The following is a 57,671-nucleotide window of genomic DNA, read 5'->3' as shown; positions in this document are numbered from 1 at the left end:
GTTTGTCGAAGACGCATCTCATGAACTAAGAACACCGTTAACAATTATTCATGGTCACTTAGCGATGTTAAACCGATGGGGGAAAAATGATCCAGCAGTATTAGATAAATCTCTTCAATCTAGTTTAAAGGAAGTAGTTCGTTTAAATAAATTAGTTTCAGAATTGCTAGAACTATCAAGAGCTGAATCTGAACAATTGCATCCAATAGCAGCTGAGCCAGTTCATGTAAATAGCGTATTAAAACATGTTACACAAAACTTTGTAGTACTCCAAAGTAATTTTCAATTTGATATGAAATTCGGGGATGACGAGGCTTATGTGTCAATGCCATCATCTTACTTAGAACAAATTATTATTATCATAATGGATAATGCAGTTAAGTATACAAAAGAGGTTAATAAATATATTTGCATAGAATCCAGTTTACACTCAGGGAAAGTTACAATTCGTGTAATAGATCATGGAGCGGGAATACCTGAATCCGATTTACCATTTGTTCTTAATCGGTTTTACCGAGTTGACAAAGCGAGAAGTCGAAAACAAGGTGGAAACGGACTAGGTTTGTCTATTGCAAAACGACTTGTAGAAAAATATAACGGAGCTATTAAAATAGAGAGTAAAGAAAATGAAGGAACAATCGTTACGATTACATTACCATGTATAATAAAATAAGCCTTCAAAGAAGGGGTGCTTCTTGCATTCCTTCTTTTTTTACGATCAAATCATTTTGTTTATTTCGAAATTTCTAGTACATTAAAATTATTAAGGGGGAATAATAATGAAAGCTATCGTACATCAATATAAAACTGGATTTGACGGTGTAGAATATAAAATATCACCTGAGAGAGCACTTAATGATGGGGAAGTTAAAGTGAAGTTAAAATCAGCAGGCTTAAATCATCGGGATTTATTTATTATGAATAATAGAAAAGAAATGCAATTGCCTTTAATCTTAGGATCAGATGGTGCAGGTATTGTTACGGAAATTGGAAACGGTGTTTCTGATAACATATTACATACAGAAGTTATTATTAATCCTAGTATTGGATGGGAACATGCTACTGAAGTACCGGAGTTACCGGAAGTGCTAGGTGGACCGAAAGATGGAACGTTTGCTGAATATGTAATTGTACCAGCTGAAAATGTAGTAGAAAGGCCGTCATATCTTACTTGGGAAGAATCAGGTGTTTTATCTTTATCCGCATTAACTGCATATAGAGCGCTTTTTACAAAAGGGAGATTGAAGTGCGGCGAACACGTTTTAATTCCGGGAATAGGCGGTGGTGTTGCTACATTTGCCATGTTATTCGCGAAAGCAATTGGCGCAAAAGTGAGTGTTACTTCAAGGGTAGAGAATAAAAGGGAACTTGCTGCAAAATATGGTGCAGATATTTCTTTTCATAGTGCCGGAAATTGGGAAGAGGGCTTACAAGGTGAAAAAGTAGATTTAATAATAGATAGTATAGGTCCAGCAACTTTTTTGAAATATTTTGATGTATTAAAACCAAACGGAAGAATCGTGAATTTTGGTGCAAGCTCAGGAGATAAAATTGAATTACCATTACGCGCGCTATTTTACAATCAAATTGATATTATGGGAACATCCATGGGTAGCCGTGAGGAATTTAATGAGATGATAAAGTTTATAGAAAAATATCAAATTAAACCAATTATTGACAAAGTTTACTCGTTAGAAGAAGCAATTCGAGCACTAAGCCGTATGGAACATGGAGAACAATTTGGAAATATTGTACTTCAAATGAATTAAAAAATATGATTTTGCAATTAGTATATTTAAATGAATATGTTATGTATTCCAAACATGAAAAAAAAACGAATCGCCTTATTATAAAGGTTTACGAACTTTATACATAAATAGCGTATAAAATTTGTTTTATAATTGTCACATGAGTAATAGTAAAATGAGAATTAGATGAGAAAAGTTTAAGCCCATTTTCATAATGGTATTGTATACTGTGTAAATCAAGAACACTTGTAAGTAGGGAGAGAGTATTATGAATTACACAGTATTTCAGTGGTTTAATAATTTTGCTGATTCATCCAAACTATTAGATACGATAATGGTTGCAATTACAAATAGCGCTGCATACGTAGCCATTTTATTTATGCTTATCTTATGGTTTAATAATGGAAAGAAAGAGAATGCAATTAGAAAACAATATACAGTTTTATATACGACGCTTTCGGTTATTATTGCATTAGTAGTAAATGTTCTTATACATGCGGTATATTACCATCCGCGTCCGTTCGTATCACATGATGTACATCAATTAGTACCACATGCAGCAGATTCATCATTTGTTAGTGATCATTCTGTACTTGTATTTTCAATCGCCTTCGTATTTATTCTTAGAGGAGAAAAACTGAAATATATCGCGCTATTATGGGCTGTGTTAGTCGGTATATCACGTATGTACGTAGGTGTTCATTATCCTTTAGATATACTTGGTGCAGCATTCTTAACACTTGTTACGAGCGGTTTAGTAATGCAAAGTACACGTATGTTTGAACCAATAGCGAAATTTGTATTCAAAATGTATGCATTAGTAGCGAGACGAATTCCTTTCTTAGCAAAATATAACCATATCGCATAATTTTCTTATAAAAAGTTCCCATTTGGAAATCCAGATGGGAACTTTTTATAGTAAATAAGAAAAGAGTTTAGAGTGCTATGCAATCAAGTTTTGGTGAAGTTAATATTCAGAAATTTCACGCACCGTATTTTAATTAAATAAAACAAAAAATAACAATAGTTAGTTTTGCATTGTTTTAAAGGAATTAAAAAGAAAACTTCGAAACATATAGTATCGTAAACAAAAACTACAAATTTTAAAACGTATCTTCGTACGAATCCATTCCAAAAGAGAGGAGATAAGTATGCAAAAACTTCAAACGAATAAAGGCGCTCGATATATGATGATTGCTTTTATTGTTTTGTTTCTTATTATGATTTTGCGTATATTCTATATTCAGGCAGTAGGAGTCGTGCATAATGTAAATGTAAAGGACCTCGCGGATGAACAACATAATAAAAAAGGTGTTTTAGAAGCGAATCGTGGTACTATCTATGACCAAACGGGAAAGGTGTTAGTACAAGATTCTACAACGTATCGAGTTGTTGTGAATTTAAAAGGAAAAGATAAAGTGAAAAATAAAGATGAAACCGCACAACAATTAGCCGATGTACTTGAAATTGATAAAGAAGAAGTATTAAAAAACTTTCATGAGGGGCGTACGCAAGTTGAAATTGGAAAAATTGGTCGGAACTTATCTAGGGAAACGAAGGAAAAAATTAATGATTTAAAAATACCAGGTGTATCTTTTATGTCGGAAAAAGCAAGAGTGTATCCGAATGAAGATTTTGCATCCTATATACTGGGTTTTGCTAGACCAGATGATAAAGGGAATACGGAAGGAAAGTTTGGGCTTGAAAAGAGTTTGGATAAATATTTGCGCTCTACAAACGGGAATATAGAATATGTGGGAACACGAAGAGGGATTCCACTTACGAATGATATAGGAAAAGTAGAACCTGCTAAAAATGGGAATAACGTATATTTAACGCTTGATAAACAAATTAATAGCTTTTTAGAAGAAGCGATGAACAAAGCACAAGAGCATTATGATCCTTCTATGTTAATTGGCATTATTGCTGATCCAAAAACAGGAAAGGTTTTAGCGATGTCTAGTAAACCGAGTTACAATCCTAATGTAGGTGATATCGAATACTTTTTAAATGATCCGATTGCAAATGCATATGAACCAGGTTCAACAATGAAAGTTTTTACGTTAGCAGCTGCCATTAATGAAGGTGTATATAACGGAAAAGAGTATTTTCAATCTGGGAAATATTCCGTTGGTTCATCTGATATAAAAGACCATAATGGTGGATTTGGATGGGGATCTATTACATTTGATGAAGGTTTTGAAAGGTCATCAAACGTAGCTTTTTCTATTTTAGAAGATCAGTTACTGAAGCCAAATAAATTTAAGCAATATATGAATAAATTTGGATTCAATCAAAAAACAGGAATAGATTTACCTGGTGAAAGTAAAAATACTTTATTATTAAATACGCAAATTCAACAGGTTACAACTTCTTTCGGCCAAGGTTCTACAGTAACTCCGATTCAATTAATCCAAGCGGCTACTGCTATAGCAAATGACGGGAAAATGATGCAACCATATATTGTTGATAAAGTTGTAAATCCAACAAACAAAGAAGTTATTATGGAAAATCAACCGAAAGAAATTGGGAATCCGATAAAAAAAGAAACGGCGGACAAAGTTAGAAGCTTAATGGAGCGTGTCATAACATCTTCAAAAGGAACTGGTACAATGTATAAAGTGGATGGTTATCCAATTGGAGGTAAAACAGGAACAGCACAAATCCCGAATCCTGAAAACGGCCGATATATGGAAGGGAAAGAGAATTACATTTTCTCCTTTTTAGGAATGGCTCCAATTGATGATCCGGAGTTAATCGTATACTTAGCTATTAAGCAGCCAAAGTTAAAAGGAGATGAGTATGGAGCTCAGCCTCTTGCTGAAATATTTAAACCTGTTATAAAAAACAGCCTTGAATATTTAAAGGTGAAACCGTATACAGAAAAACAAATAGCTGATGCAAAGAAGCAATCTCAATTAAAAGTACAAAATTATGTAAATCAATCGATGGGTACAGCAGAGAAAAGTGTAGAAAAAGAGAAGATACAGCCAATAATTTTAGGAGAAGGAAAAACAATAAAACAATATCCACAGTCTGGCGAGGTAATGAGTGAAGGGGATCGTATATTTTTATTAGGGAATAACGCACAAATGCCAAATTTAAAAGGTTGGTCCATGCGTGATGTTATGTATTTCTCTAAGCTTTTGAAATTAGATTTGAAAACATCTGGTACGGGTTATGTAACGAGCCAAAGTATTGAAAAAGGACAAAGTTTACAAGAAGGAGATACACTAGAACTAGAATTAGAACCGCCGTTACAACCGTTAACAGAGGCGAATACGAATTAATTCAGGTATTTGGAAGGAGCTAGATGCAAATGGCTCTTTCTTTAGAGCTGTAAGTAATTTCACGCACCGTAATTTTTAGAAAAAACAATAAATAAATGAATTAACAGAGACACATCATTAAATGTCTGATTATTTTTTATTTACAGTTAAAAACAATTGTGATAATATGGAAAAAATTAAATGCAGTGAAGAGAAGAGTAAATAAAATGAATTTTTCACAGAGAGCTCCATTTAGCTGAAAAGGAGTAAAAATTCTTTATTGAACCAAGCCTCTGAGCAGCGCATCGGAACCTATTATTAGAGGATGGTGTGACGGGAGCTCCCGTTATAGAGCTATGGTATAAGCATGAGTTAGAATGCAGTACCTGATAAGGTTAATATGGTGACATATTAACAAACTAGGGTGGCACCGCGATGATAAATCTCGTCCCTAAGATTAAAAGTCTTGGGGGTGGGATTTTTTTATTGTTTTAAAACAATTTGGAAAGCGGGGGCCAAAAATGAAAAACTTTCTTAAAGATTGGAAATATCCTTTACTATTACTGTCCGGTGTTGGTATTGCGAATTTAGGGGCATGGATTTACTTAATAGCATTGAATGTACTTGTCTATCATATGGGCGGCTCAGCCTTAGCTGTTGCTACTTTATATGTAATAAAACCCTTAGCCACTTTATTTACAAACGCTTGGTCTGGGAGTATGATTGATCGTTTAAATAAACGGAAGTTAATGATTCACCTCGATATATATCGGGCGTTATTTATCGCTATTTTACCTTTACTTCCGTCACTTTGGATTGTTTATGTATTCGTATTCTTTATAAGTATGGCCAGTGCAATTTATGAGCCAACTGCTATGACGTATATGACGAAATTAATTCCAGTAGAACAAAGACAACGTTTCAACTCATTACGTAGTTTAATAGGATCTGGTGCATCTTTAATTGGTCCGGCGATAGCAGGGGTTTTATTAATTGCGAGTACACCAGATTTTGCTATATATATAAATGCTATAGCATTTCTTTTATCAGGATTCATTACATTACTTTTACCGAATCTTGATAAGAAAAAAGATTCGGATACAACTAGTAATACATTATCCCTTACAGTATTAAAAAAAGATTGGATCACTGTTATAAATTTTAGTAGAAAACATGTGTATGTCGTATGCGTGTACTTCTTATTTCAAAGTATGTTCGTATTAGCAACCGCTACTGATTCACTTGAACTATCGTTTGCAAAAGAGGTATTACTACTAACAGATAGTGAATATGGTTTTCTAGTTAGTATAGCTGGTGCAGGATTTATTTTAGGTGCCATAACAAATACAATTTTGTCAAAGAAATTAGCACCTTCACTTCTAATTGGAATAGGATCATTATTCATTGCAATTGGTTATTTAATTTATGCTTTTTCAAATGTATTTTTAATAGCTGCTATTGGATTCTTTATTTTATCTTTTTCAATGGCATATGCAAATACAGGATTTTATACATTTTACCAAAATAATATCCCTGTTCATATGATGGGACGGATTGGGAGTATATATGGACTTGTTATTGCGATAGTAACAATCTTTATTACAATATTATCTGGTGTTGCGACTCAGTTCATTTCTATACAACTTGTAGTTATTGTAGGTTCATTGATTATGTTATTTATTACTATCGTCTTGTGTGTGTTTACTTTATTCCCATCACAATCTAAGTTGTATTCTACTGAATCAATAAAGTGAAACTTTAATCAGGGGGCATCCCCCCACTGATTATCAGCCCTCACCAATCGAGCTTTTACGGGCAGCAGGGTCCCCACTTAACTTCTTTGCTTTCGCTGAATTTTGAGATGGGGGTCTTACTGTCCACAAATAGCGGGATAAATTCGAAATGAACTTTGTGTTCTCATTAACAATTTATCGTATTTAATAAAAGGGTTCTTTCCCCTTTATATGGAAAAATCAATAAGGGGAAAGAACAATACCGAAAGATAAGGGTGGTTGTCGTGATAAAAACAAAAGATGAAATTGATAAAATTGTAAAAGAAATACAAAAGAAAATAGATTTCTCTGGAGTAGTTTTAGTAAAAAAAGAAAAAGACTTAGTCTATGAAAAAGCTTTGGGTTACGCAAACCAAAGTGAATGTATAAACAATACGATACAAACAAGATTTGGCATTGCCTCAGGATGTAAAATTTTCACTGCAATTGGCATCTGTCAACTTGTTGAAAAAGGTTTTATTTCTTTTCATACAAAATTAAAAGATTGTCTAGAGATAAAATTTTCAAACTTCGATGAAGATATTACAATACATCAACTACTAACGCATAGCGCTGGTATACCAGATTATTTTGATGAAAGTATTATGGATAACTTCGAAGATCTTTGGAAACAAACACCTATGTATCTATTAAAGAGTTTAAAAGACTTTTTACCATTATTCCAAAAAAGTAATATGATGTTTGCACCTGGAACTAAGTTTCACTACAACAATGCAGGTTTTATCATACTTGGATTAATAATAGAAGAACAGACGGGACTTAAATTTACGGAGTATATAGAAAAGAACATTTTTAATCCGATTGGCATGAATGATTCTGGCTATTTTTCGTTAGATAGATTACCAAGACATACAGCTCTAGGATATATAAAGGACGAAACCAACCAAAATTGGAGAACAAACGCCTACTCTATACCGATAAAAGGAGGAGCTGATGGAGGTGCATATGTTACTGCACCAGACATGCTGAAATTTTGGGCGGCCCTATTTAATAATGAAATTTTAGGAAAGGAATATACAAAATTACTTTTAACTCCTCACATTCAAGTAAATGATAAACAGTCCTACGGCTATGGAATATGGATTGAAACACGAGAAAACAAGGTATTCAAATATCATGTAATGGGATATGATCCAGGCGTCAGTTTTCGCTCGGCTATATATCCAGAATTAGGAATAACTTTAGTTATTACGTCGAATAAAGGGGCAGGACCTGAAAAATTAATGATAGAAATAGAAAGAGCTTTTTAATTATATGGATTTAAAAGAAGAGATACGAAAATAATTTAAACGGGTTCATGATTGTTTCTGTTTTGAAAAATATTTTAGTTAACGAGGAACCCTTTATTTATTAAATAAGGTTTTTTTGTAATTCTGTACAATTATATATAATTATATGGATTTTTAAATTAGAAAACATTACTATATAGTTGTAAATTTTTATTATTAATTCATATGAAAGGATGTGTTAACAATTTGTATATGATTAACGGTAGTGTGTTTATTATTTTAGGAGTTATTTGTTATTTAATTGTACGTGGAATATTAATTAGTACCAAAAATACAAAACATGTAATTTGGTGGAAAGAAATAATAAGTTTTTTATTTGTGATCTACATTTGTATGGTTGTTGCAGTAACTTTATTCCCTTTACCAATCGGTTTTCCTTTTAATATTGAAAATCTGAATCGCTCGGTCAATATAATACCATTTGCATCAATTATTAAAGACATCAATCAAATTGGTAGTGCTTATGATGGAGATACCCTATTTATGATTGGTCTAATTGTAAGAAATGTAGGCGGGAATATTTTATTATTAATGCCTTTAGGATTTTTAGCACCAATCCTATGGGATAAATATAAGAAATTCAAAAATACAATTTTATTAGGATTTTCTATATCAGCTAGTATTGAATTGCTACAATTAATTGAGTCTTTATTTAGTGGAGTGGGACGTATTACTGATATTGATGATGTGATCTGTAATGTTATAGGTTCTATTGTTGGATATTGTATTTATATTATCTTTTTAAAAGCTATTAATAAATTTAACATTCGAGTGTTGGGTAAAGCTAATTCTAAAGGTGTGGAATTAGTTGATAAATAGGAGTTTAAACGAGTTATTAAAGGCGTACGAGTAAAAAGTACGTCTTTTTATTTTTATAAATAATGCTTAAGGCTGATGAGAAATCACATTTTTCATCTTACACTTGAAAGTAGCTATGGTATTTCAAGTATGGAATGAAAAGAGGAGAATATAATCTTTAAAGATAAACAAGTTTATAGGAGGATTCTAAATGGATATTTTACTTGTTATTCTTATTATTGTTTTGATGCAAAGTAAAGAACGAAAAGTGAAAATAAACCGTATTTGGCTCATTCCGGCTTTGTTGTGTTTTGTAACAGTTCAATCCATTATTCATATGGGACAAATAACTTTGCTGCAAGGACTACTGTTTGTTGTAATGCTTGGAATTGGCTTATGTCTTGGGATTATACGGGGAAGAGCTTTAACATTTCGATTAGATAGTGAAACAGGTCATGTACTACGAAAAGGAAATTGGGTAAGTACAATAATCCTTCTTGTTATTTTAGGAGCAAAAATTATGATTAAACAAAGTATGTTTTCGGGTAGTACGCACCAGACATTAATGGTTGTAACAAATGCCTTTTTATGTATTACATTAGGCACTGTGATTAGTAGACGTTATTATATTTGGAAAAAATATAATGAATTAACACAAAAAGCGTAAATACATTCATCCCTTGTTTAACATTGCTAAGAACGGTAATACTAATTAACATTGAACTTTTACAACAAGGGATGATAATATGATATACATTTACACAGATTTTGGTGGAACACATACTACCTCACTAGCTGCAGCGTATCATTTAAATAAATTACCAACGGATCGCAAGTTAACGAAAGAAGAAATTTTGAATGTAGATTACTTTAATAAATTGAAAACAGAAGATATGGGAAAAATTATTTTTCATGGCATAGATGAACATGGTCATCCTGTATATACGATTGGATGCGGCGCATCAAAAGTTGTTGTACCAGCGATGAAGCATTTAGGAGAAATCTTGCAAAAACATTATCAAAGTCATGAAAAGATTATTTTTTCTAATACATCACCAACCGTACCTTTACCAATGACTTTCGGTGGGCTGTTTTCTAGAAGGTTCCATATCGATTTTATTGGCGTACCGTTACTCGTATGGGGAGCAAAAATTTGCTGTGATAATATACAAAGGCTTGTTAGTTATACAAAAGAAGCTGGCCGATTAACGAATGATTATGTTGTAATTTTAGATAATGAAACTTTTAAATAGTATATGATAACAAGAAAATCGAGCAAATTCCTTGATTTTCTTTTTTATTTGTGAAATAGACAAGAAATAGTCACATTTAATATACATCTACTATAGCCAAAACAATAAAGTCCTGTTACTATTACAGGGATATTCTCTTTTCATAACATAAATATATAGAAAAATTAGAAAAGAGGAATTGAATTAAGGGAGGAACAACATGAAGCGTGTTGCTTGGATTACTGATAGTACAACTGCGAATTTTAAAACAGAAGGAGATAACTTTGTTATCCCAATCGAAGTTATTATTGATGGAATTTCGTACAAAGATTGTGAAGAAGGTGTACGTGAAAGGGTTTATAATGCGTTAAACGAAGGTAAAACAGTCACTACTTCACAACCTAATATTGGGGAAATGGTAGAGTTATTTACGAAATGCAAAGAAGAATATGAAGAAGGATTTGCAGTTGCTATTAGCGGAAAAGTAAGTGGAACCTATCAAAATATGAAGTTAGCTGCAGAAATGGCAGGTTTTCCATTAACGGTATTAGACAGTGAAACAACAAGTTATCCAATGGATGAACTAATTAGAAAAGCGAAATCGTTATACAATGATGGTATGACTTTACAAGATATACACAAAACATTAGTAGATGAAAAAAGAAGACCTTTTCATGTATTCCCAAAGAGTTTAAAAGGTCTATATGCAAGTGGCCGTGTAAAGGGCATGCAATTTTTACTTGGAAGTTTATTAAGTGTTAACTTAATATTAGAAGTAAAAGGTGGAGAGCTTTTACTTGAAAAGAAAGTTCGTAAAATCCAAAAATGTCGAGAATATATTAAAAATGAACTTGAAAAAGAATTACCAAAAGTACTTCACATGTTCCATGCTAACGATAAAGCTGGAGCTGAAGAATGGATTGCAGATATTAGACAAGCATTCCCTGAAATGGATTTCAAATTATATCCATTACCAATTTCATTTGCAGTTCATGCAGGTGAAGGTACAATAGCAATCAGTTATTAAAGTAAAACCCGTGAATGATTCACGGGTTTTTTCAGAGTGTCGGGAAAGACCTTATATACTATAAGGTCTTTTGTACCTCTTAAAATGGCTTGAATAGCGTTTATTTGAGGTCATTAGGTAGTTAGAGATTGATGACTATCTTTAACGAAAAAAGTTGAAGTCATATTTTTCAATGTTAATAAATCAGAATATTCTTTCTATTATTTCTGCAGTTACAATCTATTTACATATAAGATTATTAGGATTATATTGACAATGAAAGAGAAAACAATAGATGGAAGGGGATGTTTTTATGTTAAAAAAAGCAGCACTAGGGATTTCATCGTTAGCAATCACAGCGTTCGTCGGATTAGGGATGGCAACAGAAGCTTCAGCTGGACCAGCAGCACCACTTACTTCACTAAACGTCGTACAAGTAGAGTCTGAGCTAGGCGGGGTAGAAACAATTGTGCGCCCATAAGGGCCTTGTAAACTCTGATTTAGTAAATCAGCGGGTGAAGTGAAACAAGATAACAACCCGACACCGGTAGCCTTATCCGTAATCGAAAGTGAGCGGGGAGTGTAGCATGGCTGCAACGGGATAAGTCACTCTAATGTCATGAGTGCGACTGAATTTCTAGGTGTACCGTGGTAAACAAGGTTGAATGCTAAACTGCGTGAAGGATAAATCAAGGGGTCTTATCGACGACCATATCGAAATAGACATTGAAACGATATGTCTCTAGTTCAGCTCATCTATTTTTTGTGGAGAGAGGTGTGTTTCACACTAGAGAACCAACTAAAGTACATTAGTAAAGATTGAAAGTCCCAACCGACATTACTACAAACTATTTACAAGGTACTAAATGGGGATTACCTAAGTGGAAGCGCCATTTATGGCTATAGAGGATGATTTCAAGGTAAAAACCAAGAAATGTGGCTCTTGAATATTCCATATGGTAACGGAGCCTTCGTAGTAGTCAGAGATAGGGAAAGCCTATCACACTAACGTATGACAAATTACGTTAGGTCATGGTTGTGAAATCAGGATGGCGAAGGAAGGTAGTCAATTAGTTCATGATGATAATAAACAGGAAGGAAGCGAGATGCTGATGAGAAATCCAGTTTATGTATTGAACACCTTGTCGAAGAATACTATTAAAGAAAACTATAAGTTCAAAAGATTATATAGAAATCTTTATAATCCAGAATTCTACTATAAAGGTTATCAAGAAATATATGCCAATCCAGGTAATATGACCAGAGGAACCATAAGTAAAACTGTTGATGGCTTCTCAAAAAATAGAGTATCTAAAATCATCAACAACATTAAAAATGGTAACTATAAACCTACTCCTGTTAAGCGAGTATATATTGATAAAAAAGGGAGTAAGAAAAAACGTCCTCTTGGGGTACCGACATTTGACGATAAACTTGTCCAATTAGTAATAAAGTATATCTTAGAAGCAATTTATGAACCAAACTTCTCTGAGAACTCACATGGATTCAGGAAAAATAGGGGTTGTCATACAGCTTTGAAACAAATTAAAAAGAGTGGTAATGGAACTAAATGGTTTATTGAAGGTGATATTCAAGGTTTCTTTGACAATATCGACCACCATATCCTAATTAACCTACTAAGAAAACGTATCAATGACGAAACACTCATCGGATTAATATGGAAGTTCCTAAGAGCTGGGTACATGGAGGATTGGCAATTCCACAAAACATTCAGTGGAACACCACAAGGAGGGATTCTCAGTCCTCTTCTTGCCAACATATATCTAAACGAACTAGATATATACATGGAAAAATACGCTGAAAAGTTCGGAAAAGGTCAACCAAAAGACAGAGAAGTTGATAAAAGATATCAATACTTACACCTCAAAATAAAAAGAGGGCGTAAGAAAGCAGACTTACTAAGAGAACAAGGTAAACACAATGAAGCTCAGGAATTAATCGAGCAAGTCAACGAATGGGTTAAGGAAAGGGGACAACGTCCCTACTACAATCCAATGTCGGATAAATTTAAGTCACTAAAATATGTTAGATATGCTGATGACTTTATTGTAATGATAATCGGCAGTAAAGATGATGCCAAAGCCATTAAATCTGATATAGCTCAATTTCTCAATGAAGAATTAAAATTAACTTTATCAGAAGAAAAAACACTTATCACCCACTCTAGCAAGAAAGCAACATTTCTTGGGTACAACGTCAATATCACTAGAAACGAGTTATTTACCAAATACTCGGTGAAAGGTGCAAAAAGAAGACATCACAATCTAAAAGTAAGACTTGAAATCCCCCATGAAACATGGCGAAATAAATTACTTGCCCTGAATGTTTTAGAAATGAAGTATGTGAATGGGAAAGAAACTTGGAAACCAAAGCATAGACCGGAAATGGCACACCTAGATGATTTGGAAATACTACATAATTATGTATTACAGATCAGAGGGATGTACAACTACTACAAATATGCAGTTAATTCAACGGTACTCCAAAAATTCAGTTACGTTCTAGAATACAGCATGTATAAAACATTCGCCAATAAATATAAAAGCTCAATCGGAAAAATTAAGGGGAAATATTGCAAAAACGGTGTATTCATAGTCAATTACAAAGATAAAAAAGGCAAACAACACTCTCATTCTTTCTACAGGGAAGGATTTAGAACGGTTGATATAACTAAGATGAAAACACAAGAAAATAACATCGACAACTTGTTAGCCTCAAGAGTTCATATGTCAACAACTAGTCTTATGGATAGGTTGTCAGCCAACAAATGTGAACATTGTGGTAAAACCGATTCTAACTTAGTAATGCACCATGTCCGAAAAATGAAAGATGTTGAGAAAGGCAAAGCCAAATGGCAAAAATTAATGATTGCCCGTAGACGCAAAACATTAGCCGTATGTGAGGATTGCCATAATGAAATTCACTATGATATGAGAGTAGAACTTATAGCGAAAAACAGAAAAAAATAACTTTGACAAGCAATTGATGGAGAGCCGTATACTCTGAGAGGAGTACGTACGGTTCGGTGAGGGGTTTTGAGAAACCTATCATAGCAATATGACAAGGCGCTCGCTTCCTACTCTACAATCAGAACAGCTTCAGCACATCGCGTAACCACGGGGGAAAATATTTATATATTACAACGAAAGAAATGGGCTATGGCCAAAACCCATTTGCTAAAATGAATGGTTCTAATGTAAAAAGTATTGATTCCACTATAATTGGCGGAAGACCAATCGTTGGCTGGTATTATAAATGGGATGCTTCTGGACACCAACAAGGAACTTTTGAGTACCAAAAGACATCTATAAATGCACCATTTAATACAATGCGTACATCGATTTATATCCAATAATTTTGAAAGCGTTCGCACATATAGAATAGTAAAAAAGGTACTTCTAGGAGTACCTTTTTTTGATTTGAATCACGTTCATCTATATTTACAATCCTAATTTCACAGCAAGAATACTTCCCATAAAACAAAATCCTTAAACGTCTATAAAATTAATATGAACGCGTAGTACAAGTCCGCTACAGTTAAAGTACGTAATTTTACATATTTCAACTCAATGAAAAAGGAAGAAACTGCAGTACTTACGCCGCAGTTTTAAATTCATCCATGAACTCACAGTTTTTTAGATATATAAACATAAACGTACTACTTGCTACTCTTTTTTAAATTCAAGATTACAAAAGGAGTAGTTAAACTTATATAAGCTTAGCTTAATGGGGATGTGGCGGAACTTTAAAATTAATTACATCTTTTTCATAGCATAAATAATTTTGTATAGGGAGATGAAAGGATTTTTTTAAATAATAAAGAAGTATGTATAAACAAATATATAAATGGTAGTGATTAGGATGAAAATCAGTAAGTTTGCAGAAGTAAATAATGTAAGTGTAGATACGATTAGACATTATATGGACCTCGGACTCGTTATTTCCGAGAAAAAAGGAAGTCACTATTTTTTTGACGAGTATTGTCAAAAGGATATAGAACTTATATTAGAGTACAAATGGCTAGGGTTTAGCTTGTATGAAATTAAAGAACTGTTTCTTTATAAAAATTTAGGGAAATCCTTAGGCTATGAAAAGGATAATTTTTATCAATCTTTATTTAAAGTAAAATATGAAAAGATTGAACAAGAAATAAAAACTTTAGAGGAACGAAAATGCAAATTAAAGGAAGCGTTACATAATTTATCTATAGAAACTGAAATTTCGAGTTCAATTTTAGGGGTAGATTTAAAAGTACTTCATTTATTTAAATGTGTTAAGTGTAACGGAAATTTAATTCTTGAAGATGGCATTATTAATAAGAATCAAATTATTGAGGGAAAGTTAATTTGTAATTGTGGTGAAGAATACACGATTATTTCAGGGGTTTTAACAGCTGGTAACTCAGTGAAAGCGTATGAAAAGAAATCACTTGAAGATTCTATTTCGGATTATATTCATGAAACTGATACTGCTTTTTTGGAAAATGTTCAAAGAGGAGGAGAATGGGCGAAAAAGAAACTAATGCAATTAGATTTAAATGAAAAAATACTACTTGATTTAGGGTCTGGTATTGGGTTCTTTTTACGAAATATTTATGAAGAACTACCGGAAGAGTGTTTATATATTGCTGTTGATCGAGATTTGAATAAACTTTTACTTTTAAAAGATGTAATTGAGAGAAGAAATGTGAAAAGAAATATTGTATTTATCTGTGCCGATTTTCTAAACATACCTATTCAGAATTATTCTATTGATATTGTAATTGATCAATCAGGTACAAGTAATTATAGTTTTGAACATGAGGAGTTCTTATTGTGCGAATTAAATTCTCTTTTTAAACACAATAGTTATTTATTAAGTTCGTTTATTTTATTTAATAAATTTAGTATAAATAGCCAAATTGCACCTAGACTCAGAGAGAATTTTACATCTGTAAAAGTAACGAAAGAAATCCAAAATCTACAGTTTCAATCGATTGATGAAAGTACTTCAAATTATTTGATACGAGGGGGAAAGTACGAGGATTTCTTTGTTCAAGGAGAAGAAATTTATACATATTCATTTTTCGGAAAAAGATGGGGTTAATCCCGTCATAAAAAGTCCGTTTTTATAACGGGACTATTTATGACGATTCCTATCTATACTTTTTACGATGAAAAGAAAAAGAGAATGTTAATCTAAATGTTTAGCACTCACTGGACAGTCTCTTGTCGGTGTATGTCTAGTAAGAGAAAAGATAGCCAAACCTAAAGATAATAAAACTAAAGATCCACCAACCCAGGCCATATTGGCGACATTATGTACTTGTTTTAAAGCTATACCTCCAACTGCAGAGCCGAGTGAAATTCCTATTTGTAGGGCTGAATTATTAAAACTTTGCTGTATATCTGACGTATCCGGGGCAGTTTGGATTAAATAACTTTGTTGAGGTGGTGCAAGCCCCCAACTCAATGCAGCCCAAACTATCATAACAGGAATAAATAGGATAATAGAAACTGCAGTAAACGGTAATATAAATAAGATTAGAGCAAATAGAGTAATAACTATCAAAATACTTTTTTGAGCGCCTATTTTATCTGATAATACACCGCCAAACGCACCGCCACTTACTGCAGCTATACCAAACACTAAATAAAATATGCTAATCCAATAAGGGCTTAGGTGAAACTTATTTTCTAAAAAAGGAGTAAAATAAGCATATAGAGTATAGTGTCCTGCTAACATAAACATGGTAGCTAGATGGGCAGATCCTAGTTTAAGACTACAAACGGCCTTTAATTGGATAGATAAAGGAGTTCGGTTTTCCTCTCCAGGTATTTTATCTAAAAATACTGAAATTAAGATAATAGACCCCAATGATAAAATAGCTATACATAAAAAAATAATTCTCCAGCCAAATGTGTTTGAAATTAATATGCCTAGTGGTACTCCTAGTACAAGTGAAGAGCTAATACCCATATAAATTAATCCTAATGCTTTTGCTCGATAAGCGGGATTAACAATTTTAGCTGCAATTGTTAGGGAAAGTACTACAACTAAAGCAGTACTCATAGCAGTTAAAATTCTTGCTATCATCATAAAAGTAAAGTTCGGACTAAAATAAGTAAGTAGATTACCAATTAGAAAAATGTAAAGTGAAATAATATATAATTTTTTTCTTTCCACTTTACTTGTGAAAATCAATAATACAGGACCTGCTATTGCATAAGTAAAGGCGAAAATTGTAATTAATTGACCAGCAGAACTTAATGAAACATTAAAATCTTTAGCGATGTCTGGCAATATTCCTCCAACGATAAGCTCTACAAGACCTACCGCTATCGTTGCTAAAGCTAATATAAATACTTTGAAATTCATTTTTTATATTCCCTTCTCTGCATTATTTACCGTAGAACAAAAAAACTCCTGACTACAAACGCTAAAAGACGCATTTTGTAGTCAGGAGTTGTTGGTTCCTGGTAGAGACCCCCAAGCCATATTCTTGGAGTTATACATGATTCTCATATGTAATTAATCAACGTAATAGAAGATACCATATTATTTTTTAGATTTCAATAAAAAATTTGCATTTGTACATGTGATCTTATTAATCATTTTATTTTTTATCGTTGTAGGAGGCACTAATATCTTCAGTTGATGTGCACGGGGTTAACTCCATCTTTTTTCATTTCTTTGTAGTAATTTTTAAACACAGTGTATTGATATTGGGTTAACCCGAGAATTTACACTTTATGTAATACAAAGAAAAGTGGGGGAAAAGTGATGGGAAGTTTACGATTACATATAGAAAATAAAAAAAGAAACCAAGAACTAAGAAATATTTGTTTATATTCAATTGCAAAAACAGTATCACTATTCGGTAGCTCAATTTATAGTTTTGCATTAGGATTGTATGTTTTACAAATAACCGGATCTGCGTTACATTTTGCGATTACGCTCATATTAGGAACGATTCCAATGATTGTTATGAATCCATTTGCTGGTGTCATTGCTGATAAGGTTGATAAAAAGAAACTCGTCGTTTGTATGGATGTACTAAGCGGGTGCTTATTAATAACTGTTTATATATTAAGCAACTATTATGGATTAAACTTATTCATTATTTATACTACTACCTTTCTTATGACAGTATTTACAACGTTTTTTGGAATAGGATTAGGGGCCGTAAAACCGAATATGGTTACTAAAGAACGGTTAATGAGTATTAATTCTATAAGTAAAATTATCGATTCTATATCTTTAATTTTAGGGCCTATGTTAGGGGGGATTGTTTTTGCAGTCTTTGATATTAAAATTTTTATAATTATAAATGGTATTTCATTTATCCTTTCGGCTATTTCCATATTGTTTATTAACTTTAAATTGTTTGAGCAAAACATAAATGAGGAATGTTCAATTAGAGAAATTAATTTTATTGAAGATATAAAGGAGGGATACTCTTACTTATTGGAGCGGAAAAGCTTAAAAAATACTTTTAGTATTTTAATTTCTCTTAATTTCTTTTTAGGCTTTGCTGTAACCGTTCCGTTGCCATACATTATTAACACAGTTCTCAATCTTAATTCTAAGCAATTTGGTATGATTCAAGGGACTTTTCCGATAGGTATGATAGTTGGTGCAATATTAGTAAAAAAGATAACTGATTGTTTTTCTTATTCTTATCTATTGAAAAAAATAAGTTTTATGTTGGCAATTTTTATGATAGTTTCAGGAATACCTGTTTTATTTAAACCTATTGTAGTAAATAATTTGGTATATGTTACTACGTATTGCATGATTATGTTCTTTTTAGGATTTATGATAGCACAAATTGATATTCCTTTAATGTATTTCATGCAAAATGAGATTCCTGAAGAATATAGAGGAAGAGTTCTTAGTATTGGATTAAGCTTAGGTAAAATAATGCAGCCAATAGCACTTGCAATATCAGGACTGTTATTAAATTTCATTCCAGCCTACACGCTTCCCATTGCAGGAGGGATTGTATTTTTTACTTTGAATAAAATTTTAGCAAATAAGTTAAATTTAGAAATTCATTCAAAAGATTATAGTGTTTAACGTAACTTAAAAAGCGCAGGATCAGCATCCTGCGCTTTTCTATCGTAATTCAGCTGTTTTTCTAATAACAATCTTATCAATATCATCTTCTTCATCACCAATAAATAACCCGCGCTCTTTTAAATACGCTTCAAAATATAAATCTGCTTCTGCACGTTCATCATACGGTTTTACAGATAAAACGAAACCTAATTTGTTTTGTTCTTCTAAATGAGAAGTGGAGATGTAAGCCGGTACATTGTGGCGTAAAAAGAGTTCTTTAACCGGAATAATCATATCTTTCATTAATTTCGTTAACATACCCATTTCAAACTCGAAATTAAAGCGATCTATACTACATAAATCAGCGAATACTACACCAATAAAACCTGTATTAAATACTTCTTGATATTCTACTTCTTCATCATTACCGTAAAAATTCTTTTCGATTAAATAATTTACAAAATAAGCAATACCATCACTTTGTTCAAATGGTTTCGTTGAAAGAACAAAGCCGATTTTCTTTTGTTTATGTAAATACACACATGACATGTATGCTGAAATGTTATGTTCTTTAAATAGAGAACTTGTTGCCCCAGAGAGGCCATCAAGTACGTGATGAACAATTTGAAGTTTTTTACGAGCGAAATAATAGGATTTCTTTTGTAACTCCAATGTATCAATAAAGACAGAGCCGATAAAGCCTGTATTTGAAATGATAGGTGTTTGCTTTTTTCTTCCTCTGCGCTTTGCTTGAGCCATTGTAAAAATCATCCCTTCATGTACAATTAAAATAAAAAGAACGTTTGTTCGTATATTTATATTTTACTATTAAAACGCTATAAAGTAAAGGGTTTTTGACGAAAAAAACAACAAAAAAGACACCTGTAAAGGGTGCCTTAAACGCTGTAGGGAAGAGGGTTCATCCCTACAATTTATATTATGATACAGAAACAATCTCTTCTGTATCTTCTACATCTAAATGACAGTCCATAGTACGAACATCTTGATCTTCATGACTTCCGAAATAAATAGTAATTTTCATATGTATCGCTCCTTTATTCTAGGAATACCTAAAATAATTACTAGTAATGTTAATATTTATTATATACCACTTTTTTCATTCCGACAACGTTATATCATTTTTAATTCTTTCAGAGCGTATAGAGTGATTTATAGAGATATTTTTATAGAAATAGTTACATTTCGTATATGTTATATTTAATACTGAACGATTTGAATACGAATTTTTATGAAAGGAGAAAAAAGAATGAATTATAAACAGTTATTAATAGATAACTTCACATATAAAATGTCATATATTGCGCGTCATGTACATGAAATGAATGTAAAAGAAACGAAGGACTACATTGCTGTAGATTGTGGTTTACCTGCAGATACATTTAATATCATTACTTTACTAAACAATGATGTAACGGAAGACATTGAGAAATTATATAAAGTGATAAACAACTATAATAAAAAGAAGTTTCCAATGTGTGTTTGGTTTTGGGATAATAGCTATGAACAGGCTATAAAAAACGAATTAATAAAACTTGGCTTAAAAGAAGCAGAACAAAATATTGCGATGGTAGCAGACTTAAAGACAATTCAACCAACAATAAAAATGCCAGAAGGTTTTACGATACAAAGAGCATCTTCGTTAGGACAAATTAAAAAGTTTGGGGAAACGTTAGCTAATCTATTTGGTACATCAGAGGAAGGTATACATGTGCAAACATTTTATAATGAAACTGCTTCTTTCGATTTATGGAATAGTGAAAATATGAAACTATATTTAGGGATTTTTAAAGATGAAGTCGTATCTGTTGGTTCATTAGTATGTACAAAAGATAGTATTGGTATTTATGATATAGCAACTAAAGAAAAAATGCGAGGGCAAGGATTTGGCTCCACTATGTTTAATTACTTGCTGCAAGAAGCAAAACAATTGAAAGTTTCTCAATGCGTATTACAAGCTTCACCTGATGGGATTAATATTTATAAAAAGGCTGGTTTTCAATCTGTTGGACAAATGACTGTATTTGAAAATCGACATTTAATTGAATAAATTATTCGATCCAAATTGCTTTCATGTAGGAGTTAATACATCATTATGAAAAAGATATATATCATTACAATCATTTGCACCATTATATTACTAGGTACTTTCGTTTTACATAAAGTAGATGAACGTAAGTACACGAAAGCTATTAATCAAGCAAATCATATAAAAAACATTGCACATAGAGGCGCTTCTGCGTATGCGCCGGAACATACAATAGCAGCGTATAAATTAGGACAACAATTAAAAGGAGATTATATAGAAATTGATCTTCAAATGACAAAAGACGGACATTTAGTAGCTATGCATGATGAAACAGTAAACCGCACTACAAATGGTACGGGTCTAGTTAAGGAACATACATTAGAAGAAATAAAGAAACTTAATGCAGGTTCTTTTTTCAATGAAAAGCATCCAAGTTTAGCAAAGAAAGACTTTGAAGATGCTAAAGTCCCAACACTAGAAGAAATTATTGAAACGTTCGGGAATGGTGCAAACTATTATATTGAAACAAAATCACCAGATGAATACGCTGGTATGGAAGAGAAGCTATTAGAAATTATACAGCACTACGAAATAAGTGATAACGTTATTATTCAATCATTTAGTGAAGAAAGTCTGCAAAAAATTCATAGTTTAGATGTTACTTTACCGCTAGTACAATTACTACCTTACAAAAAGTCAGTTCAATTAACTGAATTAGAGATAAAAAAGTATAAAACATACTGCATCGGTCTTGGGATGAACTATAAATATATTGATTCCGCTTATGTAAAGAGAATAAAGAAGCACGGATTAGAAGTTCATCCATTTACTGTAGATAATGAAAAAGATATGAAAAAGTTACTTTTATGGGGCGTTGATGGGATGTTTACGAATTACCCGGATCGTTTACATTCGTTATTACAATCTTAAACTATAATGGTGTAATTATCACTGAACCAATAAAACAAGTACCCACAAGTATACAAAGATGGTTTTTGGTCCAAATGGTAACATCATTGAATGCATAAAGCCGATATTGAAATGAAATTTGAAAAAGAATCCAATACTGTTATTGGATTCTTCTTATTTAGCGCTAAGTGACTAACTTAAAGCAATACGATCTTGAATTTATAAAAAAATATTACATTGAGTATGATTTTTCATAATAATCATCAGAAAGTAACGAAAATGTAATGAAGTTTAACTACGCTTTTTATATTTTTTTGATACACTGGCTACGAGAGGAATACCGATTAATGTAGGTAAAAACCAAAACCATATAGGCGGAAGTAAATTAATTAAGGGAATATGAATACCGACATTTACTAAAAGTGCAGTAACAGCACCGATATAAGAGCCTAACATACCTCTAATATGGTGGTGAAGCCAATTCTTCCAACGTTTTTTTCGTGCGAGGTATCCATAAATCGCAAATGAATAAGAGAAAATTGCTACATAAAATAAATATGCGATTTTATCCCAGTTTATAACGGATAATATAATGGCAGTAACGGTGATCACAACATAGGATGCATGATATATTTCACCCCATTCCGTATGTTTTCCTTTCTTCTTTTGAGCAACCATCGCTACAATACCGGTGATTAAACATATCGTTCCAAATAATATGTGGATGGCTAAAAGAACGTTGAAAATGCTCATAATAATTCCTCCTTTTTTTATTTTTATAGTATTGCAGTATAGGAGAAAAGTTGAAACATATTGTTTATTCGCCTTAATATATTGAAATAAAGGTACTTCTAGAACAAGTTTAAACGGACAAATTTTTCTTGAGTTTAGTGAGACACGTATTACGTGAAATGAAGGAGAGACTTCCATGTTTACATCTATTACATATTTACAATCAGGGAATGACAAGCAACAAAAGGTATATGATGTTTTGAACAAACTAAATATTATGGAGGATTTAGCTTTATATAATCCCGTTCTTTGCGGGACAATCCCGATAAGAATTGATACTCCTCAATCTGACTTAGATATTGTAATGGAAGTATATAACTTTGATGTTTTTGAGCAAGAAATGAGATCTTTATATGGTTCTTATAGAGGGTTCAACATAAAAAAGAAAAAAATGAAAGGTACTGAATCGATAAAGGTGAATTTTGAATTCGAAGGTTTTGAATTTGAATTATTTGCTCAACCTAAGCCAGTGCGTAATCAAAATGCATATAGACATATGATAGTGGAGCACATGTTATTAATGCAGCATCCTCATATAAGGGAAGAAGTTATTCACTTAAAGGAACAAGGTTTAAAAACAGAACCTGCTTTTGCTCAAGTATTAAATATTGACGGAGATCCTTATGAAGAACTTATTTTATTAGGGCAGGAAATGAAATTGTGGTAAATAAAATACGTGAAAAAATCCTCCAAAAACAAAAGAGGATTTTTTTATGCCGTTAACTTCCGAATTAATTCACTGAGCAATTTAATTCCGTTAGTCATTTGTTCTGGAGAAGCATATCCATATGATAAACGAATGTACTGATCTGATTCTTCTTCATAAATACGTCCCGGGTTTAAAAGAATTCCTTTTGATAGTGCCTCTGAAAATAGTTTTTTCATCGGAATGTTATGTACAACCTTTAGCCATATAAAAACTCCACCACTAGGAATATCCCACGATGCAATATCTGCACAATATTTATTTAAAGCTCGTATCATTATTTGTCTTCGTTTTTTCAGGTGCATTCTTACGTTTGCTACATGTTCTTCATAAAAACCTTCATTTATCCATTCAGCAGCTACTCTTTGAGATAAAGAGCTTGATCCATAGTCTGTTTGCATTTTTATATCTGACAATCTATCAATAACAGGTTCTGGTCCAATTATCCATCCAATTCTAAGTCCAGGGCTAAGTGTTTTAGAGAGACTACCAATATATAATACATGTCCATGTTTATCTATTGACTTTAAAGGAGCTGGAGGTGATTCATCAATCCATAACTCTCGGTAAATATCATCCTCGATGATAGGCAACTGCTCTTTTTTACATATTTTTAATATTTCTTTTCTTCGCTCTTTGGACATCAATATCCCCGTTGGATTTTGAAAACAAGGGATTGAATATAAAATATTATTCTTTTGACTATATTTAATTCGTTTTAACAAGTCGTTAGGTAAAATACCGTGATGATCCATTGATATACCGGATAAGTTTATATTTGCTGATTGAAAAACATGAAGTGAATATAAGTAAGAAGGTTGTTCAAGTAAAACAGTTGATTTTCTATGTAAAAGACCAATTGATATTAATTGTAATGCTTGGAGTGCACCCGAGACTATTAATATAGAACCCGGTGATGCATGTATTCCAAATGATTTTACGTATTTGCTTATTGCTTCACGTAACGGATAAAAACCTTTTTGTTCTTCGTATCCGAAATAATCTAATTCCTCACTGACGTTTTTTATTATAGATTGCATAGTTTCGAGCGGAAAAAGATGAGGTGCAAGTTCACCTTTACTAAGATGGATAAGCGTTTTATTTGCTTCTGCTTCATTTATTTCTCGCACCATTAACTTACTTGGTTTATGAATACCGGCCTTTACATATTCACTCCAATCAGGCGGGGGATTAGTTGCTAATAATGACCATGTATTATTTGTTACAATTGTTCCTGCTCCGATTTGTCCTTGAATTAAACCATCTGCCATAAGTTCATCTAGCGCAGTTATTACAGTACTTCGATTTACATGAAATAATTTTGCTAACTGCCGCTGACTAGGGATTTTACTTCCAATTGGCCATTCTCCGTTTTCAATTTTTTCTTTCATATAGTCTATTATCTGCCGATATTTGGGCACTTTTTTATCGGTTGTCATATAAAAAACTCCTTCGTTAATTTAAAAGATTCAAAGTGGTTGGTTTTTCCGATAAATAACTGGTTGAAGACATTGTATCAACTATTAAATATGATGAAAAGAAATAATTGGTAATTTAAAAATGGTTGGTTTATTAAGGAGGGAGAGAAAACATGCATAATAAAAAATGGGATTTACGCATTATATGTGCTCATGCTTTTACAATTCTTATATGGGGAACTGCTTTTCCAGCAATTCGTCTGGGGCTTGAATCTTATACGCCTGAACACCTTACTTTACTACGCTTATTAATCGCCTCATTTATACTTTTGTTATTTTCATTTATATACAAACTACGATTACCGGATTTAAAGGATATCCCAGCATTTTTTATATTTGGTGCTTTAGGGTTTACTATTTATCACATCGCATTAAATTACGGCGAAAAAACAGTCAATGCTGGATCTGCAAGTTTAATAATTTCAGTCACTCCAATAGTGACGGCAATTTTTGCTTCTGTTTTTTTGAATGAAAAAATGAAATTAAATGGCTGGATCGGTGGTGTAATGAGTTTTGCAGGAATTGCCTTAATTTCATTTAGCCAAGGCGACGCTATTCAATTAAATAGCGGGGGATTATTTATATTATTAGCGGCGATTTCAGAAAGTCTATTTTTCGTTTTCCAAACATCTTACTTAAAAAAATACGGTTTCTTACCATTTACCATATATACAATTTTTTCTAGTACTGTATGTATGCTTATTTTCTTACCCGGAGTTTATCAAGAAATATTAGCAGCTCCTCTTGAAGTTAACTTGAGTGTTATATATTTAGGTGTCTTTCCAACAGTACTCCCGTATATTGCATTGGCCTATATTATATCTCGTGCTGGTGCTTCTGAAGCAACAAGTTCTCTATATTTAACGCCAATAACTGCGTGTTTCATTGCTTGGATATGGTTAGGAGAAGTGCCAACTTTAGTTTCAATAATTGGCGGTGGAATTACTATACTTGGAATTGTGATTGCTCATATACCAGTATTAAGAAAAGAAAAACATAGGAATTTAGTAAATAATCAATCCGTATAATGTAATTCAATAATGATTTTATGATACTTTTTTATATAGTTTCTTTCTTATGTTGATAAATATAATATTTTGTATTTCAGTTAAATATTGTATGTTACATTTTATGTAGTAAGCATTTTAAAAGGAGCTGACAACATAATGAATGGAAAAAGAAAAATTTTCACATGTATTTCTATTGTAGGAATCGGACTAGCTAGTTTTTCTAATTCTAGTTTCGCAGCAAGTGTAACGGACAATTCAGTACAAAATTCTATTCCCGTAGTTAATCAACAAGTAGCTGCTGCAAAGGAAATGAAACCATTTCCGCAGCAAGTTAATTATGCAGGTGTTATAAAACCGAATCATGTTACACAGGAAAGTTTAAATGCTTCTGTAAGAAGTTACTACGATAATTGGAAAAAGAAATATTTGAAAAATGATTTATCTTCTTTACCTGGTGGTTATTACATAAAAGGAGAGATTACAGGTGATGCAGATGGGTTTAAGCCACTTGGAACTTCAGAAGGTCAAGGGTATGGGATGATAATTACAGTATTAATGGCTGGTTATGATTCGAATGCTCAAAAAATCTATGACGGTTTATTTAAAACAGCAAGAACTTTTAAAAGTTCTCAAAATCCTAATTTAATGGGATGGGTTGTCGCAGATAGTAAAAAAGCACAAGGTCATTTTGATTCTGCTACTGATGGAGATTTAGATATTGCGTATTCTCTTCTTCTTGCTCATAAGCAGTGGGGATCTAATGGAACAGTTAATTATTTGAAAGAAGCACAAGACATGATTACAAAAGGTATTAAAGCTAGTAATGTTACAAATAATAACCGACTAAATTTAGGAGATTGGGATTCTAAAAGTTCACTTGATACGAGACCATCTGATTGGATGATGTCACACCTTAGAGCATTTTATGAATTTACAGGTGATAAAACTTGGCTTACTGTTATTAATAATTTGTACGATGTTTATACGCAATTTAGTAATACATACTCTCCAAATACAGGACTTATTTCAGATTTCGTTGTAAAAAACCCACCACAACCCGCACCTAAAGACTTCTTAGATGAGTCAGAATATACAAATGCATATTATTACAATGCTAGTCGGGTACCATTGAGAATTGTAATGGACTATGCGATGTACGGCGAGAAAAGAAGTAAAGTCATTTCTGATAAAGTTTCTTCGTGGATTCAAAATAAAACGAATGGAAATCCTTCTAAAATTGTGGATGGTTATCAATTAAATGGATCTAATATTGGTAGTTATTCAACTGCTGTATTTGTTTCACCGTTTATTGCTGCAAGTATAACAAGTAGCAATAATCAAAAGTGGGTAAATAGCGGTTGGGATTGGATGAAGAATAAGAGAGAAAGTTATTTTAGTGATAGTTATAATTTATTAACTATGTTATTTATTACAGGAAATTGGTGGAAACCTGTACCTGATGATACAAAAATACAAAATCAAATAAATGATGCAATTTATGAAGGATACGATAATTAATTAAATTTGAGAATGGTTACTCAAGAAAGGAATTAGCATACGCTAGTTCCTTTTTAATATTTTGTAAAACATTATCCATTCTAAAATTTGCATAGATATACTTGCTTTTTTCATATACATAGTTACTAATGACTCAATTTTTTCGTGAGAGGAGCGTATTTCTTGGAAAAAGTATTATTTTTCGGAGACCCAGGTATTGATGACTCATTTGCCATTATGTATGGCTTACTGCATCCCGAAATTGAAATTGTCGGTATTGTAACTGGATACGGAAATGTTGAGCATATACATGCTGCACATAATGCAACGTATATTTTGCAGTTAGCAAATAGACAAGACATTCCTGTCATTAGTGGTGCAACAAAACCACTTACAGAAGAAATTACTACGTACTATCCTGAAATTCACGGAGCAGAAGGATTAGGGCCTATCCATGTTCCAGAAAATGTATTATCTATTCCAATATATAATTTCGGCAGTATTGCTGCGATTCTTATAAAGTACGGAAAAGATTTGACAATTGTTGATGTAGGAAGATCTACCTCGTTAGCAATTGCTTTTAATTTATGGAATGATTTAATGCTAAATGTAAAAGGAATCTATTTCATGGGTGGTGTTTTTTTAGAAGTAGGAAACGTTACGCCGTTAGCAGAGGCAAATGTGTATGGAGATCCTATAGCAAGTAAAATTGTTTTCCATCAAGCAAAGAATTTATTCATATTCCCTTTAAATGTAACAAACAAAGCTGTGTTAACACCAAATGTGTTTGACTATATTCAAGCTAATTCAAAGAATCCATCCCATACGATAATGAAACCAATGTATGATTACTATTTTTCTGCATACCAAAAACTTAATCCATCTATCGAAGGGCCATTGCTTCATGATGTGGTTGCTATAAGTGGATTAGTTAACCAAAGTTTTTTTGAATTTGCGCATCGTACAGTGAATGTAGATACATACGGAGATACGAAAGGACAAACATTTGCTGATTTTCGCCCTAACTCTAAATCTGAAGGAGCCCGTATAGCTTTAGAAATAGATGCAGAAAAATTCATTCAAGATTTTATAAAAATTATGTTATAAGTCGTTGTCGAAAAAGGGAATTATTTCGCTACGTTGAATATAAACATACATCCTCTATATAAGGGAGCTTACAATATTGAATGTCCAGTTAAAGGTTGTTACGAGAGAAAATTGGGAAGAAGCATTAAAACTACAAGTTAAAGAAAATCAGTTGAAATTTGTTCCATCCGTAGCAGTTTCGCTTGCTAAAGTATATATAAAACCAGATGGTGACAATGTAGAGTACATACCACTCGCTATATACGATGGTGACCTTATGGTTGGTTTTGTTATGCATGCTGTTGTAAGAGAGACATCAGATATGTATTGGATTAACGGATTTATTATTGATCAATCGCAGCAAGGTAATGGTTATGGAAAAGCAGCATTACAAGAAAGTATTAATATAATAAAAAATACTTTTAAATCGTGTAAAGAAATTAGATTAACAGTACATAAAGATAATATCTCTGCAAAGAAACTATATGAACGATATGGTTTCATATCATTAGGACAGGAGTATGATGGTGAGCAAGTATATCGTTTATTTGTTTAACTATTATGAAGTAAAGGTGTGAAATGAAATATGCAATTTACTGAATTGAAAATTGAAGTATTCATTCCTGAAGAATATATTGAAACATTAAGGGATGAATTAAATAAAATTGGAGCATGTAAAACGGGCGAATATGACCATTGTCTTTCCTATAGTTCAGTGAAAGGATATTGGAGACCTTTAGACGAGGCATCTCCTTTTAATGGAGAAATTGGTCGAATATGCGAAGGGCAAGAATGTAAAGTTGAAATAAAGTGTAAACGAGAACTTGTAAAAGATGCTCTTGAAGTTATTAATGATATGCATCCGTATGAAACACCTATGATTTATATTATACCAATACTAAATGACTATTTTGAGCAACTATACATTGAATAACTAGGAGGAATATCAATTGAAAAGTAAATTCCATCATATTGTACGAGCAGTCATGATAAAAGATGAAAAATTATTAGTTGCTGAATATATTGGCCATCATTATTTTTTACCTGGTGGCCATGTTGAAATTGGAGAATCAGTAGAGAATGCATTAATAAGAGAGTTAAGAGAAGAACTTGGAGTAAACTGTAGTATACAACAATTTTTAGGAGTCATAGAAAATCAATGGCAAGATAAAGAAGTGCTCCATCATGAAATTAATCACATTTTTGAAGTAGAGTCACAAGATTTACATACGGACTTAACACCGAAATCGAGCGAGTCTCATTTAGCATTTCACTGGATAGATTATAATAAAGAAGCCTTAAATCATTATGAAATCATGCCAATGCCTTTAGTGAAGGAATTACTAGAAAGAAAGTTAAGTGATGAACTACTAAATTGTTGGATTAGTAATTTTTAAATCACTTTATTTATAGTAAATACGTCCATCGAATAAATATAAAGAAAATAGGCTGAAAAACAAGGTACATCACCTAGTGTAAGTTCATATTTTGTTGATGTACGCATTTAGTCTATAGTCTTGTTTCTATTTTGTTTACAAAAATATATAAACTTTAACGTTTGGGCGAAATTTATATTTATAAATGGAGGGGTTCGTAATGAATCAGTTTCAACATGAATTACAAACATTAAACCTTAATGATTATCAAACTGGTAATGTTGTGTATTGGGATCAACAACAAAGCCAATATCCATATTATTACATCCAAGGCGATGCACGTCGTTGTGGCGGATGCGGAGGTTGTGGTGGACGCTGTGGCGGTTGCGGCGGTGGCAGATGTGGTGGTTGCGTAGGTTGTGCCGGATGTTTTGGTTGCTTTAATTGCTGGAACTGGTGGATTATTTAAATATAGTACATCATTAATATTTTATATGAAAGAAAGGTGTAAATACTGTTTATACTTTTCTTTCATACTGTAATTTTGATGTGTATTAAGGGGGATTTATTTGTATACATATGATAAGTTGATTTCTTGGGTAGAGAATATAAAAGAAAAAAATCATAGTTCTGCTACAGCAATTTGTATTATAAAAAATAATAAAGTCGTATTAGAGCATTATAGCGGTTATCACTCAAATACATCGACTAATAAAAAAGTAACCGCATCTTCGCAGTTCAACGTTGCTTCTGCTAGAAAAAGTTATTTAGGATTAATGATAGCGTATGCGCTTTACGAGGGGAAAATAAACTCTATTGATGATGAAGCGATAAAATATTTTAAAGACTTTAATCCTGCATTGCTTGGTAAAACAACGATAAGACATTTGGTAACACATTCGCACGGATTAGAAGAAATGAATGACGGGACAATTTTTCGTGAATTTGAACCGGGACAAGCATGGGCATATAGAGATATTAATGTAAGAATGATGACACGTCTTATTTATCAGCTATATAACAAAAGTTTTCCTGAATTGTTAAAGGAGCGTGTTTTTAAGCCTGCTAATTTTCAAGAAACAGGTTGGAGAGTTCAGCGAGATGAAAATTTAGTTGACGTTGTTAATAATCCAAATGAAGACGCGACTAGTGAAATTGGTACGGTAGATGACGGTACTGAAAAAAATCTGTTTGTCTCAGCTAGAGAATTTGCTTATTGGGGCAATCTTCATTTAAATCAAGGTGTGATAAACGGTAAGCAAATTGTTCCAAAAGAAGTTATAAAAATCGCTACGAGTTTGCAGAGTCCAACATATGTAAATAAAGAGCTACCACAAAATGGCTTGTTTTGGTTCGTTCAAAATGAACCTGCACAATTAAGCGAACTTGGTGAACGTGTTCCAAAAGGGTCATATCAAATATTAGGGATTACTGGACCGACTATTTTAGTAATACCTGAATATAATGTAGTTGTTGCAAAAATGTATAACAAAAGATATAACTACGGCGGTGATAATTACTTATATTATTTACGTGAATTTAGTAATTTAGTCGCTGATACATTTAGTAACGGTAATAGGGCATAATTACTCCTATAACAAAAAGGAGTGATTGTAAGTGAAAGATAAAGTGAACAAAAATAAAAAACAAAATATAAAAGATGTAAATACAGAGCAAAATGCAATTTATAGCGATCCTAAAGATGCAGCTAATATGCAAACTGTACCGCAGCCGAAGGATTTTGATGAAATCGAATATTAATTTTTCATCCGACTATATGATGAATGAAAAATACGTCTTAAGTCTCATCACATATAAGAAATTATTTGATAACATATATACATAAGCATTCGAAAATGGCTTATCTTAACAAAGCTTTCTTTAGAAACATCTGATATAACCTGCAAAAGACACTTCTTTATGAAGTGTCTTTTTGTGTATATGAACTTAATTACCATTTTCCGTACAGTATCTTGCAATTTACGATGGATATACTAACTGTGAAAATCTATGTCAAGATAAAAGAAGGGGACAGTTAGTATGAAACAAACTTCTATAAATCCGTTACTAATTGTTCTAGGTACAATCATTGTTCAAATTGGCCTTGGAACAATTTATACATGGAGTTTATTTAATCAACCCCTTGTAAGTAAGTTTGGATGGAATCTTAATTCAGTAGCGATAACTTTCTCTATAACAAGTTTTTCTTTATCATTCTCAACTTTATTTGCAGCAAAATTGCAGAAAAAATTAGGACTTCGGAAACTTATTGCTACTGCAGGAATTGTTTTAGGACTCGGCTTAATACTTAGTTCACAAGTTTCTTCCTTACCACTATTATATTTATTAGCTGGTGTTGTTGTTGGTTATGCGGATGGAACAGCTTATATTACATCACTATCTAATTTAATTAAATGGTTTCCAAATCGGAAAGGGCTTATTTCAGGTATATCTGTATCAGCGTATGGAATGGGCAGCTTAATCTTTAGATATATAAACGGAAATTTTATCGATAACCTTGGTGTATCACAAGCATTCTTATATTGGGGTATTATCGTGTTACTTTTAGTGTTAATCGGATCGTTCTTCTTACGTGAGGCAATTGTAAGTAATGCTGTAACTGAAACATTGCACAATGACTATACTCCGCGTGAAATGATGCGAACGAAACAAGTATATCTGCTATTTTTTATGTTATTTACCTCGTGTATGGGTGGTTTGTATTTAATCAGTATGGTAAAAGATATCGGTGTACAACTCGTTGGACTTAGCGCAGCAACCGCTGCAAACGCCGTTGCTATGATTGCAATTTTTAATACAGTAGGTAGAATTATTCTTGGGACGTTATCAGATAAAATCGGCCGAATGAAAATTGTCTCTGCAACGTTTATTATTATAGGATTGTCAGTCTTTACTTTAAGTTTTATTCCGCTAAATTACGGAATCTATTTTGCTTGTGTAGCAAGTGTCGCCTTTTGCTTCGGCGGTAATATAACTATATTCCCAGCTATTGTCGGAGATTTCTTTGGATTAAAAAACCATAGTACAAATTACGGGATTGTCTACCAAGGTTTCGGATTTGGTGCGCTTGCAGGATCATTTATTGGAGCGATACTCGGGGGATTTCAACCAACTTTCATTATAATCGGTGTTTTAAGTGTTATTTCCTTCATTATTTCAATATTAATCCGCCCACCAAATGTAGAAAAGAAAAAGGAACTAAAACATTTACATCGGAAAGTAGCTTAATTTTAAAAAGAGTCCTCATGTTAGGGCTCTTTTTTATTCCATTAACTTTGCTTCTTTACGAACTTATTAAAGACAGGACAATTTCATTATAAAATTGAATAGATAAGTAAAAAGGAGCGTGACACTTAAAATGAAAATAGTACAGCAGTGGGTACAAGAAGATAGTGATTACATAAGAGAGAAAGTAATTGAATACAATCAAAAATATCTTGCAGATGAAGAAAAAACACCTTCAGAAAAGGTTAGTTTCATAGTAAGAAATGAAAAAGAAGAAATAGTAGGTGGGGTAACAGCAATAACTTTTTGGCACCATGTACACGTTGAGTTTCTATGGGTTTCTGAAGAATATAGGCATAAAGGTTACGGAAGCAAGTTAATAAAGCTTATTGAAGAATTTGCAATTGAAAAAGGGTGTAGGTTAATTAATTTAGATACTTTTAGTTTCCAAGCACCTGATTTTTATAAGAAACATGGATATAAAGTAATTGGAGTAAGTGAAGATCATCCGAAAGGACATAATCATTATTATTTAGAAAAACGGTTAAAAAGTATATAGAATTTGTTAACGTTAGTATTTGAAATACAAATGCAATAAGGGCGAGGTTATTATTAATTTCAGTATTAATTGAATCAATTTTTATACTAAAACTGCAAGAACGTACTTTGGATAATCTTCCTAAGGTACGTTCTTTTTTTATATCAGTAGCCTATTCTTATTAACTCCAACAATAGCGGTAAAGGCAAGACTTAACTAACTTATATATATTAAAAGGAGTTAATGGTAGAATGAATAGAAGACAGAAAATTCCTTTTATTTAAAATAGAGGAGGTACATATGAAAAAAGTTAATGTTACATACGCGATTTTGTACGATAAAACTAATGAAAAGATCTTAATGGTAAAAAACAAAGGGGAAAATGGTTCTTATTATACATTACCAGGTGGCGCAGTTAAACTAGGAGAAACATTAGAAGAAGCAGTAATTCGAGAAGTAAAAGAAGAAACAGGGTTACACATAAACGTAAACGGGATTTGTTCTATCAGTGAAGCCTTTTTCGAGGAAAGAGATCATCATGCAATTTTCTTTAATTTTCTAGGCGAAATAATCGGCGGGGAGACATATATATCAAGGCCAAAAGAAATCGAAGAGATTACTTGGATGGAATTACATATAGCAGCACCGTATTTACGCATACCAGAACATTTACTATATTTATTACAAAAGAAAGAAACAGTACCTTATTTTTTTAACGGAACAATCGTTCATCAATCTTCATAAAAATATTATCTCATGTAAGGCGGGGGAAACATGGAGTTTATCGTTAATCACAAACAATTCACTCAAGCACTTTCAGAAGTCAACAAAGCAATATCAACAAAATCTTTAATTCCTATATTATCTGGTATAAAAATAACTGCAGATCAATCTGGAATTACTTTAATTGCAAGTAACTCAAATATTTTTATTGAAAAATTCATTCCTGTTTCAATTGAAGACGAAAAGATTGCAACTATTTTAAAGGTAGGAACTATGGTTGTACCTGCAAAGTATTTCATTGAAATAATAAAGAAAATGCCAAGTGATATCGCAATAAAAAGTAAGAATGAGCAAACTATTAAGATACAATCAGAAGAAATCACATTAAGTTTAAATGGATTTCCTGCAGATGAGTTTCCGAATGTACCGCTTATAGACAATCATGCAGAAATCAAGGTAGAGACAGAGCAATTGATTGAAGTATTTAAACAAACAGTCTTTGCGGTAGCAAAAAATGAATCTAGACCTGTTCTTACTGGGGTGCATATAGAGTTATCTAATAATAAGTTAATTTGCGCTGCAACTGACTCACATAGACTAGCGATACGAGAAACATTACTTTCCTCAGATGTAAAAGCAAATTGTATTGTGCCAAGCGCAACCATTAGTGAACTTCTAAAATTAATGAACAGCAATTCGGAATTCGTATATATCTACCTTTCAGAGAGTCATATTATATTTACGCTCGGAACAACTACATTATATTCAAGACTAATTGAAGGGAAATATCCTAATATTTCTAACCTTATTCCAAATGATTTTAAAACGATTATTAACGTAGATAGAAAAAAGATATTACAAGGTGTAGACCGATCAAGTTTATTAGCAAGTGAATGGGCTAATAACAATGTTAACTTAGAAATCATAAACGAATCCACAATTAAAATTTCTTCAAACGCTTCTCAAATTGGGAAAATATCTGAAACGCAACAAATAGATGCGATTCAAGGTGAAAAACAATTAAATATATCTTTCGATGGGCGTTTTATGGTTGATGCTTTAAGAGCAATAAAAGAAGAAACGATTACTTTAAGTTTTGGAGGTTCTATGCGACCGATATTGATTGAAGCAGGAGAGCAATCTGCAGCAGTACATCTTATATCGCCAGTAAGAGCTTATTAAGGATAGAGGAAGGGATTAATAGACAAAGCAGCAATGGTAATCTGAAATACAAAGCAAAATAATAATAACCTGAATATAAAAGCCATAGATTAATCGATATGGGGTGAGTACGATGAAGAAAATAATTGTTTTACTCATTGGTATAGTTTTAATTATTTTTGCTTTTTATCAATACAACAAAAAAGACTATGCAGCTAAAAGTACTAACTTGTATGTAGAAAACTTTAAAGGGGAAAATGATTCAATAAAAATACAATCTGCTATTAATAAAGCAGAGTCTAGTAAAATTAAAACTGTATTGCTTGATGATAAAAAGTATAAAATCACGTCACCAATCATTGTTAAAAAAGGTGTGAAATTATTATTTGGTTATGGATCGCAATTTGTAGTTGAGGGAAACTTTAGAGTTTTAGAACTAGAGAAAAACGCATCCATTGAAGGAGCGTATATAACTATTGACGATCCTAAATTTAACTCTGAAGTTATTTATTTAGACGGTAAAAATAAATATTATAACACTTGGAACAAAACACAAATAAAAGATATAAATATTATCAATTGGACGGAAACGAATAAAGGTACCGGAATTTCTTTATACTCTGCTGGAAAAGAAAATGAAATTTCGTTTGTTAACTTCGAAAATATTAAAGTTGTAGGAATGGAAACTGGACTGAAATTAGTAGCGAAAAAACCGAGCACCGGACAAGCTTGGATAAATGCCAATCGTTTTATGAACTTTTCTTTAGAAGACTGTGTAAATATGATTTATATGGATAGTCAAGTAACTACGCCAAATGAAATTAGTGGGAATCAATTTACAAACCTTCAAATACAGCCTTCAAATAAAACAAAAAGCATTATACAGGTAAGTGGTCAACATAATGAATTTCATGGAATGGTGTGGGATTTAAATAAAATAAAACATGAAAACGAACTCATTGAACTGACTGATAAGAGTATGAATACAGTGGTTGAAATGTCCAGTGTACCAGCAAATAGAGTATTAGATAGTGGGAGATCCAATATAGTGAAATAAGTTTAAATACAGAAAAAAGAGCGAATTCTTTATAAGAGGATTCGCTCTTTTTATATTTTAAAATTAAATTTCCTTCCACCAAGCGGATAAAGGATAGTCTGTAGATTTTAACGTAATAGATTCGCCAATTTGTGGCGTTGTAATTTTAACTCCTAAACGGTTAGCTTCTTTCGTAACACGTTCTATCGGGTCACTCCATTCGTGTAATGCTAACGTAAAAGCACCCCAATGAATCGGAAGAAGTAATTCTCCTTTAACATCAATATGAGCTTGTACCGTTTCTTCAGGCAACATATGAATAGCAGACCACCTCGGATCATATTGCCCGCATTCCATTAATGTAAGATCGAATGGACCGTATTTATCACCAATTTCCTTAAAGTGAGGGGCATAACCGCTATCACCACTAAAGAAAATTTTAGTCTCTTGACCAAGAATAAGCCATGAACACCATAATGAACGATCTCTATCTGTCATACCACGTCCAGAGAAATGCCTTGCAGGCGCACATACTAACTTAATATTATCAAACGTAATTTCGTCCCACCAATTATGCTCACTAATTTTACTAGGTGAAACACCCCATTTAATAAGATATTGTGCAACTCCAGTTGGAACATAAAAGTGTTTTGCGCGATTTTTTAACTGCATAATACTTTTGTAATTCAAATGATCATAGTGATTATGAGAAATGATAATCGCATCAATTTCTTGAAGGTCATCACGTTCTAAAGAAAAAGCACCACTATAACGCTTACTATTAAACAAGGGAAATGGGGAAGAGGCATCTCCAAACATCGGGTCTAATAACAGTTTTTTACCTTCTATTTTCAAAAGAGAAGCAGAATGGCCAAACCATGTAACACTCTCTAACGCTTCATTATCTTTATTTGATAAAACAACAGGCAAATCCTTTATAGGACGCAGCTTTGATTTCATTTTAAAGTAATCCGTCATTAAACTTATAATATCTTTCGGTTTAAAACTCATATCAGTATGAATTTGGTTTGTATATTTCTTATTCATTCGTTCTCCTTTTTACGATTAACAATATACGTATGTTGTTATTGTAGCTATTTGTAGTTTAAACGAAATCATTTTACCTTTCACCTTAAATGCAGTACCTTTCATAAATTTGTCAAATTCATTATTCTTATATGCAAAATAAAAACCATGTAGCAGCAGATAAAATCAATATTAAGTAGATGTAAACTTTTTTAATTTAGTAAATTTCTTCTTATAAGCAACAAAGAACGTACGTTTCGTTATATGTTATAGAAGAAGATAAGTCTCAAATTATTAAAAGGAAGGAGAGGATGTAAGTGCACATAGAGCGAAAAAAGAAATCAAAATGTAAACTATCAAAATCTGAAATAACGCAGCTATATGCAGAGGGGAAAAGCACCTCAGAGATCGCTACACTTGCTAATGTGTCTGCAAGGTATATTCGTATGGTTTTATCAGACAGCAACGTCCCAAGGCGCGCTATAGGGAATTGGAAGAGAAAGTATGACATAAAAGAAAATTATTTTAAAACTTGGTCAAATAATATGGCTTATATTTTAGGATTTATAGCAGCTGACGGCGTTATACAAAAAGAAAATCAATGCGTCAGTATATCACAAAAAGAAAGTTATATTTTAGAAGATATAAAAAAAGAACTAAAAACAAATCAGCCGCTATACCAAAACAAAAAAACAGGTGTATATATGCTAAATATTAATAGCAAAACAATAAAAGACGACCTTATGAACATGCACGGAATTATGCCATGTAAATCATTTAACATCGAATTTCCTTTTGTACCAGAAGAATATTTACATCATTTTGTTCGTGGATATTTTGATGGGGATGGTTACGTCAAGTATGAAACGTATACAGTAAGCTTTGTAGGAGGATCATATAGCTTTATGAATTCTTTAAATCAGGTACTACAAAATCACAATTTACCAGCCGATTTACTAAATCAAAATAAACATTATCGCGTCATTTTAACCGGGAGAAAATCAATACAACTATTTTCAAATTGGATTTATAAAGACAAAGATATTTATTTGCATAGAAAATATGAAGAATTTCAGAAAGAAAGTCTAAGTCTAGATCAATTAAAAGATCGAAACCTAAAAAGAACCCAATCTGCTGTTAAGCAGAGAAAACAAAATTTCCTTAAGGAATATATGAAAAATAAATGTATCGCTAAAACTTGTTCCATTTTAGAAATAAAGGAACCAACTTTTAAAAGTTGGTTAAAAAATGATAATCAATTTAAAAAAGACTATGAAAGAATTCATTCATTATAAAAATACAAAAAACCTTAGTATATCTATGCTAAGGTTTTTAATTTGAGATTATTAGAGGATACTTATTTTCGTTTATAGAAGTTAGTAAATACATAAATCTTACAATGAATTTACTAGTAAGGGAGGGGTTATGAAGTGTTTACTAATAATATTCCGGAGAATATATTACATACAGCTTATGAAGCTAAAATGATTTTCTCTGGAGATAATTCGCCATCTATAAAAATAAAAGGAACGAAACTTCAATATTTACTTGTAATGCTTCATCTTGGATCAGTAAAGATTTAGTCTTATTGTTTAATGAAAACGATAAATCTTTAAAAGAATACTTTGCCAGCAGCAGATACTCAAAAGAAATTACTTATGAAGAGTTTTTTATCTGGTGGTATCACTTTTTCTATACAAAAGTAACTGAAGAATTAATAAAACAAGGTGTAATTATAACAAGCACAAAAAAAATCAAACGTACATAATCCATCAATAACTTTAAATTAAAGTGCTAATACACTTTTACAAATGTAGCAGCTAAATCGATAAATAATTATTAGTAAATAGAGGATAATCTGAAATCAAAACCTAACATTAAGAAAATGAAATGTTTAAAGGGGAGAAGAGCCTTGCAAAAGAAATTTATCAATCCAGAAACGATGCCACCAACTTTTGGATACTCGCATGTAGTCGAAGTTACAAACGCTAAACGAACAATTTACATATCTGGACAAGTAGCGATTAACACTGACGGTCAAATAGTTGGAATTGACGATTTAGCTACACAAACGCGACAAGTATTCGAAAATATTAAAAGTGCATTGGAAACTTCGGAATTAAAATTTAATGATGTAGTCAAATTAACATTTTTTTTAACAGATATTTCTCAAATGGCCATTGTGAGAAATATTCGAGATCAATACATTGACACTAATAATCCACCAGCAAGTTCAGCTGTAGAAGTTAGAAAGTTAATTAACGATAACTTATTAATTGAAATCGAAGCAATCGCTGTAGCAAACTAGTTATAAAAAAATATTCGTCATCATAATACAATTCGTTTAAAATGAACAGATTAAACGAATTGTATTTTTATTATTTAAAATCTAATTTATATCCGAAAATATTATTATCAATAGCTAATAAAGCGAATAAATACATAACCAATCACACATTACTAATTCGGTGGAAAAGGGGATCATAATAAGCACAACTAAAACTTAGTAAGTTTATTACTTTTTTACAGTTAACATAATATATATTATAGGCAGTTATAGGGACAAAGCGATATCGGGTATCAAAAACCAAGTAAACTATACTTAATGAGACGAAACAGAGATTTTTAGTGAGATTTACACAAAATCTTATCTAAACGAATTTCTACAGTTTTTATCATTTATTTTGCTATAAATCCATCACAGCAAATTCAAATCAATAATCAATTAAGAATTATCGAATCAAAAACATTTTTGATCGACAAGAAATTTTTTATACAGAAAAATTATTTCTATACAAAATATAAATTAATAATTATATTTTATGTTTTACTTTATGAATTTATTGCTATTTGCACACGTTTTACAACTTCACATTATTTGTTGTTATTTCTGTTATTTAGGCTTGACTTTCATTACACTCATTGTTTCTTATCCTAGTTAACATAACGCTTATTTTTAACATAAAAAAATCCTCCTCACCTTCAGGAAGATTTTTTGTTTGCTATTATTTTATTTATATCCTCTAGTAACAATCCCAATTGTAAATGACATTGGAAAAATCTAGATTTAACAGCTCTTCCTTACGTATAAAGAAATTAGCAACCCCAGAATCGCCCCACATAATATTTAATGAATCGTCTGTATCAATTTGCAGCAATAATATGTCATGTTGCTGGTATTTTTCTTCCCATTCTCTCGGATCTGTCTGTGTGAAAAATGGATATCCACCAATTTTATGTCCTTGATCTTTACATAAATCATCATACAGTTCGCCTAATTCTGTATTATTTTCTTCATCAACAATTTCTTCCCAATCAATGTTATCACTAAAAATCATTTCAAATCGATAATCTCTTGGTGTTACTGGTTGATAAGCTAACTCAAAATTCAGTTTTGCTGCTTCAGGTATGATAAAGTCTTCTAATTCTAAAGTGTTTAAATAACTAAAATCAGTAATTACCTTATTTAAATCTTCTATAATTGTAGAATGATAAATAATTCGAAAGTCTTTTTGGATTGTTGGATGATCAAAATCTGCTCCATAAAGCTCATCATCAGCACTTACGAAAAACTGTAACATTCCCTTTTGAGGCATATATTCAACATGCGGAATTTCTTCAAAGTTTAACTGCGCAAGTAGCATCATAGGTTGTCCATTTGAGTCTTTAGGATGCTCTTGATCTATAGGTAAATACGGATAACCACCAAACTTACTCTCAAAAAGTGTTGTCTCTGCTAATGTTCCAGACACTTTAACATACGGTTTTATACTTTCTTCTAAAATACTACGATACTGCTCTAGTTCTGTCGGAATTTGAAGTTGATACGTATTCTTCATCACATTTGCCTCCCTTTAGTAATGAATTGAAAATGCCTTACTTAATTATATAGCAAGAAATAGCTTCGTGAAAAATTGTTAAAAGTCCGTTTTCACCCTCGTTTTTTGCGCACTTGGTGGACAAAGTAAATTATGTTCTAAAACCTTTTTATTAATAGTTCGAATTAAATCCGCTGCTTCTGCCGTATTTGTATTTTCTTTTAGTCTTTCTTTTAAATCGTCAATTTCTTTTGAAAGCTCAATCCACCTAGGCAAAACATGATTATTTGCTAAAGTTCTATAAAGTTGCTTTTCAGGATTGTAAGAAAGATCTTTATCGAGATTAAGAGGTTTACCTTTACCAGGTAAATTATCAAATGACCCTTTCTTTTCTGCCTCTTTAACGATAGAACTAATATGATCCTCATACGTATAGGACCAAACTTTTTCATCTTTTACTAAAATCTCTTGCTTTTTTAGTTTTTTATCTAGTTCTTCTTGATTCATAGCTTCTCTCTCCTTTTTATTTTTTAGTGTCGTTTTTGTAAATTCCAATGCCCTTAATCCTTCGAATAGCTTTTCTCGCCACCACACGCTACCATGATCGCCTTGAAACTCTTCATAAGTAATTTGGTATTCCTTTTCTTTTAAAGCTTTATACAGACGTCTATTAGCCGTTAAAAGAGGTTTGTTTTCAAGTTCTCCTACTGCTATGTAAGAATAGAGATGAGTCGCATTAGAATCTATTGATTAAATTTGATTTTCATAATCATCTTTTTTCCAATGTACGGATCCAGACATTGACAACACATTTCCGAAAACATGTGGATTTTGAAGTGTTGCATAAAAAGCTGCTAAGCCACCAAGACTGAAACCAGCAATTGTTGTATGTTTTGTTTCTTGATGCACACGATACTTCGCCTGAATTCACGGAAGTAATTCCTCCTTGAAAAATGCATTCATTTTATCATTATAAGTTAGCTCTTCTAATCGATCGACAGGATCTATAGCAACAGCAATACAAGATGGGATTTCATTTTTGTAAATTAAATAATTAAGTGTTTTTGCGATTGGAAGGTTATGAATGAATGAATTCCCATCAAATACAATGAGAAGTTATTGAAGATGTGAAGTGTGAGAATAATCATGAGGCGTATAAATATGAATTTTACGTGTGTTATTTAAAATCGAACTATAAAAAGAATATGTTTCAATCTTTCCGGATGGATAATCATTTGAAGGAAAACGACTGCTATACTGCACGTCCATACCTATTTTTAACACAGACGCTTTATTGGTACCTTCTCCATCACCTCTCTTTCTCCTTTGTAGTATTCTATATGTAATTTTTTCATTAGAATCCCTATATAAAAGTAGTCGTAAGTTATGTGTTTAGAGAAGTTATTGATTAGAAAGATGATCAATTGCTTGAATAGAAAGTTCCAATGATTTTATTCTTCTTTCTAACAGTGTTCTTTGAGGACTCCCAAGCTTTGACTTAACATAAATCTTTTCAATTGATGGCAACAAACCAATTAGAACATTTCGAGCGTCTGCTAAATCCTCTTGGGTGTAATGATGGGTTTCTTGATTCCAAATACTTTCTAACATAGCTAAGCCGATACTAGCTGCTTTGAGTCTTTTTTTCACTAATGTAGTATTTGCACCTTTTTGAGTCATCTGAGATAGTGCATTTTCAAGTTTACGGATTGTTGACTGTAAAGACTGTATGGATTCTACTTTATCTACATTTGATACGTTTTTCATATTAAACCTGTCCCTTCTTCGTTTCTAAATTAGTTTTCTTGATATTTGATAATACCATTTAGAAGCGAATTTTACTCGAAATATTTGAGTTGGACATGAATTGGAAGGAAAACAGCTAACAAGCTTCTATCTCCTCCCTCTTACATATTTTATATGTACTTCTTTTTTCTCGTTAAAATACCTACATGGACAAGGTATTAATATTGTATATTTTATGAACAAAAAACGTACAAACAGCATCACTTGTACGTTTTAATTTTTATTCAGTAAGATAATAAAGTAATAGCTTACGGGTTTTTTCATAATTCATGAAATCTCTATATAAAATGGGATAATTTATAATCTCTGTTTCTAAAAAACGATATTGCGGAAACCACTCAAAAAACGATTTTCTTAGCCACTTAATTTGATTAAACACAATCTCCTGTTCATTATTATTAAACACGTAACTTAAAGTACCTGCTGTATGCATCCAATAATAATTTAAATCAGCGCTTATACAATCATCTTCTGTAAACGTATTATTAAAATCTTTTCTTATTTTTCGAATGTCACAATTCGGAAACGGTTTATACAGTAGACTAGGCATGTTCTGCAATTCATTAAAAATAACCTTTTTACCTACCACTCCTTTATTTCTCTAGCCAATTTAATAAGTTTTCATAATGATATTGAGCATCGATATACCCAAGATTATATAAATTAACGAGCTTTTCCTTATTTCTTTCTATTCCGCTTATAGGAAGCTGTACACTTGGTTGAATTACAAAAAAATTATCTTTTTGTTCTTCTTGATTCATATAAGATATTGTCTCGTTATAAAAACGATAATGGTCTACTAAATTCTCTGCGATTTTCGGATATTTTCTATATAGAATTTTAGCTAGACCAGAAAATTTATTTCGCTGCTTCTCGTATCCTTCTGGCTTTGTCATAATTACAACGTTCTTTTCATAACCATCAGTTTGAGCTTTTAAAACTGGTATAGGATCTATAATTCCTCCATCTAGTAATTTTCGATTATCATATTCTACAGCAGGTGCTATAAACGGCACAGAGCTGGATGCACGGATGATTTTTAAAATATCATTTCCATGTTCTGTTTTATTATAATAAACAGCTTGTCCTGATTCGCAATCAGTCGTCCCTATAACAAATTGTTCATTACAGTTTAAGAAAGTTTGAAAATCAAATGGAACAATTTTATTAGGTACTTCATCAAATAAAAAGTCCATTCCAAATAATTCACGTTTTCGAATTAAATTTCGATAAGATATATACCTGTAATCTGATACTAGCTCTGTATTTACTTTCTTATTTCTCCCTTGTTGACGCGACAAATAGGTTGCTCCCATACAGGCTCCAGCTGATACGCCGACTACATATGGAAAGAATAAGTTCTTTTCCATGAAATATTCGAGTACACCTGCAGTATATAAACCTTTCATTCCTCCGCCCTCTAATACTAAACCGATATTCTTCATTCTATATCCCTCTGCTTCTTTTTTCTTAATTTCATATTAGCATAAGATTTTAAGATGAGGTTATATAAACTAATTACAACAATAACCAGAAACTACTAAAGTAATGTGATAATATCTTTGTGAGTAACATGGTACAATATAAGTAATTCATTCCACATATATTAAAGGAGGAATTTAATATGGGTTTATTTAGCGGTATTTTAGGAAATGCATCAAATACGAGTTCTGAAAATGTAGAACGTGATTTAGAGAAGATTATGCTAGACGATGAAAAAGTAGAGCATGCTTATAAATTAATTCGTGATCTAATCGTATTTACAAATCGTCGTCTTATATTAGTAGATAAACAAGGAGTAACTGGCAAAAAAACAGAATACCATTCTATTCCTTATAAAAGTATTACACAATATAGCATCGAAACGGCTGGGCATTTTGATTTAGATGCAGAACTTAAAATTTGGGTGTCTAGTATGGAGGAACCAATTACGAAAGAATTTAAAGGTGACGATAGTATTTTAAGCATTCAAAAAGCGCTAGTAACCTTTACGACAAAGTAGTGGTTTTTGTATCTTTATTCATTTTCAAAATTACTAACCCGAGTATTTTGGAAGAACATACATTGTTTTTGTATATTTAATCTAAAATAACATAAAAAGGTAAAGCGTATTTTAAATGCTTTACCTTTCTTTTTTGTAATAAACAAGTGTAGTTTTATCATTTAATTTCTTTATTACTTCTGTTCTTTTATACCCCATTTTCTCGTATAGAAAACAATTTCTTTCTTCTTCTAAAATCGTAGCAAGTTCAAAACTTCGTGCTTCTGGAAACATTTCTTCAATTAAAATAAGTACCTTCTGAGCAATTCCTTTCCCTTGATAGATTGGATGAATAAACATTGGACTAATCCAAAATTTATAAGGTAGTTCTTTTGCGGATATACATATCGCTCCAACAAGTTTCGAATCTATTATCACCTTATAAAAATTACTGCTGGGATTATTTATTCTAAAAATAGTTTTTTCAATAGTTTCATTTGCTGGATTTGTTTCATAGTCTTTATATTTATGTAATAAAGAGCTAAATGAATCTATTTGCATTTGAAATATAACTTCTGCATCAGTTTCTGTCACCTTTTCTAATATAATCTCCATGTTACCAATTTAGACGCTTTCTTAAAGAAGTAATATGAGCGGTATGGTGACGACCATGCCATGCATATAGTCCTATTGCAACAGCAAGTTTTGTTTCACCAGTTTCAGGATGGTTAAATGTCTTTTCTAAATCTTCAATTTCTAGAGAATATAAAAGATTAACCCATCTTTTATGTAATGAATCTAGCATTACTAGTGAAACATCTACCGGTAATTTTGAATCAGGTAACTCTGCCCATTTCTCTTCTTTATACGGCTTAATAGTTGGATTCTTTTCTGTCAGTGCTAATTTAAAGCGTATGTAGCTATTCATATGGCTATCAACGACGTGATGAACTACTTGACGTACAGTCCAACCTCCAACGCGATATGGTGTATCTAACTGCTTCTGATCTAAATCTTTAATTGCCTTTGTTAGTTCATTAGGTAAATCTTCAATTTCTTGAATCCATGTATCAATCATTTCTTCAGTTATAGGACGTTTGTATGTAAATTGGCCAATTGGATAACGTAAATCATTCATGAATAAGTCCTCCTTATTATAAGTGTGAAGTATTTCTCCAAATATAGTGTACAAACTTCACATGTTCTCCATTTAATTCTACAGATGTTATATCTGATTCGTTTTGATAAGAAGAAAATCCGCTTTTTTCTAGTACAATTTGTGATGCGAGATTATTAGTCGTTGTTTTAGCATGAACTTCAGTAATTTCATTATTTTCCGCTACATCTAAAATTAATTTTACGGCTGCTGTTGCAACTCCTTTTTTAGTAAATTTTTCTCCGACACGATACCCGAGCGAACTAATTCGAGTTTCCGTATCTATATCTACTAAATTGATTCGCCCTACAATTTCTTTTTCTTCATTACGAATTAAATAAAAATAAGAATCTCCATCCGCTTGTTCTATTAATAAATCGTCTAGTAGTTTTTGGAAATATTCAAATTCAAAATATTTTGAGCCACGATTTGGTACCATTGTTTCAAAAAAAGATTTATTTGTAAGTTCAAACGTAAATAAATCCTTAGCATCTTGTTTCTTTAGTTGCTCTATGTATATTTCCATTCCATATTCTCCTTCTTGATTTACTAACTGTTATACATTCTTTTTTAATCAATTATATTCCTGCTATTTCTTTCGATTAAGTAATACAGATAGTAGCACTTTCGGATGAAAGAGATGAAATGGACTACGAATTAAATTCATCACTCGTACTAACCGAATATAAACATCAGAATTACTTGCGGATAGTCGATATATTTGCTTCGTATACCATAGCTGAAATTTTTGTTTTGTAGTTAATTCTCTCTTTAGTTGCGGGTGACGTGATATTTCTGTTGTTGTCATATCCCAAGGCGTTTCTATTATAGTAGCTGCCTTTTTATAAATTTGAAATATCTTCAAAGAAGTCTTTAAACAATAAACCAATTACAACTGCGGGTATTGTCCCAACGATAAGTAATAACATGAGCTTTGAAAATGGGTTTTTAATTAAATATATAAATTCTTTTTTGTAATAAATAAAAACCGCAAGTAAAGTCCCAATATGCAGCATCGTATCTAAAAATAAGCCAGCCTCATCTAATCGGAACAAATGCCTTCCTAAATAAAGATGTCCGGTACTACTGATTGGTAAAAATTCTGTTAAACCTTGAATTATACCTAGTATGAAAGCTTCTAACCAATTCATGATGGTCTCCTTTCTCTTTTGCTTGTACCAATATATGAGGGTTAAATTTTCGATATGAAAAAAACTATATTTCTCTATGAATTTACTTTTTATTTATGGATATATATGTAAAGAGGGTTAAGGAGGGTTATTATGTGGAAGCACACAAAATTCGGTAATGTATTACTTTGGGTGGGCCCTATCCTTGTATTTTTAGGACTATGTATGACAAATGTTATTTCAGATATTCCTTTCTTTGAGGGAAAACATAAAACGGTTGGTATTGTACTTATATTTATAGGTGTAATCTGTTTTGTTGCTGCTAATCATTTGAAAAAAGGAGAAAGATATGAAGAATAAATCTAAATAAAAAACAATCCTTGCATATTAGCTAGGATTGCTTTTTATTAATGTTGATTATTTGTAGAATACTTTATCAACGTTATATTTCGCTTTGTATTCATTAATGATATATGTTTCGTAAATTTCTCTTTCTGTTGGATCTTCTACGATACATGCATCAATGCGGTATACTTCATCACGGTGATTTTTAATTGGTGAAACATTATCTTCAAAATGCTTCTTAATACGTTGTCTAATTTTACGAGCTTTACCTACGAAAAGAAGTTCGTCATTAATATTGTAAAACATAAAAATGCCGCCTTTATCTCTAGGGAACAAGTGGAAATCGATAAATCCATTAATTGGAGTAATGATTGGCTCGTCTCCTTTAATAACTTGTTTACGTTCAGTAATTGAAACATCAGCTTCAGGAATTTTAATTTTAATCAAGTTCATTCACGTCCTCTTTTATTATAAAGATAAATAATAGCATACATAAGTAAGAAAAGCTATGTTCAGAGGCATATTTCATTTTATAATTCAAATATTATAGGTGTATCATGTAAACTTTTCTTCCAAATCATATGATCACTGGATTCTCCCCAGTAATCTTTCAATACATAGCTAGGTTTTCCAAACTTTTTCATCCATATACTTTGCGCATTTTTATATCCACTATCTAAACAATATTCTGTTATCCCTCTGCTAAGTAATGTAAGAAACATTGTATGTAGTAATAAACTCCCTATTCCCTTTCTCTGATACTCCGGAAGTATGAATACAGTTCCTATTTCATACAAATTTTTAAGTACACCACCTGTACAACTATTAATCAATGTACTTGCTGGACCGATTTCGATTGTTCCAATGATTTTATCGTTACTTGTATCAATTGCTAATAAAAAGTAACGACTTTCTCCGTTACTATCAAAGTCACTTTTCAAATACTGCTTTTTTGAGTTAATTTCATTTTCTATGTCATCTAATAATTGTGACAATCCTTCATCTTTGTATGTATTCGTAATAACTATACGGAAAAATAAATATAGTTCATCTACATCATTCAAATTCGGTCTTCTAACTGCAACGTTAGTCATGAATTCAATCTCCAATCCTCATTATGCCATTGTCAATACAACACTTTATATAATCTATTCATCATTATTCTGCAAAAACCTGCATAAATCCAACAGTATAGAAAGCTCATTATAAATATTGATAAAATAATTTTTATATCCATAGTTGTATGAACAGCAGGACCAAGTACCGGAAAGTGGAAAACATCGAGAACGATCATAATACAGGTGAAAATCAGAGAGATACGCGTGCGGCAAACAATCTTGGATCAGTGGCTATAATTCGCTTTTAAATAATCAACCCAAAGACTGTGTAATTCTGATTTGCTGACGCCAAATATTCGGTTATATTCTTCTGGGTGTCGAATGAAGTCGTTTAATTTCTCATATCCATATTTAATTACCAAAAATTCCACGATCGTATAGGAATATGGATACCCGTTTCTATACACGAATGCTGGCCCATTTATCTCGTCAAAGTTAGGTATTTTATCCGCAGAAACCAAGGTTGGGAGCACTTTTTGGACATTAAGATCCGTATTCCCTAAATAATTGGCAACTCCTTCTTCCAGCCACGTAGGTCGTTTACTGTCAATATGAGACAGTACGACATGTGTAAATTCATGAATGCTTGAATTTAATATAGAAGACCGATTTTTCGGTGATAAGATAAATAGTTTTTCATCGCTAAATACGCCTAATGACCAAAAATTAGAAAATAGCCCCAACGAATATACCAGATTGATTTGATTTGAAAAAACTGTTACTTTTGTCTTCGTCGTTGGCTCTGTTTTAAGTAAGCCAATGATACGCCCGTAATGCTGTTCTAAATTATCAGCAAGCTTTACAACCTCTGAATAATCCGCTTTAGAGCTGTAAAAGATGAAGTGATCTGTTTCCTTCTGATTCTTATAAAAAGTTGATTGTAAGGCAGTCATGTTCAAATAAATAAATATAAAAGAGGTCATGATAATGATAGTTAGAGTCGCCAATTTACCTATTTCGTGTGGAAATACAGGACTTCCATATGTTTTTTTTATTAATCGATAAGATGCGAAAATGATAAATGGCATCCAAATTAAACCGAAAATTGTCAAAGCTTTATAGGAATCCCCGAGCCAGTAAAATATGAAATAAGACATAGTAGTCAACAAACAAGTTACGGTCCCAACCAAGCTCGATCCTTGCGATTTCCAGATCCACAACGACAACAAGCCAGGTATTACTAAATTGGCGACAATTAAATCAATTATCAACGTGACATCCTCCCAGAATGTTATAGAGTTAGACGGATAGGGTGACGCTCCGGTTTTTCTCTCTTCTCGTAGCCATACTTCTATCAACTCAAAAATAATAGATACGACTATTAATATATGCAGTGTGGATGGAATAAGACCTCCCATGACGACAATCGCGAGACTTTTCGACATCAGTCCTCCTTCAGGGGTACAGCCGCATGTCCATCAACTTAAGAATTTTAGGGTGGCATTTCTTTTTAATCACTTACAATCCATTAATTCACCAGGACTTTTCTCTTAAATCCATTCTTTTCCGTGTTCGCGAATGAATTGAATCTCTCTTCCTTATTCATCGATGCCTAGAAACTTTGGCACACGTTTTAAACCTTTGTTTTCAAGGTGTTTTAGCAATGTATGAATTTTAATACTATCAGGTTTTAATTCTCGTCGAACCGTATCCCAAAAACAATATACACTGGAGACATTTCCTCCTGTTAGTGCTTCTTCTTTTTCGTACTGATTTCTCATTAAATTTCTGATTAAAATCCCCCAATTTAGGGACTCTATGATTGTGTGAATAGAGATGTATTTTTGCCCATAAATAAAAGCAGATATACAAAGGTATCTGCTCAGCAATGGGAATTTAATTGTCCACACCATGTATTTTAAGATAGACAAATAAACGCATCCTTAAGAATCAAGGACCACTACTGTCTCTATCCAATTAAATAATCATTTCAAGATATTCCGCATGTGCAATATAGATTCCCTTTTCTTTACATCTCTAAATTAAATATTACCAAAGATCACTAGATGAATAAAGAAAATTTAAAATATTTTTTCAATTATGTTATCCCATGCCTATTAAGTTAAGTTTATGGCGATGTAGCAGGACACCCATTTGTTCAACTGATTACTTCATGAAGTTATAAAATTAGTACCGTACATAGTAGATATATCTACTATGTACGGTACTTTTGTTTACTATTGGTTCATTTAATAAGGAAATATCAATACTTGATATGGCGCTCTCATTGCTTAAGCTCCTCTCGAAAATAAGTTTTAAATAAATATAAATAAAGAGCCGACATCACAATTCTACATTATTAATGCAGGTTTATAATGTCGGCCTTCTATTTTTAAAGAATTTTATTTTTCATAAACAGGTTACTCTTAACAGAGGGAAAACTGCTTATTCCTTGTCGAATTTGTTTAGCATGGTTCTTCCTAAATGTTAGCAGTACCCTATATTATTCAATTGCGCCAGCAACATCATAATCATTTAAATCTAACTCAATTGGTTGTCCCAGCGCTAATTTAGCAAGTTCCGCTCCTAAGTATGGACCAGCTGTTAAACCCGAAGCTCCTAATCCATTCGCAACGAGAATTCCTTCAAAGTTAGGTAGTGGTCCGATAACAGGTAAGAATCCTGGTGTGAATGGTCTGAATCCAACTCTCGTTTCAAGCATTGTAGCATTTTCTAAGCCAGGTGCAACTGCTAATGCCTTATGGAATACTTCATGTAAACCACCTGCTGTTACACGATGATCGAAACCAGTATCATTCTCATGTGTTGCACCAATTACGACATGCCCATTGTCAAACGTTAAAATATATTGATCGTTCGGTGGCATAACAACTGGCATATTTTCTGTTGCTGTATTCTCGATTTGCAGATGAACAATTTGTCCTTTTTGGAATGTAACTAAGAAATTAATTCCTAATGGATTCAAGATTTCATTCGCCCATGCGCCTGCAGTTACAATAACCTTTTCCGCTAAGATTGTTTCATCGTTTACTGTAACTCCCGTAACATGATTTCCTTCACGGACTAATATGGCATCGCCTTTTATGAAAGTTGCACCATGTTTTTTCGCAGCACTTATTAATGCATTACGTAATAATCTTCCATTTACTCGTGCAGCACCACTAATATGAACAGAACTATATTCGTCTGATAATGCTGGGAATAATTTTTTTGTTTCTTCAGCTGATAAGCGAGTGATTTCACCAATCTCTGGGGCATCTTCACGTCGTTTATAAGCTCGCTCTTCCATTTGATCTAACTTTTTCTCGTCAGTATGTAAACTAATTGCACCTACACGATTATATCCTGTGTCAGTTTCACCGTCTTCTTCTAATTGCTGAATTAACGAAGAATAGTAACGTGCACCGCCTTTAACAATTTTATACCATGCTTTATTACGACGCTGCGATAGCCATGGACATACAATACCTGCTCCTGCATCAGTTGCTTGTCCTAATTGTTGGCGATCCACGATAGTAACATTCGCACCTGCCTTAGCAAGATGATAAGCAGTAGACGCTCCTAAAATTCCAGATCCAACTACAATATACGATTTCATTTCAAACACCTTTTCTCTTTTACTAATTATATAAATATAAGAACATTCCTTAGTATAATGGAAGGAATGCTTTTTTCAATGTACTCATCACAATTAATTGTTGCAGCATTGTGACTTTCTTAATCATTATTTTTTCTTCTTACGGAATAATTCAATTGTTTTATAGCCTTGTGAAAGGATCTCTATCATTTTCTCTAGACGTTTTTCACGTGTTTTTTCTTGTTTTACAGAAAAAAGATTACGTGCCCAATCTTTCTGATATCCAGGCGTTAAACTTTGATAAAACTTAAGTTCATTCGGATGATTAGCTAATAATGCTTCAACATCTTTAATTCGATCTGCATAATCGGCAACACATTGACTCATAGCAGATGTTTTCGTTGTTTTTTTCTTCTCGCGTTTTAAACCTACAACAGTAAAGACTTCATCCATACTTACCATTCGTGCAAATTTAATGTCGCTTTCTCCCACATAACCATCTTCTCCAACGTTTAATGCCGGAAACATCTCATCACGGTGAATAAACGTACTATAACGAGCATTACCTTTTTTCGGATATGCGAAGAATACGTAACCTTTTTCAATTAGTAATTCTTCATTACTAATAATAAAATTCGTTTGTTTCACCATTTCATCAAGCGTTTCTACAAATATAAAGATAGCATCGTGTTCTTTTGAGAATGCAGTTTCTTTACCTGTAAAAATGTCATAATCACTTGGTTCGTTAATAACGACCATATTTGTATACTTATTAAGTTTCAATTTATCAATAACTGACATAATAATCTTCCTTTACATTCAAAATTCATTGTACATACTTTTTCGTACTGTTCTAGTGTATTATATGTATTAAGAAAATCAAACTTTAAATCGTATTATTCTGCTGCAAAAGAACATAATTCTTTACTAGATGGGGTGGTTTTATGCCATATGTAATTCGAGATGAAGGGCTAGTTTTACAAGGGGATGATGGAAAAGAACCAATTTTTCATACATATGAAGAAGCGGAGGAAACATTAAAAACATTAACTATACCGCAGTTTCCGAAACATATTAGAAGAAAACCATTTACACCAAAATAATAAAGATAGCCGCTTCTGAATAAGAACCGGCTATCTTTATTATTCATAACTTAATAGCAAATAAAGTATATAAAAACTCTTTATATTGATTTTCTGTAATTTCACGCTTAGTTTTTTCCCCATGAATAACTTCAGTTAAACTTGTATTCGTTAATGAAATATGACCGGAGTTCGTCAACTTTACTGCAATTGGTCCTTTATTAAAAATAGACTTCTCATCTTCTATCACTCTTCTTTGAACATCGTTTATTACTATCTCATCAATATTAGGTTTATAAAAAGCATGACAAACTTTCCATTCTCCATCAGTATCTATTCTTTCTAAAACATAATTTCCTTTACTTGTATCTTTTCGTCTCACTCGGTACGAACCATTTTTTGAAGAAACAGACTCGCCAGTAAAAGGTACAGGAACAAGAGGTACTAACGAAGCTATACCTACATCAATTAAATACTGTAGATTATCATAAGTTAAAATAATTGTTATATGGCCATCCTCCAGTGCCCATGCATTTATATCATTTTTATACACCGTACCTAATGCCAGTTGTACATCATAGCCACAGTTTTTTAAGAAATAGTAAAAAAGAGTATTTAATTCGTAGCAAAGTCCACCACGGGAACTAGTTAAAATTTTCTCTCGTAAGTTTTCCAGAGAGATTTGATTCGTATTTCGTGCTATAACATCTAAATTCTCAAATGGTATAGTGTGTGCAAATGAAAAGAGTATAGTAGGTAATTCTTCAAACGTTACTTCATTACGTTTTTTAAGATTTAATCTTGTGAAAAGCTGATTTTGTAAACTTGTCATAATTAGCACCCCTTAAAAATTTATAAGTTTAAATAATATATGCTGATTGTAAATTTTAAGGGGCACTGTAACAATGTACATTTCATTTAACTGTACCGGTACAAAAATTACGATTCACGAGGTAAATTAATAGAAAGCGTCATTACAAATGTCTTTTCTGTAATTACTTCTTTTTGAGGCAAATCAAAAGCTACGAATATAAATTTAATAGTTTATCTATAGGCAAATTATTACTATCACTTAAATCAACAAAATAGTGAAGTTGCCACGTTTGGCTCCTTTTAGCTTGATTGCTAACAGTGGTATCCCAAACAGGATAAATTCTCATTGCCATTTTCCCTGTTTGACTTTGTGTTCTCAATATTTTTTCTTTAAGAAGAACCTCTTTAGGAAAAATAAATTGTCCTAGTTTATTATCAGCAATACAAGTGATTACTAATAAATCAGGAGCAGCTTCATAAGAGAAAGCTCTATTTCGCATATTTTCATCTTTCTCCCAAAAAGAAACAAATTGACCAATTTTATTAGGAGTAACTTTTGATTTTCTAAAACGAATGGTTTTGTTATTTAAGTGGAATAAACATCCTGCATATTCTGCGTTTTGCTTTTCTTCTTTTAGATTCGTAATCATTAAATTGTTAGGTTTGTAAACTATATTGTTTAAATCTCGGATCGTATCATTAAAATTGTTCAAGAAAACGCCCCCTTTATTCATCTCTTAGTTTACCACAAACATCAGTTCTTCTATATCGTATATAATCATGAACTAAGTGAAATGGGGGAATTTAGCAGGATATAATTATTACTTTAATGTACTTAGTTTTTCAATTGCTTGTTGTTCAGTTGCTAAGTAAAAAATATCTTTTCCTTTATTACATTCATAAATAAAATCCTTTAAGCTTTTACTAGTATACATAGAGAAATCTCCAACAATAGCAATCTTTACCTTGTAGTTTATAAACTTTTGAAGGATATCGCCCGCAAGCCGTGTTTTTAGATCAAAGAAATCTTCACTTATTAAAGATTTATGGATAATAATATGTTTCGCATCTACCTCATATTGAACTGTTGCCATAGTATCTAATGCAGACTGAACATCCGATATTAATACCTTATCGTTCCTAATGACCGCAATATTGATTCCATCGATTACTACTTTCTTTATTTCCATAGTCCCACCCCTTTATAATTTATACAGTATGAGTAAAATTGTTTTACAAAACTTCGTATTAATCATAGATTAAATTAGCCTCAGCTATTAAAATAGCCTCTATTTTTTGTTGTAAATACATATTTTTTATTACTAATACGGTCAATGAAATTAATGATAGTTTCTCTTTTTTTATATTTTTGAATATATATATGGAATTACTTTTACTTGTTATAAAAATATTGTGGAGTAACATAACTTAACAAACTATCCAAAGTGTTAATCTCGGCATATGGTTGTATTTTGGTAGTATTCTTGATTTTCTGAGGGTTAAACCACACACCTTTTATATTTGCATTTTGAGGACCAGCAATATCCTTTTCTAAGTCATCCCCAACAAATAAAGTATTTTCCGGTTGTAAATTTAGCTTATCTAATGCTAGTTCGAATATACGTTTATCAGGTTTACTAAATCCCACTTCTTCAGAAATAATGATTGTTTCAAAATACCTATTTAAATTCGTGTTAAATATTTTAGCTTTTTGCCTCTGAGTTGAGCCATTTGTTATAATTCCAACTTTAAAGCGCTTCTTTATTTGATTTAAGAAATGAATAGTATTTTGGTCTATTGAAAAACATCTAGGGAAATTATTATTCCAAAAATCTTGGATGTAATTGCGTGGCAATCTATACCTTGGCGTGAATTCATCAAACAATGATTCTAAAACTGTCGTTTTATTACTTATGCCATATTCTCTTTTATCGTATTCTTTGAATTTCTGTAACATGTTGCTTTTAGCCGCACCATCTACATTTTCATAACACTTTTCTAAAACAATTAAAAATAATGCCTCTACTGCTTTATCCCTATCAAGTAATGTATCATCTAAATCAAACAGCATCGCTTTATAACCCATCAAATAATTTCACAACCTTTCTCGCATGATTTAAATAATCCTTAGTTCACACCTTAATCGTTTACTAAATTAGCAAAAAACTCTAAAGTTTGTGAAGTACACTCTATAATTTCGCTAGCTTTTTTTATATTGAAATTCATTTCCGTTTCCCCTTCTAGTAAGTAGCGAAAGTATATGTTCACACAGTTTAAGAAATCACATGCAGTTCCCAATATTATACATTGGTTTTTTAGAAATATAAATCGTTCAGCTTTTCATACGATAAGTTTTTTCAAGCATACAATTATTTTTTCATAAAAAGGAATATGGCTAATCATATTTTTTTGGAGAATACACATTCTTGAAAATGAAGCTAATACGTTAAACGTCCTATGAAGTTCCTATTGTATCTCCACATAAACTCCAGATAGTACGGCTATAATGACTACCAGAGGTGATATTATGAAAAACTATCATATTCTCGTGGTAGAGGACGATCAAGAAATTCAGGAATTAATTAAACAATTTTTAATGACGCAGCATTATACAGTGATAGTCGCTTCAGATGGACTAGAGGGTATGACACAATTTAATAAGCAATCATTTGATTTAATTCTTCTAGATGTCATGATGCCCAATCTTAATGGGTTTGAAGTTTCTAAAATGATTCGAAGTCAGTCAAACGTACCAATTATTATGCTAACTGCGTTGGAAGAAGAGGAAGATCAAATGAAAGGATTCGACCTTGGGATCGATGATTATATAACAAAGCCCTTTTCATTTCATGTTTTGATTAGACGAGTCGAAGCTGTACTTAGAAGAAGTTATGATAAAAATGTAAATAATCATTTGATATTTAAAGAAGTGCGTATTGATGTGGATGCATATAGAGTATATGTAAATGACGTTGAAATTATATTAACGACAAAAGAGTTTGAAATTCTACAACTACTATTTCAAAATGAGAGAAAAGTACTCACAAGAGAAAATAT

58 protein-coding genes, 9 pseudogenes, 1 riboswitch and 1 other annotated feature (2 of these 69 running past the window's edge) are annotated in these 57,671 nt (G+C 32.0%); of the genes and pseudogenes, 41 read left to right on the top strand and 26 right to left on the bottom strand.

Features of this window, described 5'->3' with window-relative positions; all coding sequences use genetic code 11:
- From QCI79_RS27355 to QCI79_RS27285, 15 genes and pseudogenes are all read left to right on the top strand, one after another.
- A protein-coding gene (locus tag QCI79_RS27355) for a HAMP domain-containing sensor histidine kinase (RefSeq protein ID WP_000594475.1) crosses the window boundary here: on the top strand, positions 1-673 show its 3' end. It extends 743 nt beyond the left edge of the window; the window shows 673 of its 1,416 coding nt (coding positions 744-1,416); the start codon falls outside the window, past its left edge; it ends in the stop codon at positions 671-673.
- A gap of 106 nt (positions 674-779) precedes the next feature.
- Positions 780-1,769, top strand: a complete 990-nt coding sequence (locus tag QCI79_RS27350) for a zinc-binding dehydrogenase (protein WP_000644549.1) — start codon at positions 780-782, stop codon at positions 1,767-1,769.
- Between the two features lie 247 nt (positions 1,770-2,016).
- On the top strand, positions 2,017-2,616 hold the full coding sequence (locus QCI79_RS27345; RefSeq protein WP_001110120.1) for an undecaprenyl-diphosphatase: 600 nt from the start codon (positions 2,017-2,019) through the stop codon (positions 2,614-2,616).
- 283 nt (positions 2,617-2,899) lie between these two features.
- Positions 2,900-5,038 carry a penicillin-binding protein gene (locus QCI79_RS27340; RefSeq protein WP_021727539.1) on the top strand — a complete coding sequence of 713 codons (2,139 nt, stop codon included), beginning with the start codon at positions 2,900-2,902 and terminating at the stop codon, positions 5,036-5,038.
- A gap of 176 nt (positions 5,039-5,214) precedes the next feature.
- Positions 5,215-5,473: a binding site (T-box leader), on the top strand.
- Positions 5,474-5,538: 65 nt separating this feature from the next.
- Positions 5,539-6,771 carry an MFS transporter gene (locus QCI79_RS27335; protein WP_000787864.1) on the top strand — a complete coding sequence of 411 codons (1,233 nt, stop codon included), beginning with the start codon at positions 5,539-5,541 and terminating at the stop codon, positions 6,769-6,771.
- Between the two features lie 263 nt (positions 6,772-7,034).
- Positions 7,035-8,060, top strand: a complete 1,026-nt coding sequence (locus QCI79_RS27330) for a serine hydrolase domain-containing protein (protein WP_000598047.1) — start codon at positions 7,035-7,037, stop codon at positions 8,058-8,060.
- Between the two features lie 13 nt (positions 8,061-8,073).
- Positions 8,074-8,142: pseudogene (locus QCI79_RS27325) on the top strand (GNAT family N-acetyltransferase); the annotation flags it as partial.
- Positions 8,143-8,285: 143 nt separating this feature from the next.
- Positions 8,286-8,918: a VanZ family protein gene (locus QCI79_RS27320; protein WP_000281852.1), complete on the top strand. Its 633-nt coding sequence runs from the start codon at positions 8,286-8,288 to the stop codon at positions 8,916-8,918.
- A 190-nt stretch (positions 8,919-9,108) separates the two neighbouring features.
- Positions 9,109-9,564, top strand: a complete 456-nt coding sequence (locus QCI79_RS27315) for a CcdC protein domain-containing protein (protein WP_000353706.1) — start codon at positions 9,109-9,111, stop codon at positions 9,562-9,564.
- A gap of 79 nt (positions 9,565-9,643) precedes the next feature.
- Complete coding sequence (locus QCI79_RS27310; protein ID WP_000639421.1) at positions 9,644-10,150, top strand: DUF3189 family protein; 507 nt, start codon at positions 9,644-9,646, stop codon at positions 10,148-10,150.
- A gap of 199 nt (positions 10,151-10,349) precedes the next feature.
- Positions 10,350-11,156 carry a DegV family protein gene (locus QCI79_RS27305; protein ID WP_000831921.1) on the top strand — a complete coding sequence of 269 codons (807 nt, stop codon included), beginning with the start codon at positions 10,350-10,352 and terminating at the stop codon, positions 11,154-11,156.
- A 292-nt stretch (positions 11,157-11,448) separates the two neighbouring features.
- Positions 11,449-11,604: pseudogene (locus tag QCI79_RS27300) on the top strand (DUF4879 domain-containing protein); the annotation flags it as partial.
- A gap of 643 nt (positions 11,605-12,247) precedes the next feature.
- Entirely contained in the window at positions 12,248-14,125 is a 1,878-nt protein-coding gene (locus tag QCI79_RS27295) for a reverse transcriptase domain-containing protein (RefSeq protein ID WP_309009745.1), read from the top strand.
- Between the two features lie 116 nt (positions 14,126-14,241).
- Positions 14,242-14,511 (top strand): annotated as a pseudogene (locus QCI79_RS27290) (DUF4879 domain-containing protein); the annotation flags it as partial.
- A gap of 506 nt (positions 14,512-15,017) precedes the next feature.
- Positions 15,018-16,241 (top strand): MerR family transcriptional regulator, encoded by a 1,224-nt coding sequence (locus tag QCI79_RS27285; RefSeq protein WP_000703291.1) that lies wholly within the window; start codon positions 15,018-15,020, stop codon positions 16,239-16,241.
- Positions 16,242-16,328: 87 nt separating this feature from the next.
- Here the strand turns inward: QCI79_RS27285 and QCI79_RS27280 are convergent, their stop codons facing one another.
- Positions 16,329-17,513, bottom strand: coding sequence for an MFS transporter (locus QCI79_RS27280; RefSeq protein ID WP_001009821.1), 1,185 nt, complete (start codon positions 17,511-17,513; stop codon positions 16,329-16,331).
- 58 nt (positions 17,514-17,571) lie between these two features.
- A riboswitch (purine riboswitch) is annotated at positions 17,572-17,671 on the bottom strand.
- A 247-nt stretch (positions 17,672-17,918) separates the two neighbouring features.
- On the opposite strand from QCI79_RS27280, the gene QCI79_RS27275 reads away from it, so the two are divergent.
- Positions 17,919-19,214, top strand: coding sequence for an MFS transporter (locus tag QCI79_RS27275; protein WP_000535168.1), 1,296 nt, complete (start codon positions 17,919-17,921; stop codon positions 19,212-19,214).
- 39 nt (positions 19,215-19,253) lie between these two features.
- Here the strand turns inward: QCI79_RS27275 and QCI79_RS27270 are convergent, their stop codons facing one another.
- Positions 19,254-19,967: a hypothetical protein gene (locus QCI79_RS27270; protein ID WP_002196556.1), complete on the bottom strand. Its 714-nt coding sequence runs from the start codon at positions 19,965-19,967 to the stop codon at positions 19,254-19,256.
- A gap of 496 nt (positions 19,968-20,463) precedes the next feature.
- On the opposite strand from QCI79_RS27270, the gene QCI79_RS27265 reads away from it, so the two are divergent.
- A complete protein-coding gene (locus QCI79_RS27265) occupies positions 20,464-21,264 on the top strand; it encodes a GNAT family N-acetyltransferase (protein WP_001107073.1) in 801 nt (266 codons plus the stop codon).
- A gap of 45 nt (positions 21,265-21,309) precedes the next feature.
- Positions 21,310-22,173: a glycerophosphodiester phosphodiesterase gene (locus QCI79_RS27260; RefSeq protein WP_000725523.1), complete on the top strand. Its 864-nt coding sequence runs from the start codon at positions 21,310-21,312 to the stop codon at positions 22,171-22,173.
- Positions 22,174-22,443: 270 nt separating this feature from the next.
- Here the strand turns inward: QCI79_RS27260 and QCI79_RS27255 are convergent, their stop codons facing one another.
- Positions 22,444-22,905: a DUF2306 domain-containing protein gene (locus QCI79_RS27255; protein ID WP_000021774.1), complete on the bottom strand. Its 462-nt coding sequence runs from the start codon at positions 22,903-22,905 to the stop codon at positions 22,444-22,446.
- A 175-nt stretch (positions 22,906-23,080) separates the two neighbouring features.
- Between QCI79_RS27255 and QCI79_RS27250 the strand changes: the two genes are divergently transcribed.
- A complete protein-coding gene (locus tag QCI79_RS27250) occupies positions 23,081-23,611 on the top strand; it encodes a DUF4269 domain-containing protein (RefSeq protein WP_000495176.1) in 531 nt (176 codons plus the stop codon).
- Positions 23,612-23,655: 44 nt separating this feature from the next.
- Here QCI79_RS27250 and norG read toward each other — a convergent pair whose 3' ends face one another.
- Positions 23,656-25,089: an efflux pump transcription regulator NorG gene (gene norG / locus QCI79_RS27245; protein WP_000205600.1), complete on the bottom strand. Its 1,434-nt coding sequence runs from the start codon at positions 25,087-25,089 to the stop codon at positions 23,656-23,658.
- A 152-nt stretch (positions 25,090-25,241) separates the two neighbouring features.
- Here norG and QCI79_RS27240 point away from each other — a divergent pair, with 152 nt between their 5' ends.
- The 14 genes from QCI79_RS27240 to QCI79_RS27175 all read left to right on the top strand — a co-directional run bounded on the left by QCI79_RS27240 (position 25,242) and on the right by QCI79_RS27175 (position 36,822).
- On the top strand, positions 25,242-26,156 hold the full coding sequence (locus QCI79_RS27240) for a DMT family transporter (RefSeq protein WP_000551608.1): 915 nt from the start codon (positions 25,242-25,244) through the stop codon (positions 26,154-26,156).
- 138 nt (positions 26,157-26,294) lie between these two features.
- Complete coding sequence (locus tag QCI79_RS27235) at positions 26,295-27,656, top strand: family 8 glycosyl hydrolase (RefSeq protein ID WP_001013594.1); 1,362 nt, start codon at positions 26,295-26,297, stop codon at positions 27,654-27,656.
- Between the two features lie 162 nt (positions 27,657-27,818).
- Positions 27,819-28,742, top strand: coding sequence for a nucleoside hydrolase (locus QCI79_RS27230; RefSeq protein WP_021727921.1), 924 nt, complete (start codon positions 27,819-27,821; stop codon positions 28,740-28,742).
- Between the two features lie 76 nt (positions 28,743-28,818).
- A complete protein-coding gene (locus tag QCI79_RS27225) occupies positions 28,819-29,277 on the top strand; it encodes a GNAT family N-acetyltransferase (protein ID WP_001102682.1) in 459 nt (152 codons plus the stop codon).
- Between the two features lie 30 nt (positions 29,278-29,307).
- Positions 29,308-29,655, top strand: a complete 348-nt coding sequence (cutA, locus tag QCI79_RS27220) for a divalent cation tolerance protein CutA (protein ID WP_001160775.1) — start codon at positions 29,308-29,310, stop codon at positions 29,653-29,655.
- 16 nt (positions 29,656-29,671) lie between these two features.
- Positions 29,672-30,118, top strand: coding sequence for an NUDIX domain-containing protein (locus QCI79_RS27215; RefSeq protein WP_000836836.1), 447 nt, complete (start codon positions 29,672-29,674; stop codon positions 30,116-30,118).
- Positions 30,119-30,317: 199 nt separating this feature from the next.
- A complete protein-coding gene (locus tag QCI79_RS27210; protein WP_001071345.1) occupies positions 30,318-30,566 on the top strand; it encodes a heterocycloanthracin/sonorensin family bacteriocin in 249 nt (82 codons plus the stop codon).
- 100 nt (positions 30,567-30,666) lie between these two features.
- Positions 30,667-31,683, top strand: coding sequence for a serine hydrolase domain-containing protein (locus tag QCI79_RS27205; RefSeq protein WP_000288900.1), 1,017 nt, complete (start codon positions 30,667-30,669; stop codon positions 31,681-31,683).
- Between the two features lie 31 nt (positions 31,684-31,714).
- Complete coding sequence (locus QCI79_RS27200) at positions 31,715-31,858, top strand: hypothetical protein (protein ID WP_000653680.1); 144 nt, start codon at positions 31,715-31,717, stop codon at positions 31,856-31,858.
- Positions 31,859-32,137: 279 nt separating this feature from the next.
- Positions 32,138-33,346, top strand: a complete 1,209-nt coding sequence (locus tag QCI79_RS27195; protein WP_000815125.1) for an L-lactate MFS transporter — start codon at positions 32,138-32,140, stop codon at positions 33,344-33,346.
- 130 nt (positions 33,347-33,476) lie between these two features.
- Positions 33,477-33,902: a GNAT family N-acetyltransferase gene (locus QCI79_RS27190; protein ID WP_000706907.1), complete on the top strand. Its 426-nt coding sequence runs from the start codon at positions 33,477-33,479 to the stop codon at positions 33,900-33,902.
- A gap of 279 nt (positions 33,903-34,181) precedes the next feature.
- Positions 34,182-34,625, top strand: coding sequence for an NUDIX hydrolase (locus tag QCI79_RS27185; protein ID WP_000757608.1), 444 nt, complete (start codon positions 34,182-34,184; stop codon positions 34,623-34,625).
- A 30-nt stretch (positions 34,626-34,655) separates the two neighbouring features.
- Positions 34,656-35,786: a DNA polymerase III subunit beta gene (dnaN, locus tag QCI79_RS27180; protein WP_000394484.1), complete on the top strand. Its 1,131-nt coding sequence runs from the start codon at positions 34,656-34,658 to the stop codon at positions 35,784-35,786.
- A gap of 112 nt (positions 35,787-35,898) precedes the next feature.
- Positions 35,899-36,822 (top strand): hypothetical protein, encoded by a 924-nt coding sequence (locus QCI79_RS27175; protein ID WP_000721076.1) that lies wholly within the window; start codon positions 35,899-35,901, stop codon positions 36,820-36,822.
- 63 nt (positions 36,823-36,885) lie between these two features.
- Here QCI79_RS27175 and QCI79_RS27170 read toward each other — a convergent pair whose 3' ends face one another.
- Positions 36,886-37,848 carry an MBL fold metallo-hydrolase gene (locus QCI79_RS27170; protein WP_001037078.1) on the bottom strand — a complete coding sequence of 321 codons (963 nt, stop codon included), beginning with the start codon at positions 37,846-37,848 and terminating at the stop codon, positions 36,886-36,888.
- A gap of 296 nt (positions 37,849-38,144) precedes the next feature.
- Here QCI79_RS27170 and QCI79_RS27165 point away from each other — a divergent pair, with 296 nt between their 5' ends.
- From QCI79_RS27165 to QCI79_RS27150, 4 genes and pseudogenes are all read left to right on the top strand, one after another.
- Entirely contained in the window at positions 38,145-39,122 is a 978-nt protein-coding gene (locus QCI79_RS27165; RefSeq protein WP_000546838.1) for an LAGLIDADG family homing endonuclease, read from the top strand.
- A gap of 135 nt (positions 39,123-39,257) precedes the next feature.
- Entirely contained in the window at positions 39,258-39,410 is a 153-nt protein-coding gene (locus QCI79_RS27160; RefSeq protein WP_002005131.1) for a hypothetical protein, read from the top strand.
- Positions 39,395-39,606: pseudogene (locus QCI79_RS27155) on the top strand (hypothetical protein); the annotation flags it as partial. The gene QCI79_RS27160 and the pseudogene QCI79_RS27155, both read left to right, overlap by 16 nt.
- A gap of 133 nt (positions 39,607-39,739) precedes the next feature.
- Positions 39,740-40,135: a RidA family protein gene (locus QCI79_RS27150; protein WP_001169714.1), complete on the top strand. Its 396-nt coding sequence runs from the start codon at positions 39,740-39,742 to the stop codon at positions 40,133-40,135.
- A 715-nt stretch (positions 40,136-40,850) separates the two neighbouring features.
- Here the strand turns inward: QCI79_RS27150 and QCI79_RS27145 are convergent.
- The 6 genes and pseudogenes from QCI79_RS27145 to QCI79_RS27120 form a co-directional block, all read right to left on the bottom strand.
- The gene (locus QCI79_RS27145) at positions 40,851-41,666 is read right to left on the bottom strand and encodes a YwqG family protein (protein ID WP_000799821.1); all 816 of its coding nucleotides are present in this window, start codon (positions 41,664-41,666) and stop codon (positions 40,851-40,853) included.
- Positions 41,667-41,744: 78 nt separating this feature from the next.
- Positions 41,745-42,152 carry a DnaJ family domain-containing protein gene (locus QCI79_RS27140; RefSeq protein ID WP_002101039.1) on the bottom strand — a complete coding sequence of 136 codons (408 nt, stop codon included), beginning with the start codon at positions 42,150-42,152 and terminating at the stop codon, positions 41,745-41,747.
- 24 nt (positions 42,153-42,176) lie between these two features.
- Positions 42,177-42,953: pseudogene (locus QCI79_RS27135) on the bottom strand (alpha/beta hydrolase); the annotation flags it as partial.
- Positions 42,954-43,046: 93 nt separating this feature from the next.
- Positions 43,047-43,412, bottom strand: coding sequence for a hypothetical protein (locus QCI79_RS27130; RefSeq protein WP_000800309.1), 366 nt, complete (start codon positions 43,410-43,412; stop codon positions 43,047-43,049).
- Positions 43,413-43,671: 259 nt separating this feature from the next.
- Positions 43,672-44,040: a YxiJ-like family protein gene (locus tag QCI79_RS27125; RefSeq protein ID WP_000232877.1), complete on the bottom strand. Its 369-nt coding sequence runs from the start codon at positions 44,038-44,040 to the stop codon at positions 43,672-43,674.
- A gap of 4 nt (positions 44,041-44,044) precedes the next feature.
- Positions 44,045-44,896, bottom strand: coding sequence for a patatin-like phospholipase family protein (locus QCI79_RS27120; protein WP_000789289.1), 852 nt, complete (start codon positions 44,894-44,896; stop codon positions 44,045-44,047).
- A 179-nt stretch (positions 44,897-45,075) separates the two neighbouring features.
- Between QCI79_RS27120 and QCI79_RS27115 the strand changes: the two genes are divergently transcribed.
- Positions 45,076-45,453 carry a PH domain-containing protein gene (locus QCI79_RS27115; protein ID WP_000522471.1) on the top strand — a complete coding sequence of 126 codons (378 nt, stop codon included), beginning with the start codon at positions 45,076-45,078 and terminating at the stop codon, positions 45,451-45,453.
- 120 nt (positions 45,454-45,573) lie between these two features.
- Here QCI79_RS27115 and QCI79_RS27110 read toward each other — a convergent pair whose 3' ends face one another.
- From QCI79_RS27110 to QCI79_RS27090, 5 genes and pseudogenes are all read right to left on the bottom strand, one after another.
- The gene (locus QCI79_RS27110; RefSeq protein ID WP_002005126.1) at positions 45,574-46,047 is read right to left on the bottom strand and encodes a GNAT family N-acetyltransferase; all 474 of its coding nucleotides are present in this window, start codon (positions 46,045-46,047) and stop codon (positions 45,574-45,576) included.
- A 1-nt stretch (position 46,048) separates the two neighbouring features.
- Positions 46,049-46,570 (bottom strand): YfiT family bacillithiol transferase, encoded by a 522-nt coding sequence (locus QCI79_RS27105; RefSeq protein ID WP_000999070.1) that lies wholly within the window; start codon positions 46,568-46,570, stop codon positions 46,049-46,051.
- 16 nt (positions 46,571-46,586) lie between these two features.
- A complete protein-coding gene (locus tag QCI79_RS27100) occupies positions 46,587-47,114 on the bottom strand; it encodes a GNAT family N-acetyltransferase (RefSeq protein WP_000409237.1) in 528 nt (175 codons plus the stop codon).
- A 63-nt stretch (positions 47,115-47,177) separates the two neighbouring features.
- A pseudogene (locus QCI79_RS27095) lies at positions 47,178-47,441 on the bottom strand (glutamate synthase); the annotation flags it as partial.
- Positions 47,440-47,739, bottom strand: a pseudogene (locus QCI79_RS27090) (undecaprenyl-diphosphate phosphatase); the annotation flags it as partial. The pseudogenes QCI79_RS27095 and QCI79_RS27090, both read right to left, overlap by 2 nt.
- A 132-nt stretch (positions 47,740-47,871) precedes the next feature.
- Between QCI79_RS27090 and QCI79_RS27085 the strand changes: the two are divergent.
- Positions 47,872-48,078 (top strand): hypothetical protein, encoded by a 207-nt coding sequence (locus QCI79_RS27085; RefSeq protein ID WP_000265477.1) that lies wholly within the window; start codon positions 47,872-47,874, stop codon positions 48,076-48,078.
- A 57-nt stretch (positions 48,079-48,135) separates the two neighbouring features.
- Here QCI79_RS27085 and QCI79_RS27080 read toward each other — a convergent pair whose 3' ends face one another.
- From QCI79_RS27080 to QCI79_RS27055, 6 genes and pseudogenes are all read right to left on the bottom strand, one after another.
- Complete coding sequence (locus QCI79_RS27080) at positions 48,136-48,516, bottom strand: nucleotide excision repair endonuclease (protein ID WP_001048937.1); 381 nt, start codon at positions 48,514-48,516, stop codon at positions 48,136-48,138.
- A 77-nt stretch (positions 48,517-48,593) separates the two neighbouring features.
- A complete protein-coding gene (locus tag QCI79_RS27075) occupies positions 48,594-49,157 on the bottom strand; it encodes a GNAT family N-acetyltransferase (RefSeq protein ID WP_000185958.1) in 564 nt (187 codons plus the stop codon).
- A 248-nt stretch (positions 49,158-49,405) separates the two neighbouring features.
- On the bottom strand, positions 49,406-50,392 hold the full coding sequence (locus QCI79_RS27070) for a gluzincin family metallopeptidase (protein ID WP_228410750.1): 987 nt from the start codon (positions 50,390-50,392) through the stop codon (positions 49,406-49,408).
- Positions 50,393-50,722: 330 nt separating this feature from the next.
- Positions 50,723-50,902 (bottom strand): annotated as a pseudogene (locus QCI79_RS27065) (hypothetical protein); the annotation flags it as partial.
- A gap of 722 nt (positions 50,903-51,624) precedes the next feature.
- Positions 51,625-52,740: an NAD(P)/FAD-dependent oxidoreductase gene (locus QCI79_RS27060; RefSeq protein ID WP_000844386.1), complete on the bottom strand. Its 1,116-nt coding sequence runs from the start codon at positions 52,738-52,740 to the stop codon at positions 51,625-51,627.
- A gap of 126 nt (positions 52,741-52,866) precedes the next feature.
- Positions 52,867-53,520 carry a YdeI/OmpD-associated family protein gene (locus QCI79_RS27055; protein ID WP_000110844.1) on the bottom strand — a complete coding sequence of 218 codons (654 nt, stop codon included), beginning with the start codon at positions 53,518-53,520 and terminating at the stop codon, positions 52,867-52,869.
- A gap of 143 nt (positions 53,521-53,663) precedes the next feature.
- Here QCI79_RS27055 and QCI79_RS27050 point away from each other — a divergent pair.
- Positions 53,664-53,845, top strand: a pseudogene (locus QCI79_RS27050) (hypothetical protein).
- Between the two features lie 20 nt (positions 53,846-53,865).
- On the opposite strand, the gene QCI79_RS27045 reads toward QCI79_RS27050, so the two are convergent.
- From QCI79_RS27045 to QCI79_RS27030, 4 genes are all read right to left on the bottom strand, one after another.
- Positions 53,866-54,633, bottom strand: a complete 768-nt coding sequence (locus tag QCI79_RS27045; RefSeq protein WP_000202804.1) for an arylamine N-acetyltransferase family protein — start codon at positions 54,631-54,633, stop codon at positions 53,866-53,868.
- Between the two features lie 190 nt (positions 54,634-54,823).
- Entirely contained in the window at positions 54,824-55,327 is a 504-nt protein-coding gene (locus QCI79_RS27040) for a MepB family protein (RefSeq protein ID WP_001058768.1), read from the bottom strand.
- Positions 55,328-55,435: 108 nt separating this feature from the next.
- A complete protein-coding gene (locus tag QCI79_RS27035; protein WP_000403462.1) occupies positions 55,436-55,804 on the bottom strand; it encodes a DUF4180 domain-containing protein in 369 nt (122 codons plus the stop codon).
- 203 nt (positions 55,805-56,007) lie between these two features.
- The gene (locus QCI79_RS27030) at positions 56,008-56,700 is read right to left on the bottom strand and encodes an HAD family hydrolase (RefSeq protein ID WP_000540717.1); all 693 of its coding nucleotides are present in this window, start codon (positions 56,698-56,700) and stop codon (positions 56,008-56,010) included.
- 441 nt (positions 56,701-57,141) lie between these two features.
- Here QCI79_RS27030 and QCI79_RS27025 point away from each other — a divergent pair, with 441 nt between their 5' ends.
- Positions 57,142-57,671, top strand: the 5' portion of a protein-coding gene (locus QCI79_RS27025) for a response regulator transcription factor (RefSeq protein WP_000800726.1). 136 nt of this gene lie beyond the right edge of the window; only the first 530 of its 666 coding nucleotides appear in the window; its start codon is at positions 57,142-57,144; its stop codon lies off the right edge, out of view.

Source organism: Bacillus cereus group sp. MG1 (genome assembly GCF_040460035.1).
GTDB lineage: Bacteria > Bacillota > Bacilli > Bacillales > Bacillaceae_G > Bacillus_A > Bacillus_A cereus.
The sequence above is the reverse complement of the archived record's forward strand: the minus strand, read 5'-3'. Positions and strand labels throughout refer to the sequence as shown.

Bases quoted from the DNA above. Each gene is read 5' to 3' on its own strand.
- QCI79_RS27080 (WP_001048937.1), bottom strand. From the start codon at position 48,516: ATGAACTTGATTAAAATTAAAATTCCTGAAGCTGATGTTTCAATTACT.
- QCI79_RS27140 (WP_002101039.1), bottom strand. From the start codon at position 42,152: ATGAATCAAGAAGAACTAGATAAAAAACTAAAAAAGCAAGAGATTTTA.
- QCI79_RS27250 (WP_000495176.1), top strand. From the start codon at position 23,081: ATGTTTACATCTATTACATATTTACAATCAGGGAATGACAAGCAACAA.
- norG (WP_000205600.1), bottom strand. From the start codon at position 25,089: ATGACAACCGATAAAAAAGTGCCCAAATATCGGCAGATAATAGACTAT.
- QCI79_RS27035 (WP_000403462.1), bottom strand. From the start codon at position 55,804: ATGGAAATAAAGAAAGTAGTAATCGATGGAATCAATATTGCGGTCATT.
- QCI79_RS27240 (WP_000551608.1), top strand. From the start codon at position 25,242: ATGCATAATAAAAAATGGGATTTACGCATTATATGTGCTCATGCTTTT.
- QCI79_RS27235 (WP_001013594.1), top strand. From the start codon at position 26,295: ATGAATGGAAAAAGAAAAATTTTCACATGTATTTCTATTGTAGGAATC.
- QCI79_RS27110 (WP_002005126.1), bottom strand. From the start codon at position 46,047: ATGGAGATTATATTAGAAAAGGTGACAGAAACTGATGCAGAAGTTATA.
- QCI79_RS27275 (WP_000535168.1), top strand. From the start codon at position 17,919: ATGGGAAGTTTACGATTACATATAGAAAATAAAAAAAGAAACCAAGAA.
- QCI79_RS27260 (WP_000725523.1), top strand. From the start codon at position 21,310: ATGAAAAAGATATATATCATTACAATCATTTGCACCATTATATTACTA.
- QCI79_RS27270 (WP_002196556.1), bottom strand. From the start codon at position 19,967: ATGATTTTTACAATGGCTCAAGCAAAGCGCAGAGGAAGAAAAAAGCAA.
- QCI79_RS27060 (WP_000844386.1), bottom strand. From the start codon at position 52,740: ATGAAATCGTATATTGTAGTTGGATCTGGAATTTTAGGAGCGTCTACT.
- cutA (WP_001160775.1), top strand. From the start codon at position 29,308: ATGCAATTTACTGAATTGAAAATTGAAGTATTCATTCCTGAAGAATAT.
- QCI79_RS27185 (WP_000757608.1), top strand. From the start codon at position 34,182: ATGAAAAAAGTTAATGTTACATACGCGATTTTGTACGATAAAACTAAT.
- QCI79_RS27265 (WP_001107073.1), top strand. From the start codon at position 20,464: ATGAATTATAAACAGTTATTAATAGATAACTTCACATATAAAATGTCA.
- QCI79_RS27195 (WP_000815125.1), top strand. From the start codon at position 32,138: ATGAAACAAACTTCTATAAATCCGTTACTAATTGTTCTAGGTACAATC.
- dnaN (WP_000394484.1), top strand. From the start codon at position 34,656: ATGGAGTTTATCGTTAATCACAAACAATTCACTCAAGCACTTTCAGAA.
- QCI79_RS27280 (WP_001009821.1), bottom strand. From the start codon at position 17,513: ATGAATTTCAAAGTATTTATATTAGCTTTAGCAACGATAGCGGTAGGT.
- QCI79_RS27120 (WP_000789289.1), bottom strand. From the start codon at position 44,896: ATGAAGAATATCGGTTTAGTATTAGAGGGCGGAGGAATGAAAGGTTTA.
- QCI79_RS27145 (WP_000799821.1), bottom strand. From the start codon at position 41,666: ATGAAGAATACGTATCAACTTCAAATTCCGACAGAACTAGAGCAGTAT.
- QCI79_RS27175 (WP_000721076.1), top strand. From the start codon at position 35,899: ATGAAGAAAATAATTGTTTTACTCATTGGTATAGTTTTAATTATTTTT.
- QCI79_RS27130 (WP_000800309.1), bottom strand. From the start codon at position 43,412: ATGAAAAACGTATCAAATGTAGATAAAGTAGAATCCATACAGTCTTTA.
- QCI79_RS27170 (WP_001037078.1), bottom strand. From the start codon at position 37,848: ATGAATAAGAAATATACAAACCAAATTCATACTGATATGAGTTTTAAA.
- QCI79_RS27030 (WP_000540717.1), bottom strand. From the start codon at position 56,700: ATGGGTTATAAAGCGATGCTGTTTGATTTAGATGATACATTACTTGAT.
- QCI79_RS27345 (WP_001110120.1), top strand. From the start codon at position 2,017: ATGAATTACACAGTATTTCAGTGGTTTAATAATTTTGCTGATTCATCC.
- QCI79_RS27100 (WP_000409237.1), bottom strand. From the start codon at position 47,114: ATGGAAATATACATAGAGCAACTAAAGAAACAAGATGCTAAGGATTTA.
- QCI79_RS27115 (WP_000522471.1), top strand. From the start codon at position 45,076: ATGGGTTTATTTAGCGGTATTTTAGGAAATGCATCAAATACGAGTTCT.
- QCI79_RS27295 (WP_309009745.1), top strand. From the start codon at position 12,248: ATGAGAAATCCAGTTTATGTATTGAACACCTTGTCGAAGAATACTATT.
- QCI79_RS27210 (WP_001071345.1), top strand. From the start codon at position 30,318: ATGAATCAGTTTCAACATGAATTACAAACATTAAACCTTAATGATTAT.
- QCI79_RS27305 (WP_000831921.1), top strand. From the start codon at position 10,350: ATGAAGCGTGTTGCTTGGATTACTGATAGTACAACTGCGAATTTTAAA.
- QCI79_RS27350 (WP_000644549.1), top strand. From the start codon at position 780: ATGAAAGCTATCGTACATCAATATAAAACTGGATTTGACGGTGTAGAA.
- QCI79_RS27045 (WP_000202804.1), bottom strand. From the start codon at position 54,633: ATGACAAGTTTACAAAATCAGCTTTTCACAAGATTAAATCTTAAAAAA.
- QCI79_RS27285 (WP_000703291.1), top strand. From the start codon at position 15,018: ATGAAAATCAGTAAGTTTGCAGAAGTAAATAATGTAAGTGTAGATACG.
- QCI79_RS27335 (WP_000787864.1), top strand. From the start codon at position 5,539: ATGAAAAACTTTCTTAAAGATTGGAAATATCCTTTACTATTACTGTCC.
- QCI79_RS27340 (WP_021727539.1), top strand. From the start codon at position 2,900: ATGCAAAAACTTCAAACGAATAAAGGCGCTCGATATATGATGATTGCT.
- QCI79_RS27190 (WP_000706907.1), top strand. From the start codon at position 33,477: ATGAAAATAGTACAGCAGTGGGTACAAGAAGATAGTGATTACATAAGA.
- QCI79_RS27105 (WP_000999070.1), bottom strand. From the start codon at position 46,570: ATGAATGATTTACGTTATCCAATTGGCCAATTTACATACAAACGTCCT.
- QCI79_RS27075 (WP_000185958.1), bottom strand. From the start codon at position 49,157: ATGACTAACGTTGCAGTTAGAAGACCGAATTTGAATGATGTAGATGAA.
- QCI79_RS27255 (WP_000021774.1), bottom strand. From the start codon at position 22,905: ATGAGCATTTTCAACGTTCTTTTAGCCATCCACATATTATTTGGAACG.
- QCI79_RS27310 (WP_000639421.1), top strand. From the start codon at position 9,644: ATGATATACATTTACACAGATTTTGGTGGAACACATACTACCTCACTA.
- QCI79_RS27055 (WP_000110844.1), bottom strand. From the start codon at position 53,520: ATGTCAGTTATTGATAAATTGAAACTTAATAAGTATACAAATATGGTC.
- QCI79_RS27315 (WP_000353706.1), top strand. From the start codon at position 9,109: ATGGATATTTTACTTGTTATTCTTATTATTGTTTTGATGCAAAGTAAA.
- QCI79_RS27085 (WP_000265477.1), top strand. From the start codon at position 47,872: ATGTGGAAGCACACAAAATTCGGTAATGTATTACTTTGGGTGGGCCCT.